The 57,671-nt window shown below is 55.4% G+C and carries 40 protein-coding genes (2 of these 40 only partly in view); 18 read left to right on the forward strand and 22 right to left on the reverse strand.

The features are described 5' to 3' along the window. The 3 genes from moaC to G8770_RS06320 all read right to left on the reverse strand — a co-directional run. A protein-coding gene (moaC, locus tag G8770_RS06310; protein ID WP_167183391.1) for a cyclic pyranopterin monophosphate synthase MoaC crosses the window boundary here: on the reverse strand, positions 1-346 show its 5' portion. Its footprint begins 134 nt before the window's first position; 346 of the gene's 480 nt are visible here — the first part of the coding sequence; the start codon lies at positions 344-346; its stop codon lies beyond the left edge, outside the window. Between the two features lie 119 nt (positions 347-465). Beyond that, positions 466-1,056, reverse strand: a complete 591-nt coding sequence (locus G8770_RS06315; RefSeq protein WP_167183394.1) for a YceI family protein — start codon at positions 1,054-1,056, stop codon at positions 466-468. Between the two features lie 360 nt (positions 1,057-1,416). Then, a complete protein-coding gene (locus G8770_RS06320) occupies positions 1,417-2,169 on the reverse strand; it encodes an ABC transporter permease (protein WP_167183397.1) in 753 nt (250 codons plus the stop codon). Positions 2,170-2,384: 215 nt separating this feature from the next. Between G8770_RS06320 and G8770_RS06325 the strand changes: the two genes are divergently transcribed. The 5 genes from G8770_RS06325 (at position 2,385) to G8770_RS06345 (ending at position 10,992) form a co-directional block, all read left to right on the forward strand. Beyond that, the gene (locus tag G8770_RS06325; RefSeq protein WP_167183400.1) at positions 2,385-2,924 is read left to right on the forward strand and encodes a DUF2058 domain-containing protein; all 540 of its coding nucleotides are present in this window, start codon (positions 2,385-2,387) and stop codon (positions 2,922-2,924) included. 623 nt (positions 2,925-3,547) lie between these two features. Continuing rightward, positions 3,548-4,117, forward strand: coding sequence for an alkyl hydroperoxide reductase subunit C (gene ahpC, locus G8770_RS06330; RefSeq protein WP_167183403.1), 570 nt, complete (start codon positions 3,548-3,550; stop codon positions 4,115-4,117). Between the two features lie 212 nt (positions 4,118-4,329). Continuing rightward, positions 4,330-5,937 carry an alkyl hydroperoxide reductase subunit F gene (gene ahpF / locus G8770_RS06335; protein ID WP_167183406.1) on the forward strand — a complete coding sequence of 536 codons (1,608 nt, stop codon included), beginning with the start codon at positions 4,330-4,332 and terminating at the stop codon, positions 5,935-5,937. Positions 5,938-6,323: 386 nt separating this feature from the next. Further along, positions 6,324-10,061, forward strand: coding sequence for a hybrid sensor histidine kinase/response regulator (locus tag G8770_RS06340; protein ID WP_167183409.1), 3,738 nt, complete (start codon positions 6,324-6,326; stop codon positions 10,059-10,061). An 82-nt stretch (positions 10,062-10,143) separates the two neighbouring features. After that, positions 10,144-10,992 (forward strand): helix-turn-helix transcriptional regulator, encoded by an 849-nt coding sequence (locus G8770_RS06345; RefSeq protein WP_167183412.1) that lies wholly within the window; start codon positions 10,144-10,146, stop codon positions 10,990-10,992. A gap of 113 nt (positions 10,993-11,105) precedes the next feature. On the opposite strand, the gene G8770_RS06350 is transcribed toward G8770_RS06345, so the two are convergent. From G8770_RS06350 to G8770_RS06370, 5 genes are all read right to left on the reverse strand, one after another. After that, positions 11,106-12,614, reverse strand: coding sequence for an aldehyde dehydrogenase family protein (locus tag G8770_RS06350; RefSeq protein ID WP_167183415.1), 1,509 nt, complete (start codon positions 12,612-12,614; stop codon positions 11,106-11,108). A gap of 223 nt (positions 12,615-12,837) precedes the next feature. Continuing rightward, positions 12,838-14,244, reverse strand: coding sequence for a purine-cytosine permease family protein (locus G8770_RS06355; protein WP_167183418.1), 1,407 nt, complete (start codon positions 14,242-14,244; stop codon positions 12,838-12,840). Positions 14,245-14,272: 28 nt separating this feature from the next. Then, complete coding sequence (locus tag G8770_RS06360) at positions 14,273-16,501, reverse strand: TonB-dependent receptor (protein ID WP_167183421.1); 2,229 nt, start codon at positions 16,499-16,501, stop codon at positions 14,273-14,275. A gap of 177 nt (positions 16,502-16,678) precedes the next feature. Further along, positions 16,679-17,341 carry a cyclase family protein gene (locus G8770_RS06365; protein WP_167183424.1) on the reverse strand — a complete coding sequence of 221 codons (663 nt, stop codon included), beginning with the start codon at positions 17,339-17,341 and terminating at the stop codon, positions 16,679-16,681. A 367-nt stretch (positions 17,342-17,708) separates the two neighbouring features. After that, complete coding sequence (locus tag G8770_RS06370; RefSeq protein ID WP_167183427.1) at positions 17,709-20,129, reverse strand: TonB-dependent receptor; 2,421 nt, start codon at positions 20,127-20,129, stop codon at positions 17,709-17,711. Between the two features lie 387 nt (positions 20,130-20,516). Between G8770_RS06370 and G8770_RS06375 the strand changes: the two genes are divergently transcribed. After that, complete coding sequence (locus tag G8770_RS06375) at positions 20,517-21,557, forward strand: AraC family transcriptional regulator (protein WP_167183430.1); 1,041 nt, start codon at positions 20,517-20,519, stop codon at positions 21,555-21,557. An 88-nt stretch (positions 21,558-21,645) separates the two neighbouring features. Here G8770_RS06375 and G8770_RS06380 read toward each other — a convergent pair whose 3' ends face one another. Then, a complete protein-coding gene (locus G8770_RS06380; RefSeq protein ID WP_167183434.1) occupies positions 21,646-23,778 on the reverse strand; it encodes a PQQ-dependent dehydrogenase, methanol/ethanol family in 2,133 nt (710 codons plus the stop codon). A gap of 226 nt (positions 23,779-24,004) precedes the next feature. Here G8770_RS06380 and G8770_RS06385 point away from each other — a divergent pair, with 226 nt between their 5' ends. The 7 genes from G8770_RS06385 (at position 24,005) to G8770_RS06415 (ending at position 31,912) form a co-directional block, all read left to right on the forward strand. Then, positions 24,005-25,447: a coniferyl aldehyde dehydrogenase gene (locus G8770_RS06385; RefSeq protein ID WP_167183437.1), complete on the forward strand. Its 1,443-nt coding sequence runs from the start codon at positions 24,005-24,007 to the stop codon at positions 25,445-25,447. Positions 25,448-25,508: 61 nt separating this feature from the next. After that, positions 25,509-26,210 (forward strand): hypothetical protein, encoded by a 702-nt coding sequence (locus tag G8770_RS06390; RefSeq protein WP_167183440.1) that lies wholly within the window; start codon positions 25,509-25,511, stop codon positions 26,208-26,210. Between the two features lie 491 nt (positions 26,211-26,701). Next, positions 26,702-27,934, forward strand: a complete 1,233-nt coding sequence (locus G8770_RS06395; protein ID WP_167183443.1) for an MFS transporter — start codon at positions 26,702-26,704, stop codon at positions 27,932-27,934. Between the two features lie 216 nt (positions 27,935-28,150). Continuing rightward, positions 28,151-28,684: a hypothetical protein gene (locus G8770_RS06400; protein ID WP_167183446.1), complete on the forward strand. Its 534-nt coding sequence runs from the start codon at positions 28,151-28,153 to the stop codon at positions 28,682-28,684. A 94-nt stretch (positions 28,685-28,778) separates the two neighbouring features. Further along, on the forward strand, positions 28,779-29,144 hold the full coding sequence (locus tag G8770_RS06405; protein WP_167183449.1) for a SpoIIAA family protein: 366 nt from the start codon (positions 28,779-28,781) through the stop codon (positions 29,142-29,144). Between the two features lie 257 nt (positions 29,145-29,401). Then, positions 29,402-30,418 (forward strand): class I fructose-bisphosphate aldolase, encoded by a 1,017-nt coding sequence (locus G8770_RS06410; protein WP_167183452.1) that lies wholly within the window; start codon positions 29,402-29,404, stop codon positions 30,416-30,418. 720 nt (positions 30,419-31,138) lie between these two features. After that, entirely contained in the window at positions 31,139-31,912 is a 774-nt protein-coding gene (locus G8770_RS06415) for a helix-turn-helix domain-containing protein (RefSeq protein WP_167183455.1), read from the forward strand. A 64-nt stretch (positions 31,913-31,976) separates the two neighbouring features. Here G8770_RS06415 and glgP read toward each other — a convergent pair whose 3' ends face one another. The 10 genes from glgP to glgC form a co-directional block, all read right to left on the reverse strand. Continuing rightward, positions 31,977-34,559, reverse strand: coding sequence for an alpha-glucan family phosphorylase (glgP, locus tag G8770_RS06420; RefSeq protein ID WP_208022076.1), 2,583 nt, complete (start codon positions 34,557-34,559; stop codon positions 31,977-31,979). A 119-nt stretch (positions 34,560-34,678) separates the two neighbouring features. Then, on the reverse strand, positions 34,679-35,020 hold the full coding sequence (locus G8770_RS06425) for a hypothetical protein (protein ID WP_167182405.1): 342 nt from the start codon (positions 35,018-35,020) through the stop codon (positions 34,679-34,681). 123 nt (positions 35,021-35,143) lie between these two features. Then, positions 35,144-35,614 carry an Hsp20/alpha crystallin family protein gene (locus G8770_RS06430; RefSeq protein WP_208022077.1) on the reverse strand — a complete coding sequence of 157 codons (471 nt, stop codon included), beginning with the start codon at positions 35,612-35,614 and terminating at the stop codon, positions 35,144-35,146. 253 nt (positions 35,615-35,867) lie between these two features. Beyond that, positions 35,868-38,555, reverse strand: a complete 2,688-nt coding sequence (locus tag G8770_RS24350) for a cation-translocating P-type ATPase (protein WP_279537107.1) — start codon at positions 38,553-38,555, stop codon at positions 35,868-35,870. 348 nt (positions 38,556-38,903) lie between these two features. Beyond that, positions 38,904-40,712, reverse strand: a complete 1,809-nt coding sequence (gene polX, locus G8770_RS06440; RefSeq protein ID WP_243760297.1) for a DNA polymerase/3'-5' exonuclease PolX — start codon at positions 40,710-40,712, stop codon at positions 38,904-38,906. Between the two features lie 115 nt (positions 40,713-40,827). Next, positions 40,828-41,241, reverse strand: a complete 414-nt coding sequence (locus G8770_RS06445) for a CBS domain-containing protein (protein ID WP_167183461.1) — start codon at positions 41,239-41,241, stop codon at positions 40,828-40,830. Positions 41,242-41,662: 421 nt separating this feature from the next. Next, the gene (locus G8770_RS06450) at positions 41,663-42,280 is read right to left on the reverse strand and encodes a response regulator transcription factor (protein WP_167183464.1); all 618 of its coding nucleotides are present in this window, start codon (positions 42,278-42,280) and stop codon (positions 41,663-41,665) included. An 834-nt stretch (positions 42,281-43,114) separates the two neighbouring features. After that, the gene (locus tag G8770_RS06455) at positions 43,115-43,714 is read right to left on the reverse strand and encodes a DUF4136 domain-containing protein (protein ID WP_167183467.1); all 600 of its coding nucleotides are present in this window, start codon (positions 43,712-43,714) and stop codon (positions 43,115-43,117) included. Between the two features lie 305 nt (positions 43,715-44,019). Continuing rightward, complete coding sequence (locus G8770_RS06460; RefSeq protein WP_167183469.1) at positions 44,020-45,717, reverse strand: glycoside hydrolase family 57 protein; 1,698 nt, start codon at positions 45,715-45,717, stop codon at positions 44,020-44,022. Next, positions 45,707-47,035 carry a glucose-1-phosphate adenylyltransferase gene (glgC, locus tag G8770_RS06465; RefSeq protein ID WP_279537108.1) on the reverse strand — a complete coding sequence of 443 codons (1,329 nt, stop codon included), beginning with the start codon at positions 47,033-47,035 and terminating at the stop codon, positions 45,707-45,709. Before glgC ends, G8770_RS06460 begins: the two co-directional genes overlap by 11 nt. Before the next feature lie 352 nt (positions 47,036-47,387). Here glgC and G8770_RS06470 point away from each other — a divergent pair, with 352 nt between their 5' ends. From G8770_RS06470 to G8770_RS06480, 3 genes are all read left to right on the forward strand, one after another. After that, complete coding sequence (locus G8770_RS06470) at positions 47,388-47,855, forward strand: CBS domain-containing protein (RefSeq protein WP_167183472.1); 468 nt, start codon at positions 47,388-47,390, stop codon at positions 47,853-47,855. 313 nt (positions 47,856-48,168) lie between these two features. Further along, entirely contained in the window at positions 48,169-50,154 is a 1,986-nt protein-coding gene (locus G8770_RS06475) for a protein-L-isoaspartate(D-aspartate) O-methyltransferase (RefSeq protein WP_167183475.1), read from the forward strand. Between the two features lie 21 nt (positions 50,155-50,175). Next, complete coding sequence (locus tag G8770_RS06480; protein ID WP_167183477.1) at positions 50,176-51,390, forward strand: hypothetical protein; 1,215 nt, start codon at positions 50,176-50,178, stop codon at positions 51,388-51,390. 324 nt (positions 51,391-51,714) lie between these two features. Here the strand turns inward: G8770_RS06480 and G8770_RS06485 are convergent, their stop codons facing one another. Both G8770_RS06485 and G8770_RS06490 read right to left on the reverse strand, forming a co-directional pair. Beyond that, positions 51,715-52,617 carry a dimethylarginine dimethylaminohydrolase family protein gene (locus G8770_RS06485; protein ID WP_167183479.1) on the reverse strand — a complete coding sequence of 301 codons (903 nt, stop codon included), beginning with the start codon at positions 52,615-52,617 and terminating at the stop codon, positions 51,715-51,717. A 94-nt stretch (positions 52,618-52,711) separates the two neighbouring features. Further along, a complete protein-coding gene (locus G8770_RS06490; RefSeq protein WP_167183482.1) occupies positions 52,712-53,953 on the reverse strand; it encodes a Zn-dependent hydrolase in 1,242 nt (413 codons plus the stop codon). 261 nt (positions 53,954-54,214) lie between these two features. Between G8770_RS06490 and G8770_RS06495 the strand changes: the two genes are divergently transcribed. Next, positions 54,215-55,147 carry a LysR substrate-binding domain-containing protein gene (locus tag G8770_RS06495; protein ID WP_167183485.1) on the forward strand — a complete coding sequence of 311 codons (933 nt, stop codon included), beginning with the start codon at positions 54,215-54,217 and terminating at the stop codon, positions 55,145-55,147. A 225-nt stretch (positions 55,148-55,372) separates the two neighbouring features. After that, the gene (locus tag G8770_RS06500; protein WP_167183488.1) at positions 55,373-56,338 is read left to right on the forward strand and encodes a substrate-binding periplasmic protein; all 966 of its coding nucleotides are present in this window, start codon (positions 55,373-55,375) and stop codon (positions 56,336-56,338) included. A 152-nt stretch (positions 56,339-56,490) separates the two neighbouring features. Here the strand turns inward: G8770_RS06500 and G8770_RS06505 are convergent, their stop codons facing one another. Next, on the reverse strand, positions 56,491-57,671 hold the 3' portion of the coding sequence (locus G8770_RS06505) for a hypothetical protein (protein ID WP_167183491.1). 154 nt of this gene lie beyond the right edge of the window; only the last 1,181 of its 1,335 coding nucleotides appear in the window; its start codon lies off the right edge, out of view — the gene reads right to left on this strand; it ends in the stop codon at positions 56,491-56,493.

A 57,671-nucleotide genomic window follows, 5' to 3' on the forward strand; every position in this document is an offset into this window, starting at 1 on the left:
ATGCTTCCATTTCGACACCGGTCTGGCCGCGCAGCTTGCACGTGCTCTCAATCCGGACCTGATTGAGCTCTGGTAGCGCTTGCAGCTCGACCTTGATGGAGGTCAGCATTAGGGGGTGGCAGAGGGGAATCAGGTCTGAGCACTTTTTGGCCGCCTGAATACCGGCAATGCGCGCCACGGCAAACACGTCACCTTTTTTGTGGCCGCCTTCAATAATGAGCTGCAGGGTTTCGGGAGTCATGGTGACAAAGGCTTCGGCAGTGGCCTGGCGCTGGCTGTCGTCTTTCTGGCCAACATCAACCATGTGGGCATGCCCCTGACTGTCCAGGTGGGTGAGTTTACTCATAGATCTCGTGGCTCTGATGCCTTAGCGGCGCTGGGGTTATTGATGATTCTTATGATACCTCAAGTAGTGAGGGATGCCCTCCTGCAGTGTGCAGGAGGGGGGAGGAACCGCTGTCGGACTTATTTGGCGTCAAACACGAATTCGGCCGTGACAGGAACGGCCGCGCTGATGGACGGCAGGCCAGCCAGTTTTTTCAGTTCATTGACACCGGCCACCAGGGCAAAGTCGGCGGCATTGATAATGACGGGCTGCAGGGTGGCAACTTGCAAATTGCCGTTAGTCAATGCGGTCACTTTCACTGTGGCCGCGACGGTGTTTGTCTGGCCGTGCAGGTTGAGAGTCATGGATATGTCCTGGGTCAGCGATTCGCCGGCTTTGAGGGCTTTAACCGCAGCAGTGTCTACCTGCCCCGTCAGTTCGGCTGTGGGGAATGCGCCGGCTTCAGATAACACTTTCAGCAAGCGCTCATCACGGATCGGAATCTTGGTGTCTACGCTGCTCAAATCAATGTTTACGTTGACTTGTCCACTGTCGGACAGCGTGCCGGAAACGCTTTTGAAGGTGTGAATTTCAGCCACGGCCGACTTCTTTACCGAGACGAAGTTGAGTTGGGATTGTTCATTATCCAAGGACCAGTCCGCCTGGCTCACGCCGGAGATTACCAACAGTGAGGAGGCGATCAGGGCGGTTTTCAGTGAATTGCGTTTCATTCGGTAGTTCCTTTTTTGATGAGTTAAAGCTTATTTGGGTGGTGTAAGGCTCGTTTAATGGCGACGGGCTTTGTCATATAAAAACGGTTATATCAACATATTGGGCTGTGATATATGAACAAATGGATGCACTTCTTAAGAATTTCAACATAACAGTAATATAAACTAGCCCCACGTGAGTGTGAATGCCACAGTAGGTTGCGACTGTTTAGTTTTGTTGAGGTGGTAGAATTTGGGGAAACTTATCGCCAAGTACCTTGCAGTCCATAGCCCTGACATCCATAGTCCATACCTTGTGAAGGGGTATGGCATGCCGTCTTCACCGTTTTATCACCGGCCGTCGGTAATTCTCAGGTTGGTTTACGCATCAGGGGCTGCCGGTTCCTTCCCCTTTTGAGGCTGGTGGGGTTTTAGAGTGTGTGCCAACGGTGTGTTTCTCAGGCTCCATAACAAGATGGCACTGCCAACACCGCTACAGCCCAACACCATCGCCATGATCATAATTTGATAGCGTACAGCAATTAGCGGTGAAATGCCGGACAGGATTTGCCCGGTCATCATGCCGGGTAACGCCACCAGCCCCACCGCCAATAACCCGTTTATTTGAGGAATCATGGCCGCGTTGAAAGCGGTCAGGCGGGCCTGGGCCACCGGGTTGCCTTGCCTTAATTCCGCGTGATAGCGTTCTGCAGACAAACTGAGGGCATTCATGGTGTTGGCGAGGTACATCCCCGCCAGCGGGATAAACAGGTTGGGGGTATACCAGGTTTCCGCTGCCATCACGAGTTTCAACGACAACAGTAAGTGAAAGCTCACCGAGATCAGCAGTGCCAACAGGGCTGGCTGAAAGTAGCCCGGCTGGCCCCGCACTGGTCTGATGGCAATCCACGAAGCCACCGCCAGCATGAGGGTGACCACGGCCAGGCTGGTCCAGGGCGAGGGGCTGTCAAACAGAAACACCAGCACATAGCCAACCCCCACCAGCTGGATGACCATGCGGGCGCTGGAAATCAGTACTTCAGAAGGTTTTCCGTGCCAAATGAAGTAAATACCACTGACCAGGGCAATGGGCAGCAGGCACCACATCAGTCCCCACCAGGTAATGGTTGTCATAACGTCTCAGCTGTCAGTTGCGAAATCGCTGCTATGGTTGTGTGAGTGCTATCGTTTTGTAAATACTGTCGTGGTCTGACCACGATCGCTAGCTGAATTCTACACTGATATGCGCCAGACACTATGCGCCGGAGGATTTATTGATAAAATAGACCCCGCTTCCATCGTCGCGGATGGGGGGCGTTGAAGGCAGGACATCATATTTAGGAAAGCTCATGAGCTCTTTACAAGATCAATTGATGAAAGCAGGTTTAGTGGATGCCAAAAAGGCCAAACAAACTCAGAAAGACAAGCGTAAGGCGACGAAGATCCAGAATAAGTCCAAGCAAACCGTTGTGGACGAAACCAAGCTGCAGGCTCAAAAGGTTCAGGAAGAAAAAGTAGCCCGCGATCGTGAGCTGAACGCTCAGCGCAAGGCAGAGGCGGATCGTAAAGCCATTGCCGCTCAGATCAGGCAGCTGATTACGTTGAATGCCCAGGCCAAAGGTGGTGGCGATATTGCCTATAACTTTACGGACGGCAAACAGATCAAAAAGATCTTTGTGTCAGAAACGGTTCAGAATTTATTGGTTCGTGGTCGCCTCACCATCGTCAAGCTCGATGAGAATTATGAGCTGGTGCCCTTTCCTGTGGCTGAAAAAATCGCCGAGCGGGATGAGTCCGTGGTGATTGCCCTGAGCACGGCCCAGGACGCGCAAGTGGAAGAGGATGATCCTTATGCGGATTATCAGATTCCGGATGACCTGATGTGGTAGAGGGCCTTCAGCCCCTGCTAACGGCCTGTTCAGAGAAATTGCTGGCAGCAACCGCTGGAGCTCGCTGATCAACCGAGGGGCTCCTTGCAGGAGACTCCTCGTCGGCGCTTTCTCTGCCCATGCTTTCAGGTCACTGTGGCTAATTCTCTGAGGCAAATGTTGAGGATACTGCCCTTGGGGTAATGCCCTCAGTTCATTCCCTCAGGTTAATGCCCAGGTGTTCGATGGTGAGGGTTTCTGTCTGCCCCCGCCTTGTCTGACATCGACTTTGCTGTCGCCAAATACCCTCTCATCAAGACAGCCCCTCATCCATACTGCCCCTCATTCCTACAGCCCCTCACCAAAACAGCCCCTCACCAAAACAGTCCCTCATCAAAACAGCCCTGGTTGTGATCCGCTCCTTACGTGGGCAGAGGCTTTGCTGTGTGCAGGCTTCACGCAGGCCTTGGGTTGAGTCATAGAAGATTCCTATGAAAACGGTCGGTTCTAACGATTTTAACAATGACCCGTGTTTTCCTACTATAGCTCCCGTCAACGCAATTTGTGAATTCAAACGGTTCACAAGGCGTACAACCCCATGAACTTCTGTAAACAACCCCATGAACTACTGTAAGGAAAATACGATGTCACGTTCTCTCATCAACACTGAAGTGAAACCTTTTAACGCCACGGCCTACCACAACGGCGACTTCGTCAGCGTCAGCGATGCAGACCTGAAGGGCAAGTGGTCTGTGGTGTTCTTCTACCCCGCCGACTTCACCTTTGTGTGTCCGACCGAACTGGGCGATTTGGCGGACAATTACGCCGAGCTGCAGCAGCGTGGTGTTGAAGTGTACTCCGTCTCGACCGACACCCACTTCACCCACAAAGCCTGGCACGACTCATCCGAGACCATTGGCAAAATTCAGTACCCCATGATCGGCGATCCTACGGGTCAGATCACGCGCAACTTTGAAGTCATGATTGAAGAAGATGGCCTGGCTGAGCGCGGTACGTTTGTCATCGACCCGGAAGGCAAAATTCAGATCGTAGAAATCAATGCCGGTGGCATTGGTCGCGATGCCGGCGAGCTGCTGCGCAAGATCAAAGCGGCACAGTACGTAGCGGCCAACCCTGGCGAAGTCTGTCCTGCCAAGTGGCAAGAAGGTGAAGCAACATTGGCTCCTTCATTGGACCTGGTTGGCAAAATCTAACCACCGATTGAGTCGCCTGGTGTTGGCGCTGATGCGGTTACAGCCAACGGTAAACAGCGTGAGGTCCATAGGCCGACCGCTGCACTAACCGCAACCGATCAACGTGTTGGCAAGGCCCTCCTCCTCTCTGCGCTCTTCAGGGGGAGGGGGGCTGCGCTAGGCAGAGATGTAAACACAGTAATCAACGGTCAGATGCAATACGGAGTCAAAGCATGTTAGACAATACCCTTAAACAACAGTTGGACACTTACTTAAAAAATCTGGTGAAACCGATTCAAATTACTGTGTCCACAGATGACAGCGCCAAATCTCAGGAAATGGTGGCACTGGCCGATGATATTGCCAGTCTGTCGGAAAAAATTTCTTTAGTCATTGATGATAATACGCGTTTGCAAAAAACCAACCGCACACCATTGATGGCGATTGCCCCACAGAGGGAAGTTGCGCGCGTCGAATTCGCCGGCTTGCCGATGGGGCACGAATTCACCTCGCTGGTGCTGGCACTGTTGCAAGCGGGTGGACACCCGTCTAAAGCTACGGCAGAGCAGCTGGCGCAAATTGCCGCGTTGGACGGTGAATTTAACTTCGAAACCTATATCTCGCTTAGTTGCCAGAACTGTCCTGACGTTGTGCAGGCGCTGAATCTGATGGCGGTCTTGAACCCCAATGTGCGCAATACCATGATCGATGGTGCGTTGTTTCAGGCAGAAGTGACCGAGCGTCGTATTATGGCCGTGCCTTCCGTGTATCTGAATGGGGTGCCCTTCGGCTCGGGGCGCATGACCCTGGACGAAATTCTGAACAAGGTCGACAGCAAAGCCGGTGAACGTCAGGCCGCAGCCCTGGCGGAAAAACAACCTTACGAAGTGCTTATCGTGGGCGGTGGCCCGGCCGGTGCGTCGGCGGCGATCTACTCGGCGCGCAAAGGCATTCGTACCGGTGTGATTGCGCAACGCTTCGGCGGACAAATCATGGATACAGTTGCCATTGAGAACTTTATTTCGGTTTCCGCCACAGAAGGTCCAAAACTGGTGGCCAATCTGGAGCAGCACGTCATGGACTACGACGTGGATGTGATGAAGGCGCAGAAGGCAGTCGCGCTGCGGCAGAGCAATGGCGCCGATGGCAAAAGGGTGGAAGTTACCCTGGAAAACGGGGCGACACTGATTTCCAAGTCCATCATTCTGGCAACCGGCGCACGCTGGAGAGAAATGAATGTGCCCGGGGAGCAGGAGTACCGCGGTAAAGGCGTGGCCTACTGCCCGCACTGTGATGGTCCGTTATTTAAAGGCAAGCGTGTGGCGGTCATCGGGGGTGGCAACTCCGGGATTGAAGCGGCTATTGACCTGGCTGGAATCGTTGAGCATGTCACTGTATTGGAATTTGCCGATACGCTGCGCGCTGATGACGTTTTGCAGCGAAAAGCACGGTCGATGAACAATATTGACATTATCACTGCAGCCATGAGCACCGAAGTGTTGGGTGATGGCCAGCGAGTGACGGGATTGAACTACACCGATCGCGCAACCGGTGAAGAGAAAACCGTCGCGTTGGCGGGTGTTTTTGTCCAGATTGGCCTGGTGCCGAATACTGACTGGCTGAAAGGCGTTGTAGAGTTGAATCCGCGGGGTGAGATCATGGTCGACAGCCGCGGTGAGACCTCCATTCCCGGCGTATTTGCTGCCGGAGATGTGACGGATTCGGCCTACAAGCAAATCATTATTTCGATGGGTTCGGGGGCAACGGCAGCGCTGTCAGCGTTTGATCACTTAATTCGGCTGCCGGCTCAGGGTGTGGCAACTTCCGAGAGGGCCGCGTAACGCACAGCGCGATATCCAGAAAATCCCCTTGCGCTCAGCGCCATGTGTTTTCTTTAGCCTTCGAGCCCCGATTGAGTTGGGCTCGGAGGCTTTTTGGGGGATGTGGCTCGATTGGAATGAGGTTGTGTCAATCCCATCTTTTCTATAAATTCTGGTCACAATATGCGGATTAACAGCCCCTGAAATTCATTCGTTATCACCAGAAGGTATGCTGCTTTTGGGCTCTGTGGCTGGCATCAGAAGGGTTTGCAGTGTAATTTGACAGGGTATGCTGTGGCGAATTAAGAATGCGGATAATAATTAACATCATTGGCGGAGAGGCGGTTTTGGGGTTGATTTGGGCGCTGTAATCGTAACGCAAAGTAGGAAACACAAGGAAACTCCGGATGAGTTGTAGATGGGGCAAGGCAGCAGGGAACTGTTTTGGTTTGAGGTCGGATACTGAACAACCGAATAAACGGCTACAGATTGTTGGATTGGTTACGACCTTGCTGCTGTCGAGCTTGCTGCACGCCCATGAAACACCGGTTTTGGAACAGTTAACCTTAAAGGACGGTCTGAGTCAGAGCACGGTGTTTTCAATTGCCCAGGATCATACCGGCTTTATGTGGTTTGGTGGCCGCAACGGCTTGAATCGATATGATGGCTACCATTTTCGTCCGTATTTCTCAAAAGATGGTTTGCCCAGCAATTTTATCTGGAGCCTGTTGCGCGACGGTGAAACGCTCTGGCTTGGAACTCAGGGGGCGGGCCTGATTCAGCGACAGCCCGGCGGAAAACTGGTTTCTCATTCTCAATCTGCAGCCTATGCGTTTACTTCGCCGCTGGCACCTGCTGAACCCGATGAGGTACGCCGAGATGCCGATCCTCTGCCGAAAGTGGTGGTGGACATTCAGCACAGCTTGAAGGGCGGATTGTGGCTGGCGACTCAGGACGCCGGACTGCAATACTATGATAAGCGTACGGAAACATTTACGTCCCACTCGCCAGAGCCGGATACCTCCGCCAGATCGGTGCTGGAAGACAGCGTGGGTAATGTTTGGTTGGGGACCGAGCAACAAGGGGTGTCTCGTTTTGATGTGAAAGCGGAAACCTGGACAACCTTTCGCAATGACCCTGATAACCCGGACAGTCTCTCCCACAATGGGGTCTGGGACGTGCTGGAAGACTCGAATTATCGCATATGGGTTGCCACCTTTGGTGGCGGCTTAAATCGACTGGACATTCGCACCGGCAAGTTCACTCATTATCGTTTTGACCCGGATGACCCACAGAGTTTGAGCAATGATTTTGTCTGGAAGTTGCTCGAAGACCGCAAAGGCCGTATTTGGGTTGGAACCAATGGTGGATTAAATCTATTGGATCCGGTCAACGGTACTTTTCAGCGTTTTTTGCCGGGGCAGGAAATCAAATCCATATTCGAAGATCGTTCCGGAATCCTTTGGGTGGGTACCTATTACGGTGGGGTGTTTAAGCTGGATGATAAGAGAAGTAAATTTCAGGTCATAGATAATCAGCCAGGCAACCCGAATACTATAGCGTCTGACACTGTTAACGGTGTTTACGAAGAAGAAGATGGAACACTGTGGGTGGTGGGTGATGGCGGTGGCCTGAATCGCATTGATCCCGACGATGGCGCTGTGACCCGCTACCAATACAACCCGAAGGACGACCGCAGTATCAGTAACAATCACCCCATGAATATTATGAGGTTGAACGACGGCGACTTTTTGCTGGGGACCTATTCCGGGGGTATGAATCGTTTTAACCCGGACAGCGGGGCCTTTACTCGTTTTCTTCCTGATCCGCTGCAGCCTGATAGTATCAGTGACGATACCGTCTTTGACATTTTACAGGATCAGCAGGGAAGAGTGTGGGTGGCGACCTGGCGCGGGGGGCTCAATCAGTATCATCCTCGTTCAGGCACGTTTACCCCCTACCGGCATGAGCCGGATAAGCCTGATTCTTTGGGGGATGATTATGTGCAAACGTTGTTGGAAGACTCTCAGGGGCGCCTCTGGCTGGGCACCGCCACTGCGGGGTTGAACCTGTTCTTACCGGAAGAGAAGCGCTTTGTACAATATGAACATAGTTCAGCCGATCCTGCCAGCATCAGTCACAATCACGTTTACAGCATGCTGGAGCGCAGCGATGGCAAGATTTGGGTGGGGACTGAGTCGGGTGGGTTGAATCTTTTTGATCCCGATGAGGGGAGTTTTACGCACTTTATCGATTCACGGGGGTACTTGCAGTCGGCGATTCTCGGCATCCTGGAAGCGGACGATGGTTTGCTGTGGATCAGTACCCGGGATGGTTTGCTGAGCTATAACCCGGAAAATAATTTTGCCCATCGCTATGATGAGGGTGACGGGGTTCAGTCAACCGAGTTCATTGCTGGCAGTCAGTTAAAAGGGCGAAACGGGGTTTTCTATTTTGGTGGGGTCAATGGCCTGAATTTTTTTCAGCCCGAGACGGTGGAGCACAACAGTTTTGTGCCGCCGGTCGTTATCACCGGGCTGGAAGTGATGCAGGCCCACAGTCATCGAGACATCGACTTGGAAGCGCGCAGCAGTGTGGTTCTTGGCTATGCAGACCAGCCGTTTACGATCCAGTTCGCCGCGCTCAACTATACCCGCACTAACCTGAATCGCTATCGCTATAAATTAGAGGGCGTGGACCGCAGCTGGTTAGCCGATAGTGCCAGCAATCAGGCGGTATATCATCGTGTCTCTCCGGGGACTTATACCTTCCATGTGCGGGGCTCGAATAATGACGGGGTTTGGAATGCCACTCCTGCGACGCTGACGATTGAAGTGTTACCACCCTGGTGGCTCAGCACGTGGGCCTACGCCGTGTATTTTAGCTTGGCGGGTATGTTGCTTCTGGTGTATTGGCGCTGGCAACAGAGAACCTTAAACGCCGAGCGTGAAAGGGATGTGGCGCAGAGATCGGAACTGGCAAAACAAGAATTTTTTGCAAAAATGAGCCACGAGTTAAGGACACCCCTCAGTGGCCTGTTGGGCATGGGAGAGTTGCTGGAGCGGACACATCTCGACAGCACCCAAAAACATTATGTTGAGTCACAGCTGAGAGCGGGCAATACCCTGCTTAATATTGTGAATGATATTTTGGAATTGTCAAAAATAGACGCTCACAAGCTTGAGCTGACACAAGCCCCGTTTAATTTAAAACACTTAATTGAAGATCTGGTTGAATTGTTCAGCGTTGAAGTCGAGCGCCGAAAAATTCACATTCACATCAATTACCCGGTCGGTGCGGTGGAGCTGTTTTTAGGTGATCCGATGCGGTTGCGACAGGTGTTGAGCAATCTTATCGGCAATGCGGTGAAATTTACCGATGAAGGTGCTATTTGGATTGATGTCATGGTAACGACACAGCAGCCGTTATCCGCAAAACTGGTGATACAGATAAAAGACAGCGGGGTCGGTATCGAAGAGCATAAATTGAATGCGGTTTTTGATCAGTTTTATCAGGTCAGCGAGCCTGCCCAAAACGCTTATCAAGGCACCGGCTTGGGATTGTCCATAGCCCGTCAACTGGTGGAGCTGATGGGCGGTGCGCTGGATATCGTTAGCCAGTATGGCGTGGGCACCACGGTTTCGCTCAAGCTGTCATTGCCGGTCGTCACCGATGGCAGTGCGGAGCCTGAAAAAACGGTTGCGCCGGAAGATTTTTATTGTCGGGCCCGAATTCTGATTGTTGAAGATAATGAAATTAATGCACAGGCGCTGATGTACCTGTTGGAGAGTTTTGGCTGCGAAGTAAAGGTCGTTACCGATGGCTTGCAGGCACTATCCTATCTTGAATTACACGATGTGGATTTGGTGTTTATGGATTGCCATCTCCCAAGGATGGATGGGATTACTGCCGCTAAGCGACTGCGCCAGGATGTTCGCTGGAAAGAACTGCCGATTGTGGCCCTCACCGCCAGCATCTCCCTAAAAGATAAAGCCGGTTGCCGAAACGTGGGGATAAACGCATATTTATTAAAGCCCCTGTTGACTGAAAAAGCCATCCAGGTGCTGATGAAATATTGCCATCACCGGTGTACCAAGGCCGTCGGTGCCAAGGCCGATCGACGCTGGGGTCGATCGCCTGGCTAGAGTCTGCCATCCCGGTTGCGATTAGGACATCTTTGCGGTTAATGATACATTATCGCCCTTCGACAGGGGGTAGCGCTGAAACATGTCTGACATTAACCGTCCTGAATGGTATTGCTCGCTGGTCAACCTGCGCAAAACCATCGGCACGCCCGACTTTTACAGGGCATTCTTCGCCACTGTCGAGCAGGTGGTAAGCTTCGATTACTCTGGCGTTTTTGTCTACAGTGATGACCATGTCGATTGTGTCCACTTGCAGGGCAACTCGGACAATTATCACAAATTTGTGGACCTCTACCTGGATGGTTTGTACCTGCTGGATCCGCATTACAGCATGTTGGCAAAAGGCGCCAGCAATGGGCTGTACCGTTTTCAGGATATTGCACCGGATTGCTATCATCAAACCGAGTATTACCAGCGATTTGTGAAGCCCGTTGGCATTACCGATGAGTTCGATTTCATCATCAAAATTGATGACTGCTATTATGATTTGTATATCGATAAGTTGACCGGCGTGTTTAACGCAGACGAAACCCACGTGCTGGAAACGATCACGCCTATCCTGCTGGATTTTGTTGAGGAACATGGTCTCAGGCAGGTTGAGTCAAACACACAGGCCGTGTCAGTCAGCAAGAGTAAATCCTACAGCAGCATCTTTGATTCCCTCGGAACATCCTTGCTGACTCAGCGCGAGCAGGATGTGTTTCAGTGCATCTTGCACGGCCACTCATCGAAATCCACCGCCAATAAACTCAATATTGCCTTGGGGACCGTCAAGATCCATCGCCGCAATATCTATAACAAACTGGATATATCGACCCAGTCTGAGCTCTTTTCCCTGTGCATCCAGTCACTGGCTATCCCACAGGTCAGTGGCGCTTCTGATCCACTGGCGGCTTTGCGAGAAAGCTATACCAGTCCGGTTTCCGACTGAGTTAACCTTAACACACCGGCCGGCGTCAAAACTGAAAACGCCACTCCAGCCTGGGGCAAGAGTGGCGCTGTGGGGCAATCTGGACGTTACCAGCGATTGTCGGGGTAGCTGCCCTACAGCTGGATAATCACCGATTTGGTTTCCAGATAGTGTTCCAGTTGCTCAGGTCCGAGGTCTTTGCCAATACCCGATTGCTTGTAACCGCCAAAGGGCATGGCCACATCAACCGCGTCGTGCGTATTCACAAACACCGTGCCGGCTTGCAGTTTACGCGTGACACGGTGAACTCTTGACACATCGCGGGTGAAGACTGAGGCTGCCAGACCGTAGACGTTATCGTTGGCCAGGGCAATGGCTTCCTCTTCTGTGTCGAAGGCTTGCATCACCAGCACGGGTCCGAAGATTTCTTCCTGCACAATGCGCATGTCATTGCGGGTATCGGCAAAGATCGTCGGGTTGATGTAATGCCCAGGGCGGGCAGGGCAGTCGCCTCCGCACACCAGTCGTGCGCCTTCTTGTTTGCCCAGTTCAACGTAATCCTTAATGCGTTGCAGTTGCAGCGCAGAAATTTGCGGCCCCTGTGTGGTGTCTGGATTGAGCGGGTCGCCCAGGACCACCTCTTGCAGGGATTGTGTCAGTGCGTCAAGCGTGGCCTGGTAAAGCTCTCGCTGTACGTAAAGCCGTGAACCCGCGGAGCAGACCTGGCCGGAATTAAAGAAAATACTCTGGTGGGTGGCGGCGACGATGTCCTCGATATGGGCATCTTCAAAGGCCACCATGGCCGATTTTCCACCCAGTTCCAATGTCACATGCGACAGGTTTTCCAGCGCGGCCTGCCCCACCTTTTTACCCACCGGGGTCGAACCGGTAAAGGAGACCTTCTGCACGTCCGGGTGGCTGACCAGGTGCTGACCGGCCAGGCTGCCGGTGCCGGTGACAATGTTGATCACACCCGCAGGCAGCCCTGCTTCATGCCAGATCTGCATCAGGTAGAGAATGCTCATGGGGGTGAGTTCTGCGGGCTTCAAGACGATGGTGCAACCGGTGACCAGCGGGGCAACGATTTTCCACAAGGACATGTTCAGCGGCCAGTTCCAGGGAACGATCGCGCCGACCACGCCCACCGGTTCTTTCAGCGTGTAGGCCATGGTGTCACCGGGAAGAGACAGGCTGCGGGTGGCGCCTTCAATTTTACTGGTCCAGCCAGCCATATACCGAATTAACTCGATCGACGTGCCAACATCCACCACCTGACAACCACTGATGGCTTTGCCGGCATCAATGGATTCCAGCTCCGCCAGAGTTTGCGCGTGGGCTTCCATGACGTCGGCCAGTTTCAGCAGCAGTGATTGTCGTTCCATGGGCGTCAGGCCGGACCAGGCCTCGCTGTGAAAGGCGCGGTTGGCGGCGGCGACCGCCAGGTCAACGTCGTGACAGGTGGCGCTGGGCACGGTCATCAGGTGAGCCCCGTTGGAGGGATCTTCGACGCTGAGCAGGCCGCCATCGGAGGCATCGACGAACTGGCCATCAATGAACATTGGCTGGTGTCCGGCGGCGAGAAATTCCCGAGCCTGGGGTGTGACGCAATAGTGGTCCAGCATGGTTTGAATCGTGGAATCCATAAGGGTTACCCTCGTCTGTGTGGTTATCTGCTCAATCGTGCCCGCCCTCGTTGATGTGATTGTCTTGCTTTAATGCTGTGTGAGGCTGTGGCTATGAGAGATGAGTGCTGTGGTCAGGAAAGATCCTGCGCTCAGGGCCATCGGGTGAGGCTTTGAGCGCAGGGCGTTTGGGTGCATGAATTCTAAGTTCGTTTACTCATAAGCTAAGCTAACTTAACGTACGTTATTGATCGGTCGATAAGTGTTCGTAGGCGGTGGGCAGGGTGACCATCGCTTTTGTTAACCATGACCAGCCAAGATACAACAGGAAGGTGATGGCAAAGGTAGGAATGGTGGCCCCCAGAGGGGAAACCAAACCGTGAGTCAGCAACATCGATACGCCAATGCCAATGGCCCAGATGATGATGGCCGGGTAGTGAATGCCGTTTTGATACCAGTATTTCCCGCCTCGATCGAGCAGGATGTCGTGGTCATAGACACGTTTATGAACGAGGTAATAATCCACAATCATGATGGCAAACACCGGCACAAACAACGAGCCGACCAGCGTCAGAAAGGAGGTGAACTGATCCAGCATCGCCAGCCAGCTGGAACCAATCAGTGATACGGTCCCCAACACCAGGGCCGCCGGCAGAAAGCGCACTTTATTGCCCGGCAATATGCCCACCACCGAGGACACCATGCCATACACCACCATGGTGTTGGTGGCCATGACCGATAAAAAGATCACAATGGCCAGAGGGGCACCAAACGCCGACACGATCATGGTGGGATCGAAGCTGCGGGCTTCTTCGCCGCTCAGCACCACGTAGGCGATGGCGGTGGCGCCCAGCCCCATGGACATAATGGTTGAGGTGAGGTAGCCCACTCCGGAACCGACCACTCCGGCCTTTTGAGATTTGGCAAGGCGGTTCATCTCGGCCGACAGCACCGTCCAGGAAATCACCGTAGCAATGACCACATCCAGCACGGAGACGCCATTCCAACCCAGCGACTTATCAACCGGCAGGTTGATAAAAGCGCTGGGGGAGAAGGTGGTGAAGGCCGTGTAAAAGATGTAGAGCATGATGAGGAAAATCACCAGTCCCAGCCAGGGCTCAATTTTCTCAATGCCTTTATGGCCAAAGATGGCCAGACACACCACCAGAAACTGACACATCACCGAGAACAAAATGGGGTTGGAATAACCGGTGAACCCTTCCACGAGGTAGTTCACGGTGACGCCAGCCAGCATGGCCTGCACCCAACACCAGCCCATCAGAATGACGACGTTGGCGGCTGTGGTCAACAGCGAGCCGCGCAGCCCAAAAGCGCCTTTGGTCAACGACATGGTGGACAGCCCGGTGCGGGTGCCCATGTTGCCGACCAGCACCAGCACCACCCCGCCGACGATCGAGCCCAGTACAATCAGGCCTATGGCCAGTGGCCAGGAGACGCCCGGGACAAACAGGGTGCCGGTCAACAGGGTGGTGACCACCAGGTTGGCGGCCAGCCATATCATGCCGATACGGCCGGTGGACAAGGTGCCTTTGATGGGGCCGTGATCTTCATCACCGCCCAACTGGTCAGACAGGCGACTCAACCATGAGCCGCCATCTTTTCCAGTGTTGGACTTGGGTACAGTTTGCATACTTTAGTCTTCAGTGGATGAGTGACGATCAGAAATTGTACTTGTAGTCTATACCGTAAGTTCGTGGTGCACCGCGGAAGAAGAACAGACCGTTCCAATCGGCTTCCAGGTTAACGGAGTAGACTGCGTAATCCTCATCGGTCAGGTTTTTCACATACACGCCAAAGGAGTGTTTCTCATCCTGCAGGGCGACGTTGAGGCGTACGTTGTGGATGGTATAGCCTTCCTGAGCCAAACGTTTCTCGTTAAACGGTTCGAAGAACTGCTCGGAGATGTAGCTGGCGTCGTAGTGCAGTTGTACCCAGGTGCCATCGCCTTCGTACAGATCGTAATCGGCCGACAGGTTCAGGTTTACTTCCGGAGAAGAGGGCAGGGTGTTGCCAGACAGGTCGGCACCGGCGTAGCTGAGCTCGGTGTACTCGGCATCCAGCAGGCCGACACCGGCATTGACGGTCAGGCGCTCGGTCAACTGTGTGGTCAGCTGCAGTTCGAGGCCCTGGATTTCGGATTCACCCGCGTTCAGCAGACGCTGTAAACCGGCATCGAAAATCAGGAATTGCTGGTTTTCGTAGGTGTAGTGGAACACCGCACCGTTGAGGCGAGTGCTGCCGCCAAACAACGTGGACTTAAAGCCGAACTCCCAGGCTTCCAGTTCTTCCGGGTCTACCTGAGTGAATTCGTCGGGAATAAACGCAAAGCCGTTAAACGCGCTGCCGCGGTAACCGGTGCTGTAAGAACCGTACAGCATAATGTCGTCGGTGACGAACCAGTCGAGTCCGAGTTTGCCGGACCAGTTGGTGTCATCCACTTTGTCGTTCACACCGTCGAGACCGAGGCTGCCCTGGGCGGGGCCGTCCTGGGTTTTGGCAAAGCTGTCTTGCGCTTCGCCGTACCAGGAGGTGTAGTCTTCAATTTCAATGCTGTCGCGGGTGTAGCGCACACCGGCGGTCAGGGTCAGGGCGTTGGTCAGTTGATAGGTGCTGTTGAAATAGGCTGCCTGGGTATCGCGAGTCTGCTCGTAACTGTTGGCGTAGTAGCAGCCCAGGAAAAAGGTATCTTCACAGGCGTTGGCCAGCGGCTGGGTGTCATCGCCGTAGTCTGCCAGCCAGCGGTAGCGGGTTTCGCCGTCGGTGGTGTCAGTGGCGTAGTAGAGACCCGCAATAAAGTTAAAATTACCGGCGTAGTTGGAGGTTATGCGCAGGTCTTGAGTGAACTGCTTGGTCTCCGCGTAAAAATCATCTTCCAGCAGATGGTATGGGCTGCCATCGGCGTCTTCGGGTACGAAGTACTCACCCTTGTCAAACGAGGTGATGGAGGTAAAGGTGTAGCTGTCGCTGTGATAGTTGAGCGTCAGGCTGGTGCCCTGCAGATCAAACTCTTTTTCTTCAACCCGGTTGGATTCGGTTTCCTGAAAGTCCAGGTCGCCGCGGCCGTAGCCGGTGTGACCGAGACCGACACCACCGTTCGCGACACCCTGATCGGCTTCGACCATCAGAATGCTGGTGTGATTGGCGCGGGTACGGCTTTTGTGCAATTTGAGCAGTGCGTCGACCGAGTCGGTTTCATACAGGAAGGACAGGCGCACAGCGCTTTCACCAATTTGGCTGGCATCGTCGGCACCGGGCAGTTTGTTTTCCACGTAGCCGTCGTTTTCGGTGGTGGTGAACGCCAGGCGCATGCCCAGGGTTTCACTCAGTTCGGTATCGAAAGCACCGGCCACGTTGTAGGCGCCGTAGTTACCCAGACCCAGATTCAGGTAGCCGCTGGTGCCGTCCATTTGGGGTTTGGTGGTGATGAGATTCACGGCACCACCAGTGGCGTTTTTGCCGTAGAGTGTGCCCTGTGGGCCCAGCAGCATTTCTACGCGCTCCAGGTCAAACAGTTGGACACCGGAAGAGAGCGGTGTGGCTCCCATATACACTTCATCCACATACAGGGCGACAGCGCCGGTACCATTAGGGCTGTAATCGGATTGAGTGACGCCGCGCATCCCCAACACCAGTTGAGCGTCGCCATTACTGCCTAACATTTGCACATTAGGGGCTTGAGACGCGATTTCCTGAGTGTTGCGAAATTTAAAATTGCCCAGCGAGTCCTGGCCCAGTGCCGTGACTGAAATGGGGACTTCCTGCAAACTTTCAGATTGCTTCTGCGCCGTGATGACAATTTCTTCTAGCATCAATTGTTCGGCAAACGCGGGCAAGGACATACCGGAGGCAGCCAGAAGCAGGCCTGCGGTGGATGAAATCTTTTTCATGGTGTAGCTCCCATATTGTTGTGTTCTTGTCTGTCCGACGGCCACAGCCGTCAGGCAGCAATAATAATTTCAGGAACGGTTATCTAAGCATGGTGGCCATTTTCGTTATATAGACCTATGGGACTATACAATTTAATTAACGGGCTAAAATGCACCATTACGGTTCCTTGCGGGTTGTCAGGATTGGCGTGTGCACTGTATGGCAACAGCTCGAACGGGTGAGCCATCGCAACCGCTTAAGTTCAGCGGCAGCAAGGAGATGAGCGGGTTGTCAAAGTCGATTGCCCGGAAGTTGCACAGGTTTTCGGCGATCAGTCCGCCCCGGGCTGCAAATAACGTGTGGACGGGGAATTCAGTCCCACCGGTTTTATCCAGATTGATGGTGTCAATGGCGACGGTCTTTATACCCAGCTGCAACAGATAGATGGCGCCTTGCTCGGATAAAAACGGGTGTTCAAAAAAGGCCTCGGTACCGATGTGTTGGTCCCAATCGGTGCGGAAGAGAACAATATCAACGCGAGAGATTTGTTCGGCAAAAGGCTCAATATCGATCACCTCAATGGCTTCCATGCTGTTTTTATGGGTCACATCAATGACCAGGCCGTTGCCAAAACACTGTGACAATGCGACCTGGTCTACCGTTCCGCCGTCATTGTTGAAGTGATAGGGCGCGTCCACGTGGGAGCCGGACTGTGAGCCAATATTGACGTTAAACAAGTTGTAGCCGTCTTGTTCCAGGGTGGTGGCGACACTGAAGTGTGGTTCCGGATCCCCGGGATAAATGGGGGTCGAGGCATTCAGGGGCAGAGAGAGGTCGACGAACTTTTGGAATGTCAGCATGCTGTGGATCCTGTTGGTGATACGACTGAAAGCATCAGTGGTATGGCGCATAGCGGCGGCCGGAGGCAGTCCGGCCTTGGTGGGGGATGTTAAAAGATTGTCGGGCCGGGTTTATATAGGCTTAAAGGACTATAGAACCCAAAAGCCAGGGCTAGCCGTGTGCCCGCAATGGGAAAGGCTTGCGTGACTCGGTTCAGGATTCAGGATTCAGGATCCAGGGGACAGGGGACAGGGGACAGGGGACAGGGGACAGGGGACAGGGGACAGGGGACAGTTTAGAGGATACAGGTTACAGGAGGGGGGAATGGGCGGTGTTAAAAAGGGTGGGTTACCCCCTGCGGGGTAACCCAGGTGCTGAGGGCTTGGGTTAGAAGCGGTAGGTGCCCTGAACGGCGTAGGTGCGCAGCAAGTCGAGCTGGGCAAAACCGTTACCGGGGACCAGCGGTTGGTCATTGCTGTTGCCGCTGGTGAATTCGTCGGTGAGGTTACGTCCCAGCAGCGCCACATCCCACTGGCCATCGGCGGCGCCAATAGCCAATCGCAGGTCGTGTTTGGTGTAGGAGTCCACCATGGCAATGCGGGGGTCCAGGTCGCCGGCATTGAAGTACTCATCGGAATAGTTGATGTTCCAGGTGGCCCGGAATTCCAGGGTGTCGCCAAGGGGCAGGTGGTAGTCAAGGTTGAGGTTGGCGGCGTACTCGGGTGAGAACAGGTTGGGATCGCCGCTGGCATCGCGGCCATTGGTGGCACAACCGACGGGGTCGGCGACCGATTGCACCGCCCAGCAGGGGGCATTCTCGAAATCGGTGTACTCCGCTTTCAGGTAGCTGCCGGCGAAACCGACGGTGAGGTTGTCGGTGGCTTGCCAGCGCAGGTCGACTTCCAGGCCGCGGGATTCAATTTCGGCCGCATTCTGTACAAAGAAGGCAGTGGCGCCGTCAAAAATACTGACCTGATAGTCCTCGACGGTGGTCTGGAAGACGGTGGCGTTCAGCGTCATGGCACCGTCCAGCAGGGTGCTCTTCACGCCCAGTTCAATGTTGAGGGCCTCTTCTTCCTCGTATTCAAAGAACGGGTTGTCGTTTTCGCGCAGGAAGCGGGCGTCGAAACCACCGCCCTTGACCCCGGTGGACACGGTGGCAAAAACCATCACGTCCGGGGTCAGGTCGTGCTCCAGGTTGATCGACCAGGAGACAAATTCCTCATCCCGCTCGCGGCCGCGAATGTCGTGCTCGTAGGTACCCAGCAGGCCCTGCCAGAGACCGGCATCGAGCGCGCCTGCCACACCCGGGAAGGCGGCTTCAAAGGCGTCGTAATCGGCGGCGGTATCACCCACCACCAGCCCGCCGCCAAAGTCCCAGCCACCGGTAAAGGATTTCTCCAGCACGTGGGAGGCCTCTTTGGATTCTTCCGAATAGCGCAGGCCCACGGTCATGCGGGTCAGTTCGGTGAAGTTCCAGGTGCCGGAGCCAAAGATGGCCCACTGGTCCTGATCCTGTGTCATGCGGTAGGCGCGGGACACATTCGGGGCGCCAGCCAGGGCTGCGCCAAACTGCTCAATGGAGCTGTATTCCAGATCAGACTGGTGATAATAGGCCCCCAGGATATAGTCCAGCGTCTCGCCACCCGGTGAGGTGAGGCGGATTTCCTGGCTCCACTGCTCGTAATCTTCCGCGGCGTCGACTTCGATCAAGGGCAGGGCGGAAAAGTCGCAGTCACACACATCCTGGTATTCGTACTGGGCATAGCCGGTGATGGCGGTGAGGGTATGATCCCCCAGGATCCACTCGACGGTGAAGGTGCCCAGGTCCATTTCGTTATCGCTGAATTCGTCGCCTTCGGGAAAGCCAGGCACACCCTCAAAGGAAGGCACTACTTGCCCCAACAGTGCTCCGCCATCGTTGATCACGGCCCGTTCATCGTCATAGCGTTCGATACCATTGCCGCCGGTGGCGGCGGCCACCAGTAACTGATTGAGGCCACTGATTTGCTGAGCGCCGGGGGTCAGCGCATCGAACACCGCCAGCTGGACGGGCTTGCCGTCGGCGTTAAATTCACCGGTTTCCCATTTGCCGGTGAGCATGATGTTGTCGGTCAGGTCAAATGCAAGCTGGCCGCGCAGGCTGTAATCGTCGCGGGTGACTTCGTCCTCACCGGTCATGACGTTGTCAAAATAGCCGTCGGTTTCATAGGCGCGGTAGGCCAGACGGCCGCGCAAGCTGTCGGTCAGGCCGCCGGAAACCACACCGGTGTATTCCAGTTCGCTGTTCTCTCCCACCAGTACCGAGATGGACGCTTCGAATTCCTCGGTGGGTTTGGCGGTGATGGCGTGTATGGCGCCACCGATGGTGTTCTTGCCGAATAAAATACTTTGTGGCCCACGCAGCACTTCGACCCGTTCGAGGTCCATGAACGGTGCCCGGGCCAGTTGATGGCGTCCCATGTAAATGCCGTCGTGGAAGGTCGATACCGACAGTTCAATCCCCTGGTTGGTGCCGGGTGTGCCAATGCCGCGGATAAACACGAAGTTGCCAATGGGGGTTTCGGAAATGGTGACGGCTGGCATGTTGGCGGCGAAATCGATGGCGTTGGTGACGCCCAGGTCTTTAATACTTTCCCCGTCCATGGCAATCATGGAGATGGGGACGTCCTGCAGGCTTTCCGCCCGCTTGGTGGCGGTGACCACCACTTCTTCCAGGGTGGCAGCGTAGCTAAAAGAGGCGCTGGCCGCGCAGGCAATGGCAAGACTCAGGGCGCGAAATCGGAAGTTATTATTGTGTGATTTCATAAGTTGGCTCCATGGTGTTTATTAAAGTTATGGCAGAGCAAGGTGTTACTTGGTTCTATTATTTTGAGTGGTTATGTCTGGGGTGCCGTTCCGAAAGCGTTGTTTCCGGAAGTCGTGCTGTGTTTGTATGGCTCCGTGAATGTGTTCGTTAAAATCTTCTGCTCATAGTGTGGCAAAGGTTTGCCGGGTTTGGTGATGTTTAACTGATGTTGTTGTTAAAGAGTTCAGTTTTCAGCGGCGCTCTCTGGGCTCCGCAGCTCGCAGTGCCTCACTGTAATATTGCACATATTCTAAAAGTCGGCTTGATAAATTGAGACGTCTGTATGATATTTGAGGACACGAGCTCAGACATACATCCTATAAAAATCATAAAAGGGAGCGGGCCAAATGGGATATTACTCTCGGTCATCGGTACTGACAGGCTTTGAGGCAGTGGTTGCCGGGCTTGGCGGCAATCCGGTGAGCTTACTCAATGCGGTGGGTATTCATCCGCAACAACTGCACAACCCGGAAGAATTCATTGGCGACCAGCTTATTTTGCAGGTGCTGGAAAATTCTGCGGCACAGTGCCGGTGCCCGAGTTTTGGCCTGGAGTTGGCACGCCGGCAGGGATTGGCGTCGCTGGGTTTGATCGGCGTTTACATCATGCGCCAGGCCTCAATTGAGAAGGCGCTGGTGGTGGTGACGCAATACGCCTACACCCAGTGCGGGGGCCTGAACTTGCACCTTGATCGAATCAATCACGACCGCTGTTGTTTGTCGATGTCGCGCTGCGAAAGCGATTACCGGCACAACCCGCAGAAGGTGCAGTTGTGTCTGGCGCTGTTGCACCGCTGTCTGCGGGAGTTGATTGGGCCCTCCTGGCAGTTGCAGTCGGTAGAGGTTACCCAGTGCCTGGATGCCCCGTTGCAGGAGCGTTTTGAGCGCTTTTTTGGCTGTTCGGTCGTGGGGAGCGGGCAGCGCAATGCCATCCAGTTTCCGCCACAATTTTTGCAGTGTCGTCCCCGCCAGCAGCTGGAGATGATTGATCAGGTGTTGGGACATCAGATCTCGACCCATTTGGCGGTGACTCGATCAGAGGACATACTGGTAGCCCTGGAGCGGGCGATTCGAACCCTGCTGCCGACCGGTGATTGCAGCCTGGAGGCGGCCGCTTTGAGCCTGAATCTGCATCCGAAAAAATTGCAGCGCGAGTTACGCCGGGCTGATACCAGTTATCGTGCTCTGTTGGAGAGTGTGCGCAAGCAGGAGGCGACGAAGGAGTTGCAGCGCGGTGACATGAGTATCAGTCACCTGGCGCTGCATTTAGGTTATGCGGAGTTCTCAGTGTTCAGCCGCCAGTTCAAACAATGGTATGGCGTTGCGCCTACCCGTTGGCGGCCGGGTCCGACCTTGGCGACCGGAGCCGGTGGCCATTTGGGTCAATAGCAGCCCGAGTGAGTAGGCAGCCTGGGTTAATGGCAACCTGGGTCAATTGCAAACACAGCGATTGACCCCGTCAAACAGATTCGGGCGTTTACTTGGAGGCCTTGGCGTCCGGGTCCGCCACCACGCCCTCTTTGATCAGTTCATCGCGCCAGTCGTGGCTGCGCTGAATGATGTACTGGTGAATCTTTTCAACCTGTGGCAGTTCCAAAATGCCGGCAAAAGGCGGCATGCCCTTGTTGGCGCGCATGCCGTACACAATGGGCAGAAATTGCTCGTGCACCTCAGGCGTTAGATAGCGCAAATCCGGAATAATGTTGGCGCTGAGCGCTGCCAGGCCGTGACAGACGCCGCAGTGCTCTTGATACAGCTGCTTGCCCTCGGCCAGGGTCGCAGCGTCGGCGGTGACCGGCGGTGGCGTCGGCAGCGTCAGTTCCCGGCGCTTGACGGGGGGCATGGGAGCCTTGCCGTTGAGTTTAAACACATACAGGCGTGAGTCTGGCACCACGCCAGTGCGGTAGGCCAGGGCGCCAAAGGTGATCGGGAAAGCCCCGCCCCAACCGACGTTGAAAGCAACATATTGTTCACCGTCCACGGAGTAGGTGATAGGGCCGGCGACCACACCGCTGGAGACTTCCTGTTGCCAGAGTTTGTCACCGGTGTCCGCCGCATAGGCTGCGACTCGACCTTCAGCTAACCCCTGAAAAACCAGGTTGCCGGCGGTGGACAGGGTGCCGCTGTTATGGATGTGTTGGTAGGGCACTTTCCAGCGGGCTTCCTGCTTGATGGGGTCCCAGGCAATCAGGCTGCCACGATAAACGGTGGCCAGTTCCTCGATGCCTTTGAGGGTTTCCGGTACCGATGGAATCACCAGACCCAGGTTGGGCACTCCGGCCTGGGGGGGCACGGCCTCTTTCAGCGGGTTGTACTCTTCCATCGTGACCTGCTGGGGAATGTAGACCAGACCGGTTTGCGGGTTGTAGCTCATGGGCGGCCAGTTGTGCGCACCCTGAGAGCCGGGAAAGATGATCGAGGGTCCGTCTTTGGTCCAGTAGTCGGCCACTTCGTGGTCGATGACGGGGCGGCCAGTTTCCGGGTCAATGCTTTTGGCCCAGGTGGCCACACCGAATTTCTCCGCAGAGATGAATTCACCGGTGGCGGCATCCAGAACGTAAAAGAAGCCGTTCTTGGGGGCCTGCATCACGACGCGACGGGGTTTGCCGTCAATTTCCAGGGTGGTGACGATGATGTGCTGGGTGGCGGTGTAATCCCAGGCATCGCCCGGGGTGGTCTGGTAGTGCCAGACATACTCGCCGGTGTCGGGCTTGATGGCGACGATGGAGGACAGGAACAGGTTGTCCCCTTTGGCCTCGGAGCGCAGCTTGTAGTTCCACAGGGAGCCGTTGCCGACGCCAATGTAGAGCAGGTCGAGGTCTGCGTCATAGGCCATGGAATCCCACACGGTGCCGCCACCGCCCTGTTTCCAGTATTGATCGCCGTACCAGGTTTTGCGGATCTGGGTGATGGTCTCGGTTTCGTCGCCCTTGGCGGGGTCGCCGGGAACGGTAAAGAAGCGCCAGGCCTGTTTGCCGGTGTCGGCGTCGTAGGCGGTGATGTAGCCGCGGACCCCAAACTCGGCACCGCCATTACCAATGATGACCTTGCCTTTGGCAATGCGCGGTGCACCGGAAATGGTGTAGTTGCGGTCTTTGTCGATGATGGTGTTCGCGGACCAGACCAGCTTGCCGGTGTTGGCGTCCAGCGCTTCCAGTCGACCATCGTAGACACCGACATAGACCTTGTCTTTCCAGACGGCGACACCGCGGTTGGCGGCATCGCAGCAGCCACGGCCCTGAATGCCGCGCCAGACTTTGGGGTCGTAGCGCCACAGTTCTTCACCGGTCTTGGCGTCCAGCGCGAACACCATGCTGTAGGCGCCGGTGGTGTACATCACACCGTCGACCACCACCGGGGTGGCTTCGACCACTCGGTCCAGGTCGTACTTGTAGCTCCAGGCCAGTCCGAGCTCATCGACGTTATCGTCGTTGATCTGCTTTAATGGTGAGAAGCGTTCCTCGCCGTAGTTGCGACCGTGTGCCATCCAGTTGCCCGGTTCCTGATCGGCCGCCAGCAGGCGTTCCGGCGTCACGGGTGCGGCCCAAAGCGGGGTTGACAGGCAGGACAGTAACAATGCTGGCAAGCAGCTTGTGAGAATGGTTTTCATTTGATCTCTCTCGCTGAGACTATTTTATTCTATATTATGCTTTATGTTATAGAACCTGACTTCATAGTCTAGGCGATGAGAACGGTGGTAACTGTCATCAAGCTGACAAACTAATTACTCAATTGTGGGTAAACTGCCCAGCTTGCCCGATGTGTTGTCAGTTATTGACACCCGCAGTCGGTGATCTTGACAGCACCGCTGGCCCCGTCACAGGAGAGTTTCATCTATGAATCAGTCGTTGAACTTCGATAATATAACGATCCCCCAGGAATTTACCGACACCTTTGCCGAGCAAAAGGCGTACTTTCGGGAGCACCGCAACCCCTCTTATCAGGAGCGGGTGGCTGACCTGAAAGCCCTGCACCGTATGCTGGTGGAAAACCGTGAGGCCCTGATCGAGGCGGTGAACAACGATTATGGCTGTCGCTCGCGGTTTGAGACCATTTTCACCGAGTTGCTGCTCAACCAGGAAGGTATTCTGGATACCATTAAGCACCTGAAAAAGTGGATGAAACCCCAGAAACGCTCGCTGGACCCCACCCAGTACCCACTGGCCAAAGCCCGGGTGATTCCCCAGCCGCTGGGTGTGGTGGGCATTGTGGTGCCCTGGAATTTCCCCATTTCCATGGCGTTTGCCCCCCTGTCCGGTATTTTTGCGGCGGGTAACACGGCCATGATCAAAATGTCGGAAAATTCCAACCACCTGGCGCGGCTGTTTAAAGAGCTGGCCCCGCGCTATTTTGCCGCTGGCAAGCTGACTTTCTTTGAAGACGGTAATGGACGCGGTCCGGCGTTTACCAAGCTGCCCTTTGATCATCTGTTCTTTACCGGCTCGCCGGCGACGGCCAAGTCGGTGATGGCCAACTGTGCCCACAACCTGACCCCGGTGACCCTGGAGCTGGGCGGTAAATCGCCCGCCGTCGTCGACGCCAATTACAATCTGACCAAAGCGGCCGAGCGTATCATGTGGGTGAAAATGCTCAATGCTGGCCAGATCTGTACCAATGTGGACTATCTGTTCCTGCCCGAAGGCAAGGAAGAGGCGTTTGTCGAAGAAGCCCGACGTATCTGTAACGCTCGCTACCCCGACATCAACAACGGCGACTACACCGCGGTGATTGATCAGCGCTCTTACGACCGTCTGCAGGAAACCCTGGAAGACGCGCGCTCCAAGGGTGCACGCATCATCAACTTGTTTGAAGGTCAGCAGCCCGATGCCAGCCGCCGTATTTTCCCGCCACATGTGGTACTGGGTGCTACCGACGATATGCTGGTGATGCAGCGCGAAGTCTTCGGCCCGCTGTTGCCGGTGAAAACCTACCGCGACCGCTCGCAGGTGGTGGACTACATCGATGCGGGTCATCGTCCGTTGGCGTTCTACGTTTACACCGACGACAAGAAACTGGCCGATTGGTACATCGACAACACCATGTCCGGTGGCGTCACGGTTAACGATGGCCTGATTCACGCCGGGGTGCACAGTCTGCCATTTGGGGGTGTGGGTAACAGTGGCATGGGCCACTATCACGGCTACGAGGGTTTCACCACCTTCTCCAAGATGCGGCCGGTGTTCTACCAGGGCCCCATTCGCGCCCTTAACATGTTGATGCCTCCTTATGCTGGCAAGCCCACCAAATTGCTGAACATGATGCTGAAGATGAAAAGCTGAGGCCTAAACCGTTATATATTCAGTCTCGTTAATATATGCAGATCGAAGCACGGAGCGTGTGATGCAGCGAATGTTTAAGCAAATCTTACAAGGACCGCTTACCCTGGGGCTGCTGGCAGCAGCTCTGTTGGGTTGTTCGGCAAGTCCGACAGCGACTGTCGCCTCACCGGCATCGACGGCTCAAGCGCCGGTGATGCCGGTGGAGCAGGAGCCGCGTCACACCATTGTGTTTGAAAACGATCAGCTGCGGGTGTATGACGTCAACCTGCAGCCGGGAGAAGAAACCGCTTTTCACGAGCATCGCAACGATCTGTTAACGGTGGTGTTGATCGCCTCAAAGGTGGCCAACCAAACCCTGGGCCAGGCGGAGAAAATTGATCAGGCGCCTTCGGGTGTGCTGGTTTACAGCCCTTATCAAACCCAGGGGCCGTTTCGTCACCGGGTTATGGCGTCCCAGGGTCAACCCTTCCATGTGTTGGGTATTGGCCTGAAAGGCGACAATCACGGTGCCGCTGAGGTGTTGCTGGGGCGACCCGATGAGCCGAGTTTTCGCTTTCCACAAGGCCAGGTGCAACGCCTGACTTTGGCGCCGGGGGCGATGGCCCAGGTGCAGGGGTTGATGATCGCGTTGGATGCAGGTCGGTTGAGCTCCAGTACTTCAAGCCTTAGCCCCGGACATCTGTGGTGGCAGGAACCGGGCTCGCTCCGCAATCAGGGTGATGCGCCCATACGGTTACTGCAGCTGCAATTGGATCGTGAGTGATTGCCAGGCTCTGTTAACCCAGGGGGTAAGCAGAGCTTGGTTGCAGGCATAAAGTTTGTCGCCGTGCCTTTATCAATTCGCTGCCGCCAATCATGTTTTGTGTCAGCTCCGAGCGCTTTCATCAACACGGTCAAGCTGGACTTAACCGCTGCCGGTCAGGCCCCGATCGCCCACAATACCTGGTTTCAGTTCAGTTCAGTTCAGTTCTGTGAGGGGAGCCGTGCCATGCGCGCTGAGTGCGGCTTTGGGGCAGCCCGTTGCCAGGTTGCGGTCTCCGCCCTGAAAGTCTCCAGTCATGTTAATATGCCGTCAGTGGATGATTCGGCGAGCTTTAAAACCTGCTGTAATTAAAACCCCCGGTTAATTTCTTATCGCGCATGATCCCTTGTATGGTCTCGTTGGGGGCGGCCGCTGCCCGTCGATCCCCAGCCGTGAAACCGTTCATCACTGGCTTCTGTTGCCACTCTAATTTAAAGCGTTAGGCTCATACAATGTCCGACCCCTTGCCACACACGACTGGCTCTATCTTTCGCAAGCCCAATGTCATGCCTTACTTCCTGGCAATTTGTATGTCGACACTGGCCGGTTGGATTGCCCGGTTCTTACTGGGTTGGCTGGCCTGGGATTTGACCCACTCGGCGATGTGGGTGGGGGTGACCAGTGCGTTGTTGCTGGCGCCCGCGTTTGTCTTGTCGCCTTTTTTCGGGGTGATGGCGGATCGCATCAATCCGCGCAATGGCCTGGTGATGACGTTACTGGGGCAAATGGCGGTGGGTGGCTTGGCGGTCTGCGCGCTAGTGACCGGTGGCTTTTCGCTGGTTTGGCTGCTGGGGTTGGCGGTGTTGTTTGGCACGATATCTGCCGCCAATACGCCGCTGCGGTTTTCCCTGGTGCCGCAATTGGTGGCACGGGATGATTTGCACAAGGTCATTGCCACTACCGCTGTCATTTTCAACACCTCCCGCATCGTCGGGCCGGCTTTGGGCGGGACGTTAATTGTTCATGCCTCGGTGATGATGGCGTTTGTGCTGGTTTCGATCTTGTTTTTAGGCGCGGTGTTGTCCATGTCCCGACTCACCCGTTTGCGACCCCAGAGGCGGGCAGAGGGCAGTGGTGTACTCACCCAATTGGGCGAAGGTTTGCGCTTTACCCTGTCACATATGGACATTCGGATGGTGCTGATGCTGACCCTGGTGAATGCCTTGCTGGGGCGCACCGTGTTGGAAATGTTGCCGGCCTTATCGGGAAAGTTGCTGGATGGGCAGGCCACGACCCTGGCGATGTTAACGATGTCGGCGGGCATCGGTTCTATCCTCAGCGGCCTTTTGTTGGCTCGGGTGAAAGGGGGAGAGCACACCATGCTGCGTTTGCTGTTTTTCAGTTTGATGAGTGCGGCAGTGGTGTTGTCGGGGTTCTACTGGGCTCGCAGTCTGGTGCCGGTGATGGCGGTGATTTTTTATCTCAGCCTGGCGACGACCATGAGCGGTACCTGCAGTCAGGCGATTTTACAGCTGCTGGTGGCGGATGAGTTCCGGGGGCGAGTCATGAGCCTGTGGGCGGTGTTTTCGATGGGCGCGCCGGCGCTGGGCAGCCTGTTGATGGGGCTGGTGGTTGAGTGGGTGGGCTTTGTGCCGGGCTTGCTTGGGTTCGCCGGGATGGCGTTGCTGATGACCTTGGGGTTGTGGCGAGTAAAGCGCCAGCAGACCCAGGCTGCGCTTCTGTGAACATGCTCCAGTAACAGATTCTATTCCCCAGCCAGGGGCAACGTGCGCAGTCAATGCTGAATGGTGCGCAGCCAACGGCTAATAATAAAGTGGATCTAACTTCTTTCAAACTTGAGCTTCATCAAGAACTCATTCTCTGAACTAATGCACTTTAAAAATAGGGAGGAGTTGGGAGCAATCTCAGTTGCCAAACTATCCACTGGGTCAGAGGTGACTATGAATATTTTGATGAGATTGATGTGGACTGTAACGCTGATGCTGTCTGCGGCTCTGGTGTCGGGGAGTCCGCAACAGGGAACCTCACAAAAAGGAATGTCTCAAACGGGCGCCGCCCAATATGGCACTGCTCAACACGGTGTCATGATGGGCGATCGCGGCACACAAGGTTACGGCAAGCCAGGTTACGAGATGCAGGGCAGCATGATGAACCATGAGCAGAAGCTCGCGATGCGTAAGCAAATGCAAACAATGCAGGAGACCATGGAGCGTATCCGCAAGGAACAAGACCCTAAAAAGCGTCAGGCGCTGATGCAAAAACACTCGGCGCAAATTACCCAAAGCCTGCATATGATGAATATGATGCCGGACAAAAGCGGCACCATGACCCGGCAGGAAATGCAAAACATGATGAGAAGCATGAATCAAGGCATGGGGGCAATGAATGAGCACATGGGCATGATGCAGATGCTGATGGGGCAGATGATGGAACACGAATCGCTGCAAAAACAAGAGCGCATGGGGGAGCCGTAACCGCTTTGCCGGAGCAACATCTGCGGCGCGGTGGTGACCTGTATCTGAGTCCAAGGTGGTTGCCAGCGGTTGTGCTGATCCGAAGGGGGTTGTCATGATTGAAGTTCTGAACGATTTTCCCGATAACGTGGTCGCCGTTGCCTGTCAGGGGCATGTGACACGTCACGACTACGAAGCCGTTCTCATCCCGGCCGTGGAAAACGCCTTGCAGCGGCATCGTAAGATTCGTCTTTTTTATCACATAAAAGAGAGCTTTGAAGGGGTCGATGCCAGTGCTGTCTGGGAAGATTTCAAGATCGGGATTGAACACCTGTTGCGGTGGGAGCGTATCGCCGTCATCACCGATGTACGCTGGATCGTGCACACCATCAAGGCGTTCAGTTTTGTGTTGCCTGGTGACGTCCGGGTCTTTCCCGGCGTGCAGGCGCAGTCTGCGTACGAGTGGATTGTCGCGGACTGAAGTGCCGCTTAATGTCGTTGAAATTGCCGGTGATCCGCCGACAAGTGAGGGACAAACCGTCAGCACCTTTTCTGCGGCAGCTATACTGGTATGAGCAATAGCCGATTTCCAGCGATTGATGAATGGCATGGTGAACTTTCCAAAAAAACCAGCCGGTGAATGCGCTGAACACCGGACGCATTGCGCGCGTAGTTAAGATCCTGCAGGCTTCGGGAAACTGTCTCGGGGCCATTGACGAAGACCGTGGGGACAGAGCGATGTCGGTAACTCAGGAACTGCAAGACACGATTAATGATCTGGTCGATGGCCGGCGCGGCATCCTCGCCGCCGATGAGAGCAGCGGCACGATCAGTAAACGCTTTGCGGCCGTCGGGGTGGAATCCAGTGAGGAGAGCCATCGGGATTACCGGTCCTTGCTGTTGTCCACCGCCGGGCTGGGTGAATTTATTGCCGGTGTGATTTTGTTTGAGGAGACCCTGGGGCAAACCGATGACCGCGGCTCGCCGCTGCCTGACGTCGCTTCGGCACAGGGCATTGTTCCTGGCATCAAGGTCGACAAGGGCAAAGGACCTCTGCCAGGCGCCCCTGGCGACTTGATTACCTACGGTCTGGATGGTCTGACCGAACGGCTGGACGGTTATAAACAACAGGGCGCACGCTTTGCCAAGTGGCGGGAAGTGTATCCGATAACCGGCCACAACCCGACGCCACTCGGGCTGACGGCCAATGCAGAAATGCTCGCCAGGTACGCTGCCGTTTGCCAGGCGGTGGGCGTGGTACCGATTGTTGAGCCGGAGGTCTTGATCGATGGCGAGCACAGTATCGAACGCAGTGCCGCCGTCAACGAACAGGTCTGGCAATCGGTGTTTGATGCCTTACACCGTCACGGTGTTGTGTTGGAGAAGATGCTGCTCAAGCCGAGTATGGTCACGCCGGGCAAGGTTTCGGGCAAGGCCGCGCCGGAGCAGGTCGCCGAAATGACGCTGCAGGTCCTGCGGCGAGCGGTGCCTGCGGCGGTTCCCAGTATTAATTTCCTGTCCGGGGGGCAGACCCCTGAAGAGGCCACTGCCAACCTGAATGCACTGAATGTGATCCGTGACCGGGCACCCTGGCAGCTCAGTTTTTCGTTTGCCCGCGCCTTGCAGGAACCGGCGTTGTCGACGTGGCGTGGCAAGGCGGAAAATAGCGCAGCCACGCAAGCGATTTTTCTGAAACGAGCCCGCCTGAATCATTTGGCTATGCAGGGCCAGTATCGGGCCTCCATGGAAGAATAAGGCGCCAGGCACCCACCAGGTGTCTCTGACACACATTGGCTTGGCATGCGTTGTTGGCCATGTGGTGACGATGGCACACTCGCTGTGCCGAGGCTGGGCGACCAGCCTCCCCGCTGAAATAGACAATCTGTCTGATGCCCGTTGAAACTCAGTCTGAATGTTTTTTGCTCTGACCTGTGTCATTTTCTCTGACCAGTGTAGTTTGCTGTGCCAGTTGGTGGCCTTGTTTGGTCTTGAAACAGCTAAACGCCTCCGTGACATCAAAGTGTGGGCAAGTTTGAACGTGATGTTGCCAACTCGGTACCCTCGTGAAAACTCATAAAATTACGTAGATGTACTTATTGTCAAAGGTTTTGCATGGGCTATAAATAGGTACTGACATACGGTGCTTGGGATTACATGGTGATGTACGCAAAAAAATGTCGACTATCCTTGAGGTTCGGGGCAGAGGTTTTACTGGATGGTGAGAAAATTTGGCTTGCGCCCGTCGAGGTATTCAATATTGCCGAGCCTGAAGAGCTACGGGAAAAAAATAGCGGGTCGGAGGTGCCAGTACTGCAGTGGAGTTCGAAACAGGTCAATGGGTACCTCTGCAGCCTTAACAACTCAATACGCGAGTTGAAGAAAAATCATTGCGCTTCTTTGTCGTTGTCGGCTGCGGGTTTAACGTCAGGCCCTGATTTAACGTCGGAGCCTGGCTTAAAAAACTCCGCGGGGTTCATGACAGAGGATTCAACACAGTTACTGTTGTCACAGCCTGAAGGTCCGCGGCCAAGTGTGTTCTGTGAGGATTGCAGTGTTCGCAAGACCTGTGTTCTGAGTCAGGCCTGTATCAATGCTGAAATCGCCCGTGTGATGAGGCGACCGAAGCCGATACACAAAGGCCATCGTCTGTTTATTCAGGGTGACAAATTTGACACCTTTTATCTGGTCAAGTCCGGTTCGTTTAAATCAACCATGATTGATAATGAGGGCAACAGCCAGGTTGTCAGCTTTCAATTCCCTCAGGATATATTGGGTTATGACGGCATGCAGTCGGGGAAGCATGTCTACGAAGTCGAGGCGTTGGAAACCTCAAGTATTTGTGCGTTGTCGTTTCCTGCGCTAAAAAGAATATCCAGTGAATCTTCTTCCGGATTATTACACCAGTTAATGGCTGAAGTGTCGGGGATGATCATCAAGGAAAGTAAAGTGGTCATGGTGTTGGCGCGTATGCATTCTGAGCAGCGGCTGGCCAGCTTTTTACTGGAAACTTCCGACCGGATGGTGGAGTGCGGTCTTTCTGGTCGTGAGTTTAAACTCAGCATGCAGCGTTACGATATCGCCAATTATCTGGGGCTGGCGGTAGAAACTGTGAGTCGATTGTTTCGACACATGGAGGAAGAGGGGATTATTCATGCTCAGCGTCACTGGGTCCAGATACTCGACATGGAGAAATTGAAGCGCATTAAAGCCGCTGAGTACAAGTTTTCCGGTGTTAGCAAGGCCGTCTGACGTTGCATTGTTCTGTTCTGTCCTATTCGGGGCGGGTTTGCGAACTGTTAATCGCGTTGCGTTATCAGGCGCTTTGCCACCATGAGATAAGACAATTTTCCTGGGGCGTTAGTGCGTGTTCATGAAAGGGGATGGCCCTGGGCGTGTAATCGTCGGAAGGGCGAGCGGTCAGCACTTCCGTACGGTAAGTGTAGCTGTCAATGGCTCCTCGCTTGTAACCCAGCAGCTTCATGATCAGGCATTCAGGTTCAGCTGCGTCTTTCTGCTGAACGTCGGCATAAATTTGAGCGTCGGCGTAAAGTTGCACCTCTATCAGGTCCGGTGAAAGCCCGTCCAGGTAAATATCGACTTCAAGGGTAAACCCCGCCGGGTTGGGCACAACCCGTTTTGCCCCCCACCGCAACTCACACCAGTAACGCTGTAGCGTGTGTTCCCATTCACGCAGTTCGGTTGCCAACTGGCCCCGATTCGCAAGCCTTGCCTGGTAAGCGACTGCGGCCTTCAAATAATACTGGTCAATATAGTCCCTGAGCATGCGATTGCTGGAAAAGTGCGGCGTCAGATCCGCCATGCTGGCGCGTATTCTCGCTATCCATTCACCGGGAACACCGGCGCTGTTGCGCTGGTAAAAAAGGGGGACCACGTCGGTTTCCAGCAGCTCAAACAGCGCCCTGGAGGTGTCCTCATCGCTGTCGGAGTCTCCGCAGATGGCCCAGCCGTACTGGTTGTCGTAAGCCTGGGCCCACCAGCCGTCAAGCACAGACAGATTTAAGCCGCCGTTGACCAGCACTTTCATCCCGCTGGTACCACAGGCCTCCCAGGGCGGTTTCGGTGTATTGAGCCAGACATCAACCCCTTGCACCATGTCATGGGCCAGGGTGATGTCGTAGTCTTCGAGAAAAATGACACGGTTGCCCGCGGCAGGGCTTTGGCAAAATTGGGCCCAGTCGTGGACAAAGGCTTTGCCGGCCGAGTCGCGGGCATGGGCCTTGCCGGCGATGAGTATCTGCAAAGGATGCACCGGGTGGTTGAGCAAGGCCGCCAGGCGCGACAGGTCCATTAACAGCAGTCCCGGGCGCTTGTATTCGGTAAAGCGTCGGGCAAACCCCAGGGTCAGGATGTTGGGGTCGAGAACCCGCTCGGCCCGGTCCAGGGTGAGTTTATCCGCACCGCGCTGACTGAGTTCCCGGACATGGCGCTTGCGCACGTGTTCAATCAGGTCCTGGCGTTGACGGTTGCGGCAGTGCCACAATTCCTGATCGCTGATCTGATTAATGGCGCTTGCCAATTCGTCGATGTCGCCTTTCCAGCGCTCCTTGCCGGCGGCTTTGGTCCACAAGCTGTCGGTCCACTGCGAATCCCAGGAGGGCATATGGATGCCGTTGGTAATATGGCCGATGGGAATGTCCCGAACCGGCCAGTGGGGATACAGCTCGCGGAAGAGATCGCGGCTGGTCTCGCCGTGTTTACGGCTGACCCCATTGGCAAAGAGGCTGCAGCGCATACTGAACCAGGCCAGATTAAACGGCTCGCGTGCGTCCTGTGGATTTTTTCTGCCGAGTCCCAGCAGCTCTTCCTCGCCAATCTGCAGCCGCTCAATCAACGGGCTGGCATAACGGGCAATGAGGGCGGCATCGTAGGTGTCGAAGGCTGAGGCCACCGACGTGTGGGTGGTGAACAGCGTGCCCGCGCGGTTTATCCATAACGAAGGCCAGAACGACAGCCCGGTCGCTTTCATCAGGCTGTGTGTTCTCTCCAGAATGACAAAGGCGGCGTGACCCTCGTTCAGATGGCAGACGTCAATCTCCACCTTCAGGGCCTCCAGGGCACGCCAGCCACCAACGCCCAACACCAGTTCCTGCAAAAAGCGTAACTCCTGACCGCCGCCGTAGAGCTGGCTGGTGATGCCCTGGTCAATAGGGCTGTTGAGGGGGTGATTGCTGTCCAGCAAGTAGAGGGAAACCGAGCCGACCTGGGCCACCCAGACACGCAACAATAACGGGCGCCCGGGAAGGTCAACCTTGACCTGCAGCCAGTCTCCCAGCTCGGTAAACACAGGCCTTACGGGCAGCATGGAGGGCTGGTAGGTGGTGTAGATTTCATGTTGCCGGTTATCGGCGTCAATCATCTGGCGAAAATACCCCTGATGGTACAGCAGGCCGACCCCGACCAGCGGGATACACAAGTCACTGGCCGCTTTGAGTATGTCGCCGGAGAGGATGCCCAAACCACCGGCATAAAACGGCAGTGCAGTGCCGAGTCCGTATTCCATGCTGAAAAAAGCGATGTGGCGGATCGACGCTTGGGGGTAAGAGTCTCCATACCATCCACAGCGCGCCAGATAGTCCTGCCTTTCAATCAGAACCTCCTGCAGTTTGTGGCAGAAGTCGGGGTTGTCGGCCAGAGCCTGCAGCTGGTTGTGCCCCACATTTTGCAGCAGCACATAGGGGTTTTCGGTTTTTCCCCACAGTTCGGCATCGACCTGTTGCCACAGTGCGTCAGCCGCATGACTCCAGGTCCAGCGCAGATCGGTGGCCAGCTCTTTCAGGCCCGCCAGTGCCACCGGCAAGTCGGGCAGCAGGTGACTGGCCTGCTGGGCGCAGCTGCAATTGTCAGATGACGTGGAGCTGTCGTTGCTGCCGTTCACGTAAAAAGGGCTCTCTGTGTTGGCGGTTTCCAGGGCTTACCCTGAGTCGTCTTACATCATGGCGTCCGGTGTCGTTGTGTGATCGGCTGCTTGGCTCAGGAATGTCTGCAATCATGGCTTCAGTGGAGATCATCAGGCCGGTGATGGCGGCGGCGTTTTGCAGCGCACTCGAACCACGAACTACGAACCACCTTGGTGGGGACGATAATGCCCATTGCCATCAGGTCGCCGAAGGTGTCTGTCTGGGCGTTGTAACCGAAGTTGGTTTTACACCGTTTAATCGTGTTAATCACAGCGGACGCATCCCCCGCCCGCATTGTTGACAATTTCCCGAAAGGTTTGTCGGTCACGACATGGCCGCCCTTGGGGCCAAGGGCGGCCTTGACCGCGTTGGCCAAAAGGGTTGCTGCGGCGCTTAACTGCCTGCGGGCGTCTTCCCCAAACTTGATTTCTTTAGCCATAACTCAGCTATAACTCAGCCATAACGTAGCCATAACTCAGCCATAACGAAGCCAGTGCCGATCGATAGCATCCGGATAAGTTATCGCTTCCTGAAACGTGTCAAGTAAGGTTCGTCGCTTGCCTCAGGATTCAATGTTGATTAATTTCGGTTTGTGTTTGGCGTTTTTGTTTTTTCCCACCGTAATGGTTAAAACACCGTTCTTGCCTTTGGCATTCACTTTGTCGGGGTCCGCGGACTCGGGAAGGGTGAAGCTGCGGTAGAAAATTCCGTGGGAACATTCGCTGCGCTCATAACCCTCCTTGCTTTCTTTCTTCTCTTCTTTGCGTTCTCCTTTGATGGAAAGCCTGCCGTTATCGATAGACACCTCAATGTCTTTGGGGTCGACGCCGGGGATGTCAGCTTTGATGACATATTGTTTTTCTTCCTCTTTAATGTCGACCGAAGGTATCCATTCTCGCGTTGTCAGACTGGTGCCTTCATTGATTGACGATGGCCAATAGCTATCCATGGATTGAATGAATTCATTCATTTCGTCCTGGAAGTGATTCCAGATGCTGGCGGGTTCTTTGTTAAACAGACTTAAATGTTTCATAGCTTCCTCCCCGGAAAATAAACTGATTGACAGCGTCTTAAAATATAGCCATTTGATCTCTGCAAATGTTGACCATCGTCAAATTACGTTCAGTTAGAGTCCGGTTGACATTGTCCCGACATCAAAAAGAAATTTCAGGCGGAAGCTCCCTGAGAAAGTCGTGATCCGGATAATAATATGGCCGCGTGTTATATCGGTTGGTTTGAGTCAAAGGGGAGAGGTGACGTTGAGCGGGTGCTGAAGGTTTTGGTTGTTACTTCCTGGTGAACGGCAAGATGATTTCCATTGCCACCAGCACTGACAAGGCTAATGGCAGCAGTGCGGTCCACTGATGAACACCGACCGGGTATACCCCCAGGGTTGTTTGCATCACCGGCAGGTACATGGCCACGATGTGCAGGCCCAATGCCACTGCGGTTCCCATCAACAGCACTGGATTGGACAGCAGGGATTGTCGAAACACGGAGCGGTTTTCCGAGCGGCTGTTGAAGACCTGAATGTTTTCAAATAATACCATCAACAACAGCAGACTGTTGCGGGCATCGGATTCTTCCCAACCCTGCGCCAGCAGCCAGCTGAAAGCGAGGAAGCCGACAGTGCCCATGACGACACCGGAAGTGATGACTCGCTGTATCATCAGGCGATTAAAGAGTGACTCGCGGGGCGGCCGGGGGGGAGTGTGCATCGCATTTTCTTCGCCCGGCTCGAGCGCCAGCCCCACGGTCTGAATGCTCCCTGTGACCAGATTCAGCCACAGTAATTGCACGGCACTCAGGGGCAGAGGCAATCCAAAGGTGGTGGTCAGTGTAAACAGGAATATTTCCGCAACCCCGGTGGAAACCAGAAAAAACACCACCTTGCGGATGTTTTGATAGGCTATGCGACCCTGCTCTATGCCGTCGACGACGGAGGCGAAATTGTCATCGGTGAGGATCAGGTCGGCGGCTTCTTTCGCGACATCGGTGCCCCGTTTGCCCATCGCAATGCCAACGTGGGCCGCGTTCAGTGCCGGGGCATCGTTGATGCCGTCACCGGTGACGGCGACAATTTCTCCCTGTCGCATCAGGGATTGTACGATCGTCATTTTTTGTTCGGGGGCGACCCGTGCATAGACGCGCGTGCGAGCCGTCAGCCTGTCCACTTCAGCCTTTCCTGACGCCGCTGCGCGGGTCAGATCGCCACCGGTGACGGCGACGTCGGCAGGGCCTGCAAGGTGCAGTTTTCGGGCGATACTCAGGGCGGTTTCAGGGTGGTCGCCGGTGAGCATACAGACCTTGATCCCGGCTTCCTGGCAGGTGTTGACGGCGTTGATGGCTTCCGGTCGCAAGGGGTCCATCATGGCGATCAGTCCCAGCAGGCACAGTCCCTGCAGTTCTTCCAGAGCAGCGTTATGGGCCGCGGGCCGGGCGCCCTCGGCCAGGGCCAGCACACGGACCCCTTTGGCGGCCAGATTCTGCATCGTGGCCTGGGCCAGGTCGGGGTCAAGGGGCTGCTCCCCGTCTCCGACAGCCATCCGGTCGCACATGGGCAACAGCACTTCGAGGGCGCCCTTGACGCAGATCAGCGCGGAGTCATCATCACGGTGCAGCGTGGCGGCAAAACCCCGTGCCGGCTCATACTGCAACTGGCTCAGCAGGGGGTATTTGGTCTTTAGCGTGTTGCGCTGCACCCCGCATTTGTGGGCGAATGCCAGCAGCGCCTGATCCACCATGTCGCCACTGCTGTGCCAGCTGCAGTCTGCCAGTTGTCGCAGTTCTGCCTCATTGCACAGAGCGGCGACTCTTGCCAGTCGTCTCAGGCGCGCGGCCTGCTCACGGGTCAGTTCACCGTGTTCGGGCTGACACTGACCATCCGGCGGTTGGTTGTTGCCGGTGACCTGGAAACTGTCGCCGTCAAAAAACACCGCGTCGCTGGCGGTTAACCGGTTCTGGGTCAAGGTGCCTGTTTTGTCGGCCGCAATGACGGTACAGGAGCCCAGGCTTTCCACCGCCACCAGTTTGCGTACCACCACATGGCGCTTGACCATCCGTCGCATACTGACGGAGAGCACCATGGTGAGGGCCACCGGCAAGGCCTCCGGAATGGCTGAAACCGCCAGCGCCACCACGGTCATGAAGACGGTGAGAGGGGGGGTATGGCGGGCGAATTCCACCAGCGCCAGCACGGCCATGAACACCAGCAAAATAAGGGTCAGTTTTTTACTGAAGCGCTCGATTCGCTGCAACAACGGCGGTGTGGCTGTGTCAGTCGATTCCAGCGTTAAACTCAAGCGGCCCATTTCGGTGGCCAACCCGGTCGCGGTGACAATTCCCTGGCCCCGGCCTGAGGTGATCAGGCTGCCGGCAAAAGCCAGGTTGGTCATCTCCGGCACCGCTACTTCTGCTTGCAGGAGAAGCTGTCCATCTTTCTGCACCGGTAGCGATTCGCCGGTCAGAAAGGACTCGTCAATTTCCAGGCCCTGAGTATCGATCAGGCGCAGATCGGCCGGCACACGGTCTCCCGATGTGAGCTTGATCAGGTCACCGGGTACCAGCTGGCTGGCGTCCAGTTCCTGAAATTCTCCGTTCCGGAGCACTTGAGCTCGTGTCACCATGAGGTTGCGCAACGCCATGGCGCTGTGGTGGGCGTGAAACTCCTGAATGGAACCGATGAGGGCATTGATCAACAGCACCGCTGCGATAAAACTGGCATCTGCCAGATGCCCAACGGCCAGTGACAGTAACGCCGCCGCCAACAACACATAAATCAGCGGGCTCTTAAACTGACGCATCATCAGGCGCCAGAAAGCCGGTGGCGGAGGCACCGGTAAATCATTACTTCCCACGCGGGTTAACCGCTCCTGCGCCTCGCCAGCGCTCAGGCCGTTACCATCGGTGTCAAGCTGAGCAAGAACTTCCGGCAGAGGGAGGTGGTGCCATAACTGTTGATTTGAATCGTCCATACGACAATATAGCCCATTACAATGCGTGGCAGATGATGTTTGTCGAACCTTGTGAAGACTTAGCTCGCGACGGGCTTGCAAACTTTCTTGTCCCATTTTTAGACCCCCACGTTGATTAGGGGCAAGGTGTTGTATGAATCAGATTTTTCGAACTGTGCTCGAAAAAATCCATCACGTGATGGCGTCTCGTCATCCGCCGGTGCCCTTATCACGGTAAGGTATTTGGTTCAGTGTCCCGCCCCTAAGGGCAAGATGTGGTTAAGATTGTTGGCTTGCGGACGGTGTTTTCAGCGTCTCTGTCCCGGGGCTCTACAGGGCCTTTTTAATTCACCGTTGCTACAACCGTTGCTACAGGGTCTGTGTTAACAGCCTCTTTACCTGACGAAGCGAGCGGGTATTGAGCACATCCTCTTTTTCCAGCCAGCCACGTCGAGCCTGCCCGATGCCATAAGTGAGGTTGTCGAAGTCGTTTGGGTGGTGGGCGTCTGAATTAATACTGATCAGGACGCCTTCGGCTTTGGCCATACGACAATGGGTGTCGAGCAGATCCAGGCGCTCCGGGTGGGCATTCAATTCCAGATAACAGCCGCGTTGCCGGGCTTCACGGATGACACGCGGCATGTCTACGTCATAGGCATCACGCTGTTCCAGCAGTCGACCGGTGGGGTGCGCCAGGATGCTGAAGTGGGGTCGCTGCATGGCACGGATAATGCGCTCGGTTTGCAACTGGCGCGACAGGTGGAATTTGCTGTGTATTGCCGCGATGACCAGATCCAGCTGTCCCAGCACCTCGTCGGGTAAATCCAGGCTGCCATCTTCGAGGATATCAACCTCAATGCCCTTGAGCAGGGTGATACCCTCCAGAGTGTCATTGAGGGCGTTGATCTGGTCGATTTGACGGCGCAACTGTTCGGCGTTGAGACCGTGCGTGACGGTCAGGCGCTGGCTGTGTTCGGTGATGGCGAGGTAACGCAGGCCTTTTTGTTTGGCCACCGCTGCCATGGTTTCCAGGCTGGCGTGGCCATCGCTGGCTCGGGTGTGTGCGTGCAGATCGCCCTGCAGGTGTCGCAATTCGATCAGGTTGGGGAGTTCACCGGCTTCGGCGGCGGCGATTTCGCCCTGGTTTTCGCGCAGCTCCGGCGGTATCCAGGGGAGTCCGACCGCCTTGAAGACGGAGTCCTCGGTCGCACCGGCGACTTGTGTGTCGCCCCGGAAGACGCCATATTCATTCAGTTTCAATCCGCGCTGCTGTGCCCGGCGACGCAGTTCGATGTTATGCGACCGGGACCCGGTGAAGTAGTGCAGCGCGGCCCCGAAACTGGGTTTGGCGACGACCCGCAAATCCACCTGCAACCCGCACTTCAGCACGACGCTGGCACGGGTGCGGCCACTGGATTGAACCTTGGCCACTTCATCATAGTGCGTGAAGTGTGCCATCACCGGCTGGCTGTCCGCGGCCGATACCAGGAGGTCAATGTCGCCCACGGTGTCTTTGCCGCGACGGTAGCTGCCGGCAATGGTGACCTCGTCGACACCGGGGTGTTGTTGGAGATAGTGTGCCAGAGGCTTGGCGTAATGAGCCGCCTCGGCAAGTTTGAGGCGTGGTTTTTGGCGGATATGACTTTCGATGCTTCTGACAAGGGCGTCGACGGTTTTCTGGCCGAAGCCATGCAGCGCCAGGATTCGGCCATCGCGGGCGGCACGCAGCAGTTGCTCCGGGGTGTGAATGTCCAGCTCATGATAAAGGGCGTGGACCCGTTTGGGACCCAGCCCGGGAATTTTCAGCAGCTCCGGCAGACTGGCGGGAAGCTGTTGGCGCAGCTTCGTCAGCGCCTGGCATTGCCCGGTGTGCACAATCTCTTCAATTTTGGCCGCCAAGTCCTTGCCGATGGTGGGCAGTTGCGTCAGATCAGCGTGTTGCTCCACCAGCACCGCCACGTCCTTGTCCATACTTTGCAGGGTACGAGCGGCGTTGCGATAGGCGCGAATACGGAAGGTATTGGCTTGCTGGATTTCCAGAAGGTCGGCGATCTCTTCGAAGATCCTGATGATGTCGGCATTGTGAATCGGCATTGCGTATCGAGAGTCTTTATCGGCACGGTGAAGAGCAATGGTGTCGAGGCATTGGCTAGAGGCATTGTCTACCTCTAGAGGCATTGTGCCCTAAATGGGTCCCGGTTGAGGGGTAAACGCGGAACCCGTTTGCTGTATTGCGACAGCAGATGACGGCGCCGTAAACGGCTTGCCTGCCGGGGGCGGCACGAGCAAGCGATCAGACCGCCTGCTGCAGCGAGCAGCCACTTTTTCTGGGCGTGAGTTGGGCCAAAAAGTGGAGTAAATCATCAACCGTCAGAATGCCGGCCAGGGTGCCGTCGCTGCGGGTGACCGGCAACCGGTGGATACTGTGTTGGCTCATCAAGGCGATGGCCTGATTGACCGAATCGCTTTCGTTGATGGTCACCAATTCTCCATTGAGCAGCTCACCCACAGTGATGGCGGAGGTGGCTTCGACATCATCCAGTATAAATAGCGCCAAATCCTTTTCGGTGAGAATGCCAATCGGCCTGACTTTGCCTTCACCACCGCTGGTGTCAGTGATAATGACGCAGTCGGCGTTGTCATTGCCCATGGCAAAGGCCACCTCACGAGGGGGGCGGTTTCGGTCCACCTGGGTCGTTGTCGTCAAGGAAAGGTCCTGTACTCGCATGGTCTGCACCGTCTTGCCGTAGTGGTTTTGCCATCTTGAACCGACGTGTCTTCAGGTTGTTGATGAAGATCAATAACGGATCAGATAATCCCCCATTGTTGCCACACCGGCCGGCATTGGCCAGAATGCGGCCGCCGGGCAGAAAATGGGTTTCTGTCATCAACGCCAGAAATTTGGTTTGCCATTGGGTTTGATGGTTTTGTTCCGGGGTGGCGATGGCCCGGTAACGGGATGCCCAAACCAGTGGCCTGAGGGCGATCAAGGGGTTCGGTAAACCTGAGGCTGGTGAACGTTCAAGGCAAGCTGTCTGTATTCATGCAAGCTACCCATAGACCTACAAACTACTCATAGACATACCAGCTGCCCGTATTAAGACCAGTGCACAGCGCAAGAGGCGGTGTTAACTGCCCCGGACCTGCATTACCATCTGTACCAGTTGCGCGAGTGTGCGGGTGTTCATTTTTGTCATGATGTGGTGACGATGGACTTCCACCGTGCGCGGACTGATATTCAGCTTGTCGGCAATCACTTTGGTGGCGTCGCCTGTCACCAGCAAGTTCATAACCTGTAACTCTCTCTTGCTGAGGGAGTCGATGCGTTGCCGCGTTTTGCTCAGCTGTTGGTGCCGCTGACGGTTTTCCCGGCCAATTTCCAGCGCTCTGTAAACGGCCCGCAGCAGTTGATCCGGGTCAAGCGGCTTTTCGAGAAATTCGATGGCCCCCTTTTTCATGGCTTCGACCGCGGCCGATACTTTTGCCTGACCCGACACATAGATGATGGGTAAATGGATGCTGCGATCGTTCAGCAGTTCCTGGAGCTGCAGACCGTTGATGCCCGGCATATTGAGATCCAGAATCATGCACCCCTGGGAATCCGTCGACAACGCATCAATACAGGCTTTTCCCGAGTCATAGGTCTTTACGGCCAGTCCTTCCGCGATGAGGGTATCTACCAGGCCAGAGCGAACGCCCGCATCATTATCGATGACATAGACAAATTCTGAAGGGGCCGCGGCCATTTAAGGTTCACTTCGGAATACGACACAAAGCGGGGTGAAACGTGTTTCACCCTCAGGCTGCCCATCGGTTTTGGTGTTGAGGGGACCGCCCCGATGGAAAATCATGGGGCGGGTGGCAGGCGTCATACTCAGCGCTTCCTTGTTGACGTGTGGCGGGCGAGTTAAGTCCTGATGGGCGAAAAGTGGGGCTGTGCCTATCCAGGCGTCTGAAGCTGGCGTCGGGTTTATTGTCTGGGGCTCTAGGCGCCAGGAGATGCACCGGGGGCTCCATGACATTCCCGAAAAGGGACTCCAGATTTGGTTTGAGTCTGCGTTTTGTGTTGACTCTGCGTGTAGGCACATGGCATTTTGCCGCTCGATTTGAGTCCAGTGCTAAACAAATTATTCTTGGTTATTACGGTTAATGCCGACAGTAATGCCTTAACGTTTTAACCAATTAGCTGTTCATTCCGCCAGCCTTTTGGATGCGGTTAACCCCCAGGTCATTGGTTTAGGATGATGTCCGAGAAGGGTGTGGACACGACATTGACAGGGGTAATCAGCCAACTGTCTCGTCAGATCCCTTGCCTACGTGGGCAACAGAAACTGCAGTGCCCAAGCTTGGCTCCATAGCAAGCCGCTACCATTCTTTTAGCTTGATTTTAGTTAAGTCTACTGTATTTACAAATGAATCAGGCTCTCTCTTCCGGTGAACAGGTGCCTGAATGTGAATAACAATGATTTAACCGCCGAAACGTTTGTGTGGTCCAGCTGAACGATCTGCCCGCGTCGAATCTTCAGCAAGACATTGGAGAGAGTTGATGACGCCAATTGGTTTATTTTTTTACGCTCGGATTATTTTTTTTCAATGGTAATGACCTTTGTGACGCCGCTTTCACCGGGATAATTGGCAAACATGGCGGTAATCATGTACGGCATGACCTTGGCAATTTCTTTTTCAGGCCCAACACTTTGTACGCGGCCTTCATAGAGTTTTTTATCATTGTCCGTTCTGACAATGTTCATCAGCAAGATGCGGTTGTAAACCGTATAGGCGTAAATTTCAGGCTCAAGGTCTTGGTGGAAACCATAATAAAACGGGTCGTAGTAGTGGCCATACCAAAAATGATAGCGGACATAGTTGCCCGGCCGGCTTTGTACTTCGGTGAGCCCGTCGCTGATGCTGTAGTCCAGTTCTGCGACCAGTTGTGTTGGTTGATCCCCCTCCATCGGGGTATAGCCAATCCGGCGCAGGTTCTCGGTCACCATGGTGGCATAGTGATGGAATTCCAGGCTGCCTTTTTTACGCGGGTCCAGCGGTTCGATGCGAATTGACTCGCCTCTGGGCAGTTCGCCTTCGTGGAAGGTCACCACATCGCTTTTTATTTTTTCGACACAGCCGGCGAGTACGACCATCAGTGCGGGCAACAGGAACAAGCACAGGTGTTTTTTCATAACATTATCCCAATATCATTCGTGTTTTTAAAACCCATCGGTTGATTTTGACCGCCGAGCTTGAAATGAGAAACCACGCTTTGATCTAAGCACATCTCTGGTTACGGTGATTGATCTTCGTCAACTCCTGTCCATCACCTTGCGGATAATTCGTCTTTACCTCGCAGTGCCTGCCGATCTCAGCTGGTAAGTTGCGTGCCGGTCATCGACCCCGCGCTACCGTTGTACCCCAATGCTGCTTGTGGGCACTGGGTCGCGGTGGCCGCGCCGGAAGCTGGCAGGACGCAGAGGTAATCCGGACGCCATCAGGTGTTTTTCTTCATGACGTCATCGGGCCAGGTATCTGTGGAGGATGGCGGGTGGGTGTATGAATGAGCCAGGTATTTCGGCGGTGGAATCTCCAGGCATTGGTACAGCGCCGTGAGGTGGATTCGGTATAAGTTGTCAAAGTTCTGCACCGCTTGCGGGGAATTGCCGTTGCCGGGCCACCAGAACCAGTCGGAGCCTTCACAGATCGCCATCAACCGCGTTGCTTCATGACGTTGACTCGGCGGCAGGAAATTTTGCTGCATGACTAAATCAAATTGATGTTTGGCGCTAACGAGCATTTCCCAGGCCCGGTTTTTGTCTGGGCTGCCAATCCAGCTGGACAGGTTGCCACAGGCCCAGCTTCCGGCCACCAGAGCGGGCAGACTTTGCCTGTCGGCCTGCAGGCATTTGGAAAACGTGGTCAGCTCGAATTTGGGGTGATTGGCAATACGGCGGTAGAGCGCCTGTAAAAAGTAAAAGCCATTGTTGGGGTAGTGCTCCCAGGCATTGTCACCGTCCATGATGATGGCCACTACGGCATTTTTTTTGTCGTCGCAATTGCGGTGAATGCCTTCAAGCTGTTGAATTAAATTCGCGACCGCGTCATCGGCATGCCAGGTGGCGTAGGTGAAAGCGATAAGGTTCGAGAGCCTGTCGTCGCGAAAAAAACAGCAAATGGGAGGTTCGCCGGCGAGATAGCCTTGATGCAGGACGTTGGCATCCGGATGTTCCCGGGCCGAGGGGTTAAGGCTGTTGAGCAGCACATCGGTGCCGCTGGCTGTCCATTTAAAGCCACTGTCTGCCAACTGCTGGAGCACGGCATTACTGAGTGCGCCCCCGGCCGGCCAGCAACCTGACGGACGCCGGCCGAAATGGTGTTCAAAGATGTCCAAACCCTTGTCGATTTGCCACTGCAGCTGAGTCTCCCCTCCGGGGTAATGAGAGCAGGGGGGGAGTGCAACTTCGGGGTTGGCTTCACGGGCGCTGTTGAAGTCGAGCAGCAGCGGCGCCAGCGGGTGGGCATAGGGCGATAAGGCGAGTTCAACCCGGGATTCGTCTTGCAGTGCGCGATAGCGGGGGACCACAGCGTCAATTTGTTCACCGATGATTTCCAGCAGAGCGCGGCGATCGTCAAGGGTATAGTCACGCGCCTTGTCGATCAGCTGCTGCACCCGCGGGTCGTTGCGGTGCACCGTTTCACCGAGCCATGAGAGGTGAAACCAGACCAACAGGTCGGCAAAGAAACCCTCGCTGGCGCTGGCAAGAAGGTCGTTGCGCTGTCGCAGCGCTTCGGCAAACTCCAGCAACATGTGATAGGTTTCATGCCGACGGCTGAAATTCAGATGACGACCACTCAGGCACTTGCGGAGAATGTTCTCGGCCGCTGTTGGGCTGGCGCCGGGCTGCGCTGCCAGCAGTTGCGCCAGCAGCGGGTCCTGCAGGGCGCTGTTGTGCTGTAAATACCCGTTGATCTGCCGACTGTAACAGCCCAGCTGCTCCAGCAGGATGGGCGTAAAATTGACCACGGCACAGGCGTTATCGACCATCTCCAGATGCGCCGCCATGTCGGTGTAATCCTTGAGTGCGCGCAGATAGGTCCAGGGCTGCAGGGGGCTGCCGGTGTGTGGGTCTCGGTAATCAGGTTGGTGCATATGCCAGCACAGCACCACGTTGAGGGCGGGTTCAGCGGGCATGATGAGTCCTCTGGCCTAACATTTCCGGGACCACCAGCACCACGCCTTGCGGACTGACGTAAAACCGCTTGGCGTCCTCAAGTGGATCGTTCCCGATGACCGTGTTATCCGGCAGGCGGGTGCGCTTTTCGATGATCGCGCGGGTCACTCGGCAATTGCGGCCGATGTTCACTTCTGGCAGCACCACGGCGTCTTTCACCACACTGCCTTCGTTGACCGTAACGTCGTTAAATAACAGCGAGTGTTTGATGAACGCGCCGGAAACAATACAGCCACTGCTGACCATGGAGTCCACCGCCATTCCCCGTCGATGGGGATCGTCAAAGACAAATTTGGCCGGTGGCGTCTGGATCGTGAAAGTGCGTATCGGCCACTCTTTATCGTAAAGATTGAGTTCCGGAGTGACCCCAATCAGTTCCTGATTGGCTTTCCAGTAGGCGTCTACTGTTCCAACATCACGCCAATAGGCTTGCTGGTGGCTGCCGTGATCACGAAAGGGGTAGGCGTAGATCGGATCATGGTCAATAAGACGCGGAATCACATCCTTGCCGAAATCGTGGCTGGAGCCTGGCCGGTCGGCATCTTCGATCAAGTGTTGAATGAGAAACTCGGTATTGAAAACGTAGATCCCCATGGAGACCAGTGACTTTTCCGGATTGTCGGGTAACGGGGCCGGGTGGTCCGGTTTTTCGGTAAAACTGACGATGCGATGCTGGTCATCAATGCTGATGATGCCAAAAGCGTGCGCCTCGCTTCGAGGCACCTCGATGCACCCCACTGTCAGCTCTGCCTGATGTGCCACATGCTGCGCCAGCATCGGGCCATAGTCCATTTTATAAATGTGGTCGCCTGCGAGGATCAGCACGTGGCTGGGGTTATGGCCGCGGAGTATGTCCAGGTTTTGGTAGACGGCATCGGCTGTGCCTAAATACCAGCCGCCCTCCAGCCGTTGTTGGGCCGGCAACAGTTCAATGAACTCACTAAATTCACCATTCAGGATCGGCCAGCCACACTGAACGTGCCGGATCAGGGAGTGTGCCTTGTACTGGGTCAGGATGCCAATCTGGCGGATGCCGGAATTGACACAGTTGGAGAGTGGGAAATCGATAATCCGGAATTGCCCACCGAAGGGTACGGCAGGTTTGGCGCGCCATTGCGTCAGGTGTTGCAGGCGGGAACCCCGGCCCCCCGCCAGGATTAACGCCAGAGTGTGCTTGGTCAATTGGCTGACAAATCGAGGCGAGTGCGCCATTTTCGCAAGCAGGCTCACTCGTTCGAATTTATGTTTGAGCGGGTCCAGGGGGTCATTGGCAACCATCGGCTTTATTTACCATCGTTTCAGCTTAACTGTCGTTAAGATTAACAATCGCTCAGTCATCTTAACGTTAAGACGTTGAGTGTATGTTTCCCGTGTTTATTCTACTTCAGAGATGTCTCATTAAGACGTGTCCCTTTAATACATACCCGATTACGCGCTTTCACATTAAACGGTTAATGTCATGGTAGTTTCTTGATAGCTGTCAAGAAGTGAGGCCAAGCTTCAAATCCGGCCACCGCGGGAAAAATATTTATTTCGACAGCCATATTGAAGTTGATGCTTATCAAGTTATCGCTTCACTATTTTTGAAATGCTGTGCAGGTTCTCAACATTCACTGCACAGAGGTGCCCAATGAAAAAAGTTCAGGACATTATGAGCAAAACGGTTCATGCCTGTACGATGGATACAACGCTTGAAAAGGCTACCATGATCATGTGGAACAATGACTGTGGCTGCGTGCCGATCGTAGATGAACAGGAAAAACCCATTGGCATGGTTACTGATAGAGACATCGCTATGGGTTCAGCCTTGCAGCATAAACCACAGTGGGAACTGCAGCTTCGCGACATTACCAACGGCCATTCGTTGTTTTCTTGTCGAACCACCGATGATGTTGAGCGGGCCCTGCAAACCATGAAAGATCACGCCGTGAGGCGTCTGCCGGTGGTTGATGATATGGGCAAGTTGGCCGGGGTGGTTTCCATTGGCGATATTCTGGCCAGTGCCGACGCGAAAGCCAACACAGAATGGCCGGTCCAGACGTTGGGAATGTTACAGGCAGTCACGGGACACCATATGGAACAGCGTCCACAGGCTTAACCGCGGCCAGGTGGACGGGAACTGGAAAGTGCCCGAGATTGAACCTGAAGATCAGACACTAAACACCAGTCGGGAAGCCAGGACTCAATCCTTTTTGATGGGACGGTCGGTGCATTTTTTCACATGTCGCTCGCAGCGCTTGTACGGTTAGAAACGCCATTGGCGGTGTTTTGTTGATGGCAGTCAATATTCCGTGAAAATTTACGTCGATAATGAACGTTGTTTGAGGTGATAAAACCCACAGCAGGGGTTTTAAAAAAATCGGAGTCGCTCATAACAGTAAAAGTGTGATCAATTTATTGGAGACATTTTTATGGGCAAGTTTGAAGATTTACGCAAACAGATGATCGAATATCAAATGGCGGCGCGGGGGCTGGACGACTCGCTGGTACTCAACGCCGTGGCGGCGGTGCCGAGAGAGGCCTTTGTCCCCACCGATCTGGTTGAATTTGCCTATCAGGACTCACCGCTGCCGATCGCCGCCAGCCAGACCATTTCCCAGCCCTACATTGTCGCCTTGATGACGGCGGCGTTACAGCTGAAACCGGGCGACCGGGTGTTGGAAGTTGGTACCGGTTCGGGCTACGCCGCGGCAATATTGGCCGAGCTGGTGGCCGAGGTTTATACCATCGAGCGGCATAAAATCCTCGCCGACACCGCGCGGGAACGGCTCAAGAGTCTGGGTTATAACAATGTCAACGTGCTCTATGGAGATGGCACCTTAGGTTGGCCGGAACATGCGCCCTTCGATGCCATTATCGTCGCGGCCGGTGGCCCGGCAGTGCCTGCAACCCTGAAAGAGCAACTGGCCCCTGGCGGCCGGTTGGTCATTCCGGTTGGCACCACATTGCAAACGCAAAAGTTGCTGCGGGTTGTCAGGGTGAGCGTGGATGACTACCGGCACGAAGACCTGGGGGATGTTCGCTTTGTGCCGTTGATCGGTGCCGCAGGTTGGGAGGACGAGGCGGCACAAATGCCCGCCGTAAAAAAAGCCGCAGTCAGTTTGCCGGAGTTGATGTATCAAGGCAGTGAACACTTCGCGTCGATAGACCGGGTTAACCTGGATAATTTATTGGCGCGAATCGGTGACGCGCGCCTGGTGCTGATGGGGGAGGCCTCCCATGGCACGGCTGAGTTTTATGAAATGCGTGCCCGTATTGCCAGGGAGCTGATCGAAAAGAAGGGCTTCAATGTGATTGCGGTTGAGGCCGACTGGCCCGACGCCTCGCGCATCAACCATTATATCCGCAACATAGCCATCGACCCCTTGCTCGAACGTCAGCCTTTCACCCGCTTTCCCTCCTGGATGTGGGCCAATCATTCCGTGCTGGACTTTACCCATTGGTTAAAAAATTTCAACGATAACAGTGCGGCGCCGGGGAACCCGGTGGGTTTTTACGGCCTGGATTTGTACAGCCTGGGCGCGTCCATTGAAACCGTACTGAGTTACCTGGAGTCGGTGGATCCGGCAACGGCTGAGGTGGCCAGGATACGTTATGGCTGTCTGACGCCCTGGATGGATGACCCCTCGCTCTACGGTCAAATGGTCCTGACCCGCCAATACAAAACCTGTGAGCAAAGCATCCTGATCATGCTGCAGGATTTGTTGAAAAAACGCCTGGAGTATTCTCAGGCAGACGGGGAGCGTTTTTTTGATGCCGAGCAAAACGCCAAACTGGTGGCCAATGCCGAGCGCTATTATCGCACCATGTACTATGCCGAAAATTCTTCCTGGAACCAGCGCGACCAGCACATGTTCGATACTCTGGAAGCCATTCTTGAGTTCAAGGGCGCCGACGCAAAAGCCATTGTGTGGGAACACAATTCCCACATCGGTGATGCCCGGGCCACCCAAATGAGTGCCCGCGGCGAGCTCAATATCGGTCAGTTGATTCGCCAGAAGTATGGCAACGCGGCCTATTTGATTGGGTTTGGCACGGATCACGGTACGGTTGCTGCGGCGTCTGAATGGGGCGGTGCCATGGAAGTCAAACGGGTGCAGCCGTCGCATATCGACAGTTATGAACGCCTTTGTCACGAGGTCGAAACCGACAATTTTCTGCTGCCCCTGCGTCAACCCTTACAGCAATCTGTGCGACAACGATTGCTGGCAGAACGACTGGAACGCGCCATCGGGGTTATTTATCGTCCGGAAAGTGAACTGCAAAGCCACTACTTCTATGCGTCACTGCCGCAACAATTTGATGAATACATCTGGTTTGATGAAACCCGCGCGGTTACCCCATTAAGCCGTGAACCTCTCAAGGGCATGCCAGAGACATTCCCCTTCGGTGTGTAACTAACCTCAGGTGTCAGGCACATGGACAATCACTTGACCGCTCAAGCTATCATGCGCGAATTTGCGGCGGCTACCGGGTTAATGGAGGGTGGCGGTGAGCCCCGTCGTTATCTGTGGACCGACGCCTTTGCCGTGTGCAACTACCTGGGGTTTTTCCGGGACAGCGACGATAGCGCGTTTCTTGAACTGGCCCTCAAACTGGTAGAGCAGGTTCATGAACATCTGGGTAAGCACCGCCGCGACAGTGCCGGCAGCGGCTGGTTGAGTGGTTTGACCGAAACGCAGGGCAGGCTTCATCCCACTTGCGCCGGTTTGAGAATCGGCAAACCCCTGGATGAACGCAAACTCCATGAAGCCGTAGATGAAACCCTTGAGTGGCAGCAGGACGGACAGTATTTTCATTACCTGACCCGCTGGATGCATGCGCTGGATGCGGTCAGCCGGGCAACAAACAATGGGCTGTACAATCAGTGGGCGAGGTCGCTGGCCCAGGTTGCCTACCAGGCGTTTGTCTATACTCCGACCGCGGGTGCCGCAAAGCGCATGTACTGGAAAATGAGCATTGATCTCAGCCGGCCACTGGTGAGCTCAATGGGTCATCATGATCCTCTGGATGGGCTGATCACCTACTGGCAACTGGAGGCAAGCGCCAAACATTTTTCTGCAACCGTGGCTCAATCAGCAACAATGGCTCAATCACCGACCATGGCCCAAGTACCAACCGGCTTGTCCCTGTTGGCGGCAATAGAAGACTTTTCCTCTATGTGCGCAGGCCAACATTGGGCCACCCAGGATGAGCTGGGTATGGGCTCCATGCTCAGTGATGCTTGCCGGTTGGCGCAGCTGGTGGCCGCAGGGTCTGTTGCGGACAGCGGTTTATTGGAGCAGTTGTTAGTGGAGAGTGACGTCAGTTTGCAGGCCTTTAGCAGTCACAATCGACTCGGGCTTGAGGCCGAATACCGGCTGGCGTTTCGGGAGCTGGGGTTGGCGATCGGTTTGCAAGGGATCAACATCATTCATCAGTGCCTGCAGCAACAGCCGGAGAAATATACCGATGCCAAGCGGTTGTTGTCGCGGCTTGAAGCATTGCAAAACTTCACCGCCATCGCTGAACACATTGTCAACTTCTGGACCCAATCGCCTCATCGCTCTGGCCACAGCTGGTCAGAGCATGCCGACATCAACAATGTGATGCTGGCCACCAGCCTGGCACCCGGCGGTTACCTTCAGCGTTAAGCTGTTTTTAACGTTTGGCTTTCTTTTAAGTTACACGGTCTTTAACGCTAGGTGCTCTGCAAAATCAGGGGCTCTTCAATGTCAGGGGCACTTCAATGTCAGGTTAACGTCAGAGCCTGGTTATCGGCAGAGTGAGAAAAATCCTGCAGGGGGAGTGGGCTCGGGTCGGGCGAAGAAAAAATACCGCGAGGTAAGCCGTGAGTCGTGCGATCGGGTTGTCGCGGGCTTTGTGGTGAGGGAGGATTTCTTGTCCTGAAAAAAAACGGGCTGCCCAAAAATTGGCAGCCCAAAACGAAAGGAAACTTTAACGCGGTACCGCGGTGATCAGCCGGGCTGGCGTTTCAGGGGCTGGCACATGCAATGCACACCGCCGCCGCCAGAAGTGAACATGTTGATGTCCGGGTCAATGACGGTTAATCCATGCGCGGCGCACTTTTCTTTGAGCTCCATGTTTTCGTAAGGCAGCAGTACGCGATCGTTACCCAGAGCGACGACGTTACAGCCCAGCTCCAGCATGGCGCGGTAGGAGATGTCGATCAGTTCAATGCCACGACCGCGCAGCCAGTCGACAAATTCCTGTTCCAGCGCCTGAATGCAGGCGGCCGCCAGCTTGGGGGCCAGCATCGCCAGCTTGACGTCCAGGTGCAGGAAGTAGGGGTCAAACTTGTAGCTCTTGAATTCCCAGCCTTCCGCTTCAACCCACGCTTTCACCTGGGCCAGGCCTTCTTCGCTGGTGCGTTCACCGGTGTAGCCGCAGAGGATCACGCCCGGTTCCAGCACCATGAAGTCACCGCCTTCCAGAGTGCCGGCGGTGATGATGTCGTAAATGGGGATGTCCTGAGTCTGGTAGAATTCCAGTACCGCTTTCCACTCACCACGACGCCAGGGGCTGTACATCTGGGTCACAATCGGCCCCCAGGGTGTCATTACCGAGGAATCGCGGGCGTAGAGTTGATAAGGCAGGTTGTGATCTGCCTCCAGAATATGAGTTTCCACACCGGCGCTGCGGTAGGCGTCGAGCATTTCCTGATATTGGGTGCGGGCTACGGCCTGGTCAAACTGGCGACCCAGGCGCATGGAGCGACGGGACATGGCGTTGCCGGTTTGCCAGTGGTACTGGTCCATGGGGCCGATCAACACTTTTTCCAGCACTCCGTATTCGGAATCCATACCCCACTGATCCAATACCGGGGACCCCCCCCCTTGTACACGATTGGCAAATTTCATTTTGGTTCTCCGTTAACTGGCGATTGTCTTTAGTTCGGTTAATGCGGTCGGCATCGAGGTGTGCATGGTCGAGGACGAGGATCGATGGTCGTGTTTAAGCAACGACTTCGGCCCGCGTGGCCATGGCGTTGAGCAGAATGTTGGCACCGGCGGTGACGTCTGCGGCAATCACCGCTTCTTTTTCGTTGTGACTGAGGCCATCCTTACAGGGAATGAAAATCATCGAGGTGGGGGCTACCTTGGCCACGTTGCAGGCATCGTGGCCGGCACCGGAGACCATGCGGCGGTGGGAATAACCCAGAGTGTCGACGGCTTTTTGCACGGCTGCTACACAGTCTGTGTCAAAGGTGACGCCGGGGGCTTCCCAAAAACATTCAAACTCCATGTCCAGCCCGAACTGTTTGGCCGCGTCCTGGATGATCTCTTCGTAGCTTGTCAGCATGGCCTGGTAGTGGCTGGCCTCGGGGTGGCGAATGTCGACAGTAAATTCCAGCTTGCCCGGCACCGTGTTGCTGGAGCCTGGAGACGCATGCACAAAGCCAAAGGTGATGCGCGAATCGGCACCGTGTTCTTCGGCCATGGTATACAGTCGGGGCAAGCACTGGCCCAGTGCCATCATGGGGTCTTTGCGCAGAGTCATTGGCGTGGGGCCGGCGTGGGCCTCCTGGCCGTAATAGATTACCCGGTGACGGCTCATGTGCTGAACGCCGGTCACCACGCCGATGCTCAAGGCTTCGGCTTCCAGTACCGGGCCCTGTTCGATGTGCAGTTCGAAAGCCGCGTGAATGGGGCTGGCGGTGGCGGGCTCTGACCCCAGCTGACCGGTGCGCAGGAGCTCGTCACGGACGCTGGCGCCGTCACGGTCGGTGAGCGCGTAGGCGTCTTCGATGGGCATGACACCGGACCAGACGGCGGAGCCCATCATGGCGGTGTCAAAGCGGCAGCCTTCCTCGTTGGTCCAGACCACCACTTCCAGCGGGTGGCGGGTGCGAATGCCGGCCTCGTTGAGGGATTCGATCACTTCCAGACCTGCCAGAACGCCATAGATACCGTCGTATTTGCCGCCACTGGGCTGAGTGTCCAAATGGCTGCCCGTGATCACGGGCGGCAGGTTCGGCTCGGTGCCTTCGCGACGGGCGAATACATTGCCGATGGCGTCGGTGCGCAGGGTGCAACCGGCAGCCTCACACCAGCGGGCAAACAGAGCGCGGCCGTCACGGTCTTCATCGGTCAGGGCTTGACGGTTGCAGCCGCCGCCCGCCGTGGCGCCGATCTGGCCAATTTCTTCCAGTCGTGACCACAAGCGCTCGCCATTGATTCGCAGTGTCTGATTCATTGTCGTATGCCTTTATATTCGGTTTATCGGTCGCCAGCCTGTAAGGCTCATTGTCCACGGGCCATTGCCCACAGGTGATGCCTGCCCCTCTCAGTGTCACCGCTCGGCTGCTCGGCAGTGTCTGTCAGCCCCGGTGGTGAAAAATCGGGCTGTTGAAGACTGAGCTGTTGAAAAGCTTAGTGCTGGAATCTGAATGTGGGTGGCTGTTGAATGCATTTTATGCGATTATTTTGTTTCCACAATCAATTTATTTGCACGTAAATGGTAACAAAAACGCACCATCAGTCTTTTGATCATCGACGTCTGCCTCTCAACACGCTGCGAGCCTTCGAGGCGGTTGGACGTCACGGCTACGTTCGGGTGGCTGCTGAAGAGCTGCACCTGAGTCACGCGGCCTTAAGCCGCCAAATCCGCAACCTGGAAGACCGGTTGCAGGTCAATCTGTTTGAGCGGGTGGGCAACCGGCTCAAGCTGACCGCGGCCGGCCGGCGTTTTCTGGGGGTGGTGCAGCAGGCACTGCATACCTTGCAACTGGGGGTTGAGGATCTGGATCACGAATCTCTTGAGGGAGAGCTGGTGCTGGGGGCCACGGCGACCATGTCGATCAACTGGTTGCCGGAATTGCTCAGGCGGTTTACCGAGCGCTACCCGGAGGTCACTCTCAGATTGAAAACCCTGGAGCCTTATACACGGGAGGTGTCGATGGAAATCGACCTGGCGTTTTGCCTTGGAGAACCGGAACCTGAGGGCCGGGAGCTGCAATATCTGTATCAGGAGCACTATCAGCCTTTCTGTTCGCCGGCGCTGTTGCGGCCGGAGGCCCCGGTGCAGGAGCCTTCGGATCTGGTGAACTACCCGTTGCTGCATGAACGTTACCAGCATTGGGAACACTGGTTTGCGCGCCATGGGCTGAAGGGGTTGGCCAGTGGGCGCAATATCCATTTTGACTATGGCTTTCAGTCTATTGACGCCGCCAGACGGGGCTTGGGCGTGGTGTTGGCCGACCAGCTGGAAGTCGCCGCTGATTTGCGCAGCGGTTCACTGGTGCGGTTACTGGATCAGGCGATCCCGCTGGATACCGGTATTTATCTGATTGCGGCCAGGGAGCAAAGCGTGAGGGTCAAATTGTTCCGCGAAGAGTTGTATCGTTATTTGTCGGAATTGGGGGTCGCGGTGAATGAATCCGGTGAATAGCCATAGGGCCAACCGATTTTGTGTGGAGGTTGGCAAGATTCCTGCGTGGACAGGGTGTGTTCAACCGGCAAGGGTGTAAAATCAACGGCTGTCGCTTTCCGGGCGGCGGGGTAAAAAGTGACTTGGCAATAGAGGAGCGGTGGTGCAGATGTCCCGCCAGGCAAGCTTTATATATAGGGAGAGCGGTCCATATAAGGAGGACAATATGTCTCTTGGGGGAGCCCTATGTCTGTGATCAGCAGCAAAAGTTATCGGGCAAAAGGCCAGGTTTTCCGGTGGTCAGGTGTCGACTGGCGGTGTCTGCTGGGTCTGTGTTTACTGCTGACCCTTACCGGCATGGCCCGTGGCGAGGCAGTATCGAAGCCCGCAACCCTTGTGGGTTCTTCTTTCGTAACCCCAGTGCAGGAAGTGAGCGCGTCTAAAGCCCACGACCGGGCGGCGATCCGTCCGTCATCAGCCGGCCGGCAGTTGATTCGGGTGGGCACCTCAGAGCGATCACCCCTCTACATCCACGACTCGCCCGATGATGTCAGTGCCGGCATTTTGCGGGCGATGAATGAAGTGCAGCAGGAATACAGGTTTGCGCTTTACAACATACCGGTAAAAAGACGAGGCGTCTCCGTCAGGGAGGGGCTGGTGGACATTGTGATGTGGGACAACCCCGCCTGGGATTGGCCGATGCCGATGGGGGTCAGTTTGCCGTTGTTGCGAGCGAAAGACATTGTGATCGCGCGGCGTGGTGAGGGCGTTGCAGAGCACTACTTTGATTCGCTCACGAACAAGTCCGTCGCCATGGTGAACGGTTATACCTACAGTTTCCCGGGGGCACTGAATGCCCGCCAGCAAGACCTGAATTTCGTCATGGTCAATACCGAGGAAAGCACGATCAAAATGCTGATGGCGGGGCGAGTGGACATTGCGCTCACCAGTGATACCGCACTTAATTGGTTCATCAAACAGAACCCCGCAGTAGAAGAGCAGATCGTCATTTCGACAGACAAGGTCTTGGACTTCGAGCGTTTATTTTTGATTCCGCCAGCCAGTCCTATCTCGGTGGACGAGATCAATAATATTGTCCTGGCGGCTGACAAGCAGGGCTTGTTGAGTCCGGTGTACGAGCGTTTTGGTTTGGATAAACCGGATTTTTCAACATGGCATCGAAAAAAAAGTGCCAGACACCATGCTCACTGATGGCGCGGCTGGGTGGTGTGCTCATGCCCTGCCATCAGTGTTGATCTGTTGCGTCCAGAACCGGCCTCAGGCAACCACCACTTTGGGTTGCCGTGTGATTGCATCAAAGAGCTCCGTCGAATGGATGCACACAGGGCTTGAGCCAACCGAGGCTAAAACGTCAGCGCGCGGTTAGCCCCTGTTGGCACGGTGGTGTTGATGGCAGCTTCAGTAAGGGCGGCTTTGGTGAGAACTGCGTCAGTCAGTACGGCGGTGTGCAGCTGGGGAAGGTCTTTTGCGCAGAGGGCCTTGGCCTCCGCTGCTGTTTGGTCAAACGCCTGAATTTCCATATTGATACAGACCGTCATGGGGCGGTTTTGCCAATAGCCGGTGCAGTTGTTGAGGGTTTCGGTGGGGTGGGGGGCGGCCGCTTTGGCCTGGTTGGCTTGCCAGCAGGCGGAGATTAAATCCTGTTGCATGACTTTCATGGCGGCGGCGCGTCCCTGTTCCTTGGCATACCAGATGTAACTGGGGTGGTTGGCGCCCAGTATGGGAGCGGTGACCCCTTCCGTCACGGTAATGAGACTCACAGAGTTCACCCCAAAATCATTGAGCTGGTAATAGCTGGACACCCAGTTTCTTACCGGCCCGCCATAGGCGACAATGGGCAGGGCGGTGGTTGTGCTGGCCTCGGGAGGCTGGCGGGTTGCGGCCGGTGTTTTTAACAACTCTTCTTTTAACTGTTCCGTTTTTAACAATTCAGTTTTTAACAACAGCGGCAGCATGCTGACCACATAGGGTTCGAAGTAGGGGTAGGTGTCGGTCAGCGTACTGCCGGCACTGGCGGGTGCCGCAATGGGAGCAACGTCGAGAATGCTTTCATAGAGGGTCACCTCATCGGCGGCCACGCTGTTTAGGGTCAGCAGTTTTTCCCAACGCTGGCTGGTTTTAGAGTTCAGGTAGTCTTGTTCCGGCAGCGAATAGTCCGGTGGGAAGTGCAGCAATTGCACCGAGCGCTGATTCACAATCGACAGCCCCAGGGGTAAAAAGAATCGCCAGTTTTGATCGTCCCACTTGCCGGCCTGCTTGAGCTGGGTAACGGCGTTTGCCGCCAGCTCGCCATTGTTTAAAAAGTGGGTGAGCTGGGTTTGGTAGGTTGCAAGGTGGGGTGAATTGCCGCTGAGTGTGACGCTGTAGGTGTTGTTGGTGACGGTAACATCGGCGACACCGTTGGCAATCTGATCGCGGCTCAGGCGCTGGTTCAGATAGTGTTCAATGGTCGCTTCCAGAGATTCGCCGTTGCTTGAATTGGGGTAGCTGTACAAGGTGGACAGCGTTGCCATGTTGCCGAGTG

It is taken from the genome of Pseudomaricurvus hydrocarbonicus, assembly GCF_011602365.1.
GTDB classification, from domain to species: domain Bacteria; phylum Pseudomonadota; class Gammaproteobacteria; order Pseudomonadales; family Cellvibrionaceae; genus Pseudomaricurvus; species Pseudomaricurvus hydrocarbonicus.

Excerpts from the sequence above, each read along its gene's own strand:
- G8770_RS06315 (WP_167183394.1), bottom strand. The coding sequence starts at position 1,056 with ATGAAACGCAATTCACTGAAAACCGCCCTGATCGCCTCCTCACTGTTG.
- G8770_RS06320 (WP_167183397.1), bottom strand. The coding sequence starts at position 2,169 with ATGACAACCATTACCTGGTGGGGACTGATGTGGTGCCTGCTGCCCATT.
- G8770_RS06325 (WP_167183400.1), top strand. The coding sequence starts at position 2,385 with ATGAGCTCTTTACAAGATCAATTGATGAAAGCAGGTTTAGTGGATGCC.
- ahpC (WP_167183403.1), top strand. The coding sequence starts at position 3,548 with ATGTCACGTTCTCTCATCAACACTGAAGTGAAACCTTTTAACGCCACG.
- ahpF (WP_167183406.1), top strand. The coding sequence starts at position 4,330 with ATGTTAGACAATACCCTTAAACAACAGTTGGACACTTACTTAAAAAAT.
- G8770_RS06340 (WP_167183409.1), top strand. The coding sequence starts at position 6,324 with ATGAGTTGTAGATGGGGCAAGGCAGCAGGGAACTGTTTTGGTTTGAGG.
- G8770_RS06345 (WP_167183412.1), top strand. The coding sequence starts at position 10,144 with ATGTCTGACATTAACCGTCCTGAATGGTATTGCTCGCTGGTCAACCTG.
- G8770_RS06350 (WP_167183415.1), bottom strand. The coding sequence starts at position 12,614 with ATGGATTCCACGATTCAAACCATGCTGGACCACTATTGCGTCACACCC.
- G8770_RS06355 (WP_167183418.1), bottom strand. The coding sequence starts at position 14,244 with ATGCAAACTGTACCCAAGTCCAACACTGGAAAAGATGGCGGCTCATGG.
- G8770_RS06360 (WP_167183421.1), bottom strand. The coding sequence starts at position 16,501 with ATGAAAAAGATTTCATCCACCGCAGGCCTGCTTCTGGCTGCCTCCGGT.
- G8770_RS06365 (WP_167183424.1), bottom strand. The coding sequence starts at position 17,341 with ATGCTGACATTCCAAAAGTTCGTCGACCTCTCTCTGCCCCTGAATGCC.
- G8770_RS06370 (WP_167183427.1), bottom strand. The coding sequence starts at position 20,129 with ATGAAATCACACAATAATAACTTCCGATTTCGCGCCCTGAGTCTTGCC.
- G8770_RS06375 (WP_167183430.1), top strand. The coding sequence starts at position 20,517 with ATGGGATATTACTCTCGGTCATCGGTACTGACAGGCTTTGAGGCAGTG.
- G8770_RS06380 (WP_167183434.1), bottom strand. The coding sequence starts at position 23,778 with ATGAAAACCATTCTCACAAGCTGCTTGCCAGCATTGTTACTGTCCTGC.
- G8770_RS06385 (WP_167183437.1), top strand. The coding sequence starts at position 24,005 with ATGAATCAGTCGTTGAACTTCGATAATATAACGATCCCCCAGGAATTT.
- G8770_RS06390 (WP_167183440.1), top strand. The coding sequence starts at position 25,509 with ATGCAGCGAATGTTTAAGCAAATCTTACAAGGACCGCTTACCCTGGGG.
- G8770_RS06395 (WP_167183443.1), top strand. The coding sequence starts at position 26,702 with ATGTCCGACCCCTTGCCACACACGACTGGCTCTATCTTTCGCAAGCCC.
- G8770_RS06400 (WP_167183446.1), top strand. The coding sequence starts at position 28,151 with ATGAATATTTTGATGAGATTGATGTGGACTGTAACGCTGATGCTGTCT.
- G8770_RS06405 (WP_167183449.1), top strand. The coding sequence starts at position 28,779 with ATGATTGAAGTTCTGAACGATTTTCCCGATAACGTGGTCGCCGTTGCC.
- G8770_RS06410 (WP_167183452.1), top strand. The coding sequence starts at position 29,402 with ATGTCGGTAACTCAGGAACTGCAAGACACGATTAATGATCTGGTCGAT.
- G8770_RS06415 (WP_167183455.1), top strand. The coding sequence starts at position 31,139 with ATGACAGAGGATTCAACACAGTTACTGTTGTCACAGCCTGAAGGTCCG.
- G8770_RS06425 (WP_167182405.1), bottom strand. The coding sequence starts at position 35,020 with ATGGCTAAAGAAATCAAGTTTGGGGAAGACGCCCGCAGGCAGTTAAGC.
- G8770_RS06430 (WP_208022077.1), bottom strand. The coding sequence starts at position 35,614 with ATGAAACATTTAAGTCTGTTTAACAAAGAACCCGCCAGCATCTGGAAT.
- G8770_RS24350 (WP_279537107.1), bottom strand. The coding sequence starts at position 38,555 with ATGGACGATTCAAATCAACAGTTATGGCACCACCTCCCTCTGCCGGAA.
- polX (WP_243760297.1), bottom strand. The coding sequence starts at position 40,712 with ATGCCTCTAGAGGTAGACAATGCCTCTAGCCAATGCCTCGACACCATT.
- G8770_RS06450 (WP_167183464.1), bottom strand. The coding sequence starts at position 42,280 with ATGGCCGCGGCCCCTTCAGAATTTGTCTATGTCATCGATAATGATGCG.
- G8770_RS06455 (WP_167183467.1), bottom strand. The coding sequence starts at position 43,714 with ATGAAAAAACACCTGTGCTTGTTCCTGTTGCCCGCACTGATGGTCGTA.
- G8770_RS06460 (WP_167183469.1), bottom strand. The coding sequence starts at position 45,717 with ATGCCCGCTGAACCCGCCCTCAACGTGGTGCTGTGCTGGCATATGCAC.
- glgC (WP_279537108.1), bottom strand. The coding sequence starts at position 47,035 with ATGGTTGCCAATGACCCCCTGGACCCGCTCAAACATAAATTCGAACGA.
- G8770_RS06470 (WP_167183472.1), top strand. The coding sequence starts at position 47,388 with ATGAAAAAAGTTCAGGACATTATGAGCAAAACGGTTCATGCCTGTACG.
- G8770_RS06475 (WP_167183475.1), top strand. The coding sequence starts at position 48,169 with ATGGGCAAGTTTGAAGATTTACGCAAACAGATGATCGAATATCAAATG.
- G8770_RS06480 (WP_167183477.1), top strand. The coding sequence starts at position 50,176 with ATGGACAATCACTTGACCGCTCAAGCTATCATGCGCGAATTTGCGGCG.
- G8770_RS06485 (WP_167183479.1), bottom strand. The coding sequence starts at position 52,617 with ATGAAATTTGCCAATCGTGTACAAGGGGGGGGGTCCCCGGTATTGGAT.
- G8770_RS06490 (WP_167183482.1), bottom strand. The coding sequence starts at position 53,953 with ATGAATCAGACACTGCGAATCAATGGCGAGCGCTTGTGGTCACGACTG.
- G8770_RS06495 (WP_167183485.1), top strand. The coding sequence starts at position 54,215 with ATGGTAACAAAAACGCACCATCAGTCTTTTGATCATCGACGTCTGCCT.
- G8770_RS06500 (WP_167183488.1), top strand. The coding sequence starts at position 55,373 with ATGTCTGTGATCAGCAGCAAAAGTTATCGGGCAAAAGGCCAGGTTTTC.